52 protein-coding genes (1 of these 52 only partly in view) are annotated in these 56598 nt (G+C 67.1%); 25 read left to right on the forward strand and 27 right to left on the reverse strand.

Translation table 11 applies throughout. The annotated features are described in order from the left end of the window. The 8 genes from ACSFA7_RS21945 to mnhG all read left to right on the forward strand — a co-directional run. Positions 1–253: TRAP transporter large permease subunit (locus ACSFA7_RS21945; RefSeq protein ID WP_435501323.1), on the forward strand; the 253-nt coding region annotated here is incomplete at its 5' end. A gap of 25 nt (positions 254–278) precedes the next feature. Further along, positions 279–656 (forward strand): fluoride efflux transporter CrcB, encoded by a 378-nt coding sequence (gene crcB, locus ACSFA7_RS21950; RefSeq protein ID WP_206178003.1) that lies wholly within the window; start codon positions 279–281, stop codon positions 654–656. Positions 657–734: 78 nt separating this feature from the next. After that, positions 735–3677, forward strand: coding sequence for a monovalent cation/H+ antiporter subunit A (locus ACSFA7_RS21955; protein WP_435501324.1), 2943 nt, complete (start codon positions 735–737; stop codon positions 3675–3677). Further along, a complete protein-coding gene (locus ACSFA7_RS21960) occupies positions 3677–4039 on the forward strand; it encodes a Na+/H+ antiporter subunit C (RefSeq protein WP_057589595.1) in 363 nt (120 codons plus the stop codon). The genes ACSFA7_RS21955 and ACSFA7_RS21960 overlap by 1 nt, the downstream gene beginning before the upstream one ends. Next, positions 4036–5745: a monovalent cation/H+ antiporter subunit D gene (locus ACSFA7_RS21965; RefSeq protein ID WP_435501325.1), complete on the forward strand. Its 1710-nt coding sequence runs from the start codon at positions 4036–4038 to the stop codon at positions 5743–5745. The genes ACSFA7_RS21960 and ACSFA7_RS21965 overlap by 4 nt, the downstream gene beginning before the upstream one ends. Next, a complete protein-coding gene (locus ACSFA7_RS21970) occupies positions 5742–6233 on the forward strand; it encodes a Na+/H+ antiporter subunit E (RefSeq protein ID WP_435501326.1) in 492 nt (163 codons plus the stop codon). The genes ACSFA7_RS21965 and ACSFA7_RS21970 overlap by 4 nt, the downstream gene beginning before the upstream one ends. Further along, the gene (locus ACSFA7_RS21975) at positions 6230–6508 is read left to right on the forward strand and encodes a K+/H+ antiporter subunit F (RefSeq protein WP_176658766.1); all 279 of its coding nucleotides are present in this window, start codon (positions 6230–6232) and stop codon (positions 6506–6508) included. The genes ACSFA7_RS21970 and ACSFA7_RS21975 overlap by 4 nt, the downstream gene beginning before the upstream one ends. 61 nt (positions 6509–6569) lie before the next feature. Beyond that, on the forward strand, positions 6570–6962 hold the full coding sequence (gene mnhG / locus ACSFA7_RS21980; protein ID WP_435501327.1) for a monovalent cation/H(+) antiporter subunit G: 393 nt from the start codon (positions 6570–6572) through the stop codon (positions 6960–6962). Between the two features lie 5 nt (positions 6963–6967). On the opposite strand, the gene ACSFA7_RS21985 is transcribed toward mnhG, so the two are convergent. From ACSFA7_RS21985 to ACSFA7_RS22015, 7 genes are read right to left on the reverse strand one after another with little or no spacing between them, the layout of a single operon-like run. Continuing rightward, the gene (locus ACSFA7_RS21985) at positions 6968–7981 is read right to left on the reverse strand and encodes an XdhC family protein (protein ID WP_435501328.1); all 1014 of its coding nucleotides are present in this window, start codon (positions 7979–7981) and stop codon (positions 6968–6970) included. A gap of 13 nt (positions 7982–7994) precedes the next feature. Further along, positions 7995–8657: an SRPBCC family protein gene (locus ACSFA7_RS21990; protein WP_435501329.1), complete on the reverse strand. Its 663-nt coding sequence runs from the start codon at positions 8655–8657 to the stop codon at positions 7995–7997. A gap of 31 nt (positions 8658–8688) precedes the next feature. Beyond that, the gene (locus tag ACSFA7_RS21995; protein ID WP_435501330.1) at positions 8689–9903 is read right to left on the reverse strand and encodes a vWA domain-containing protein; all 1215 of its coding nucleotides are present in this window, start codon (positions 9901–9903) and stop codon (positions 8689–8691) included. Positions 9904–9930: 27 nt separating this feature from the next. Then, positions 9931–10833: an AAA family ATPase gene (locus ACSFA7_RS22000; protein ID WP_435501331.1), complete on the reverse strand. Its 903-nt coding sequence runs from the start codon at positions 10831–10833 to the stop codon at positions 9931–9933. Between the two features lie 58 nt (positions 10834–10891). Continuing rightward, positions 10892–11683, reverse strand: a complete 792-nt coding sequence (locus tag ACSFA7_RS22005; protein WP_435501332.1) for an FAD binding domain-containing protein — start codon at positions 11681–11683, stop codon at positions 10892–10894. Positions 11684–11706: 23 nt separating this feature from the next. After that, complete coding sequence (locus ACSFA7_RS22010; RefSeq protein WP_435501333.1) at positions 11707–14145, reverse strand: xanthine dehydrogenase family protein molybdopterin-binding subunit; 2439 nt, start codon at positions 14143–14145, stop codon at positions 11707–11709. 15 nt (positions 14146–14160) lie between these two features. Continuing rightward, positions 14161–14658 carry a (2Fe-2S)-binding protein gene (locus ACSFA7_RS22015; RefSeq protein WP_206177990.1) on the reverse strand — a complete coding sequence of 166 codons (498 nt, stop codon included), beginning with the start codon at positions 14656–14658 and terminating at the stop codon, positions 14161–14163. A 178-nt stretch (positions 14659–14836) separates the two neighbouring features. Between ACSFA7_RS22015 and ACSFA7_RS22020 the strand changes: the two genes are divergently transcribed. Then, positions 14837–15973 (forward strand): helix-turn-helix domain-containing protein, encoded by a 1137-nt coding sequence (locus ACSFA7_RS22020; RefSeq protein WP_435501334.1) that lies wholly within the window; start codon positions 14837–14839, stop codon positions 15971–15973. 22 nt (positions 15974–15995) lie between these two features. Here ACSFA7_RS22020 and ACSFA7_RS22025 read toward each other — a convergent pair whose 3' ends face one another. The 10 genes from ACSFA7_RS22025 to ACSFA7_RS22070 form a co-directional block, all read right to left on the reverse strand. After that, complete coding sequence (locus tag ACSFA7_RS22025) at positions 15996–16373, reverse strand: nuclear transport factor 2 family protein (protein WP_435501335.1); 378 nt, start codon at positions 16371–16373, stop codon at positions 15996–15998. Between the two features lie 91 nt (positions 16374–16464). Then, entirely contained in the window at positions 16465–16836 is a 372-nt protein-coding gene (locus ACSFA7_RS22030) for a DUF2845 domain-containing protein (protein WP_435501336.1), read from the reverse strand. A gap of 46 nt (positions 16837–16882) precedes the next feature. After that, on the reverse strand, positions 16883–18355 hold the full coding sequence (locus ACSFA7_RS22035) for a M81 family metallopeptidase (protein WP_435501337.1): 1473 nt from the start codon (positions 18353–18355) through the stop codon (positions 16883–16885). Then, positions 18352–19485, reverse strand: a complete 1134-nt coding sequence (locus tag ACSFA7_RS22040; RefSeq protein ID WP_435501338.1) for an ABC transporter substrate-binding protein — start codon at positions 19483–19485, stop codon at positions 18352–18354. The genes ACSFA7_RS22035 and ACSFA7_RS22040 overlap by 4 nt, the downstream gene beginning before the upstream one ends. Further along, on the reverse strand, positions 19482–20774 hold the full coding sequence (locus ACSFA7_RS22045) for a Zn-dependent hydrolase (RefSeq protein ID WP_435501339.1): 1293 nt from the start codon (positions 20772–20774) through the stop codon (positions 19482–19484). Before ACSFA7_RS22045 ends, ACSFA7_RS22040 begins: the two co-directional genes overlap by 4 nt. Positions 20775–20808: 34 nt before the next feature. Next, positions 20809–21522 (reverse strand): ABC transporter ATP-binding protein, encoded by a 714-nt coding sequence (locus ACSFA7_RS22050; protein ID WP_435501340.1) that lies wholly within the window; start codon positions 21520–21522, stop codon positions 20809–20811. Then, on the reverse strand, positions 21519–22289 hold the full coding sequence (locus tag ACSFA7_RS22055; RefSeq protein ID WP_435501341.1) for an ABC transporter ATP-binding protein: 771 nt from the start codon (positions 22287–22289) through the stop codon (positions 21519–21521). The genes ACSFA7_RS22050 and ACSFA7_RS22055 overlap by 4 nt, the downstream gene beginning before the upstream one ends. Continuing rightward, positions 22286–23245, reverse strand: a complete 960-nt coding sequence (locus ACSFA7_RS22060) for a branched-chain amino acid ABC transporter permease (protein ID WP_435501342.1) — start codon at positions 23243–23245, stop codon at positions 22286–22288. Before ACSFA7_RS22060 ends, ACSFA7_RS22055 begins: the two co-directional genes overlap by 4 nt. 8 nt (positions 23246–23253) lie before the next feature. Next, positions 23254–24114: a branched-chain amino acid ABC transporter permease gene (locus tag ACSFA7_RS22065; RefSeq protein ID WP_206177980.1), complete on the reverse strand. Its 861-nt coding sequence runs from the start codon at positions 24112–24114 to the stop codon at positions 23254–23256. Positions 24115–24139: 25 nt separating this feature from the next. Beyond that, a complete protein-coding gene (locus ACSFA7_RS22070; protein ID WP_435501343.1) occupies positions 24140–25345 on the reverse strand; it encodes an ABC transporter substrate-binding protein in 1206 nt (401 codons plus the stop codon). Positions 25346–25605: 260 nt separating this feature from the next. Here ACSFA7_RS22070 and ACSFA7_RS22075 point away from each other — a divergent pair, with 260 nt between their 5' ends. Next, a complete protein-coding gene (locus ACSFA7_RS22075; RefSeq protein WP_435501344.1) occupies positions 25606–26370 on the forward strand; it encodes a FadR/GntR family transcriptional regulator in 765 nt (254 codons plus the stop codon). On the opposite strand, the gene ACSFA7_RS22080 is transcribed toward ACSFA7_RS22075, so the two are convergent. Further along, on the reverse strand, positions 26367–27326 hold the full coding sequence (locus ACSFA7_RS22080) for a LysR family transcriptional regulator (protein WP_206177977.1): 960 nt from the start codon (positions 27324–27326) through the stop codon (positions 26367–26369). The genes ACSFA7_RS22075 and ACSFA7_RS22080 overlap by 4 nt on opposite strands. 107 nt (positions 27327–27433) lie before the next feature. On the opposite strand from ACSFA7_RS22080, the gene aptA reads away from it, so the two are divergent. After that, positions 27434–28789: an omega-aminotransferase AptA gene (gene aptA / locus ACSFA7_RS22085; RefSeq protein WP_435501345.1), complete on the forward strand. Its 1356-nt coding sequence runs from the start codon at positions 27434–27436 to the stop codon at positions 28787–28789. Positions 28790–28811: 22 nt separating this feature from the next. Beyond that, positions 28812–30329 carry a CoA-acylating methylmalonate-semialdehyde dehydrogenase gene (locus tag ACSFA7_RS22090; RefSeq protein ID WP_435501346.1) on the forward strand — a complete coding sequence of 506 codons (1518 nt, stop codon included), beginning with the start codon at positions 28812–28814 and terminating at the stop codon, positions 30327–30329. Between the two features lie 15 nt (positions 30330–30344). Here the strand turns inward: ACSFA7_RS22090 and ACSFA7_RS22095 are convergent, their stop codons facing one another. The 6 genes from ACSFA7_RS22095 to ACSFA7_RS22120 are packed head-to-tail and all read right to left on the reverse strand — an operon-like array spanning position 30345 to position 36202. Next, the gene (locus ACSFA7_RS22095; RefSeq protein WP_435501347.1) at positions 30345–31733 is read right to left on the reverse strand and encodes an FAD-dependent oxidoreductase; all 1389 of its coding nucleotides are present in this window, start codon (positions 31731–31733) and stop codon (positions 30345–30347) included. A 17-nt stretch (positions 31734–31750) separates the two neighbouring features. Then, on the reverse strand, positions 31751–32200 hold the full coding sequence (locus ACSFA7_RS22100) for a GNAT family N-acetyltransferase (protein ID WP_435501348.1): 450 nt from the start codon (positions 32198–32200) through the stop codon (positions 31751–31753). Next, positions 32197–32763, reverse strand: coding sequence for a phosphonate degradation HD-domain oxygenase (locus tag ACSFA7_RS22105; RefSeq protein ID WP_435501349.1), 567 nt, complete (start codon positions 32761–32763; stop codon positions 32197–32199). The genes ACSFA7_RS22100 and ACSFA7_RS22105 overlap by 4 nt, the downstream gene beginning before the upstream one ends. 6 nt (positions 32764–32769) lie before the next feature. Beyond that, complete coding sequence (gene phnY, locus ACSFA7_RS22110) at positions 32770–34218, reverse strand: phosphonoacetaldehyde dehydrogenase (protein WP_435501350.1); 1449 nt, start codon at positions 34216–34218, stop codon at positions 32770–32772. 27 nt (positions 34219–34245) lie between these two features. Further along, entirely contained in the window at positions 34246–35472 is a 1227-nt protein-coding gene (gene phnA, locus ACSFA7_RS22115) for a phosphonoacetate hydrolase (protein WP_435501351.1), read from the reverse strand. A 1-nt stretch (position 35473) separates the two neighbouring features. Further along, positions 35474–36202 (reverse strand): phosphonate utilization associated transcriptional regulator, encoded by a 729-nt coding sequence (locus ACSFA7_RS22120; RefSeq protein ID WP_435501352.1) that lies wholly within the window; start codon positions 36200–36202, stop codon positions 35474–35476. A 156-nt stretch (positions 36203–36358) separates the two neighbouring features. Between ACSFA7_RS22120 and ACSFA7_RS22125 the strand changes: the two genes are divergently transcribed. The 9 genes from ACSFA7_RS22125 (at position 36359) to ACSFA7_RS22165 (ending at position 48378) form a co-directional block, all read left to right on the forward strand. Next, positions 36359–37396: a putative 2-aminoethylphosphonate ABC transporter substrate-binding protein gene (locus ACSFA7_RS22125; protein ID WP_435501353.1), complete on the forward strand. Its 1038-nt coding sequence runs from the start codon at positions 36359–36361 to the stop codon at positions 37394–37396. A 74-nt stretch (positions 37397–37470) separates the two neighbouring features. Then, positions 37471–38610, forward strand: a complete 1140-nt coding sequence (locus ACSFA7_RS22130; RefSeq protein WP_435501354.1) for a putative 2-aminoethylphosphonate ABC transporter ATP-binding protein — start codon at positions 37471–37473, stop codon at positions 38608–38610. Next, on the forward strand, positions 38607–40340 hold the full coding sequence (locus ACSFA7_RS22135) for a putative 2-aminoethylphosphonate ABC transporter permease subunit (RefSeq protein ID WP_435501355.1): 1734 nt from the start codon (positions 38607–38609) through the stop codon (positions 40338–40340). The genes ACSFA7_RS22130 and ACSFA7_RS22135 overlap by 4 nt, the downstream gene beginning before the upstream one ends. A 49-nt stretch (positions 40341–40389) precedes the next feature. Continuing rightward, positions 40390–41520: a 2-aminoethylphosphonate--pyruvate transaminase gene (locus tag ACSFA7_RS22140; protein WP_435501356.1), complete on the forward strand. Its 1131-nt coding sequence runs from the start codon at positions 40390–40392 to the stop codon at positions 41518–41520. Continuing rightward, positions 41517–42383, forward strand: coding sequence for a formyltetrahydrofolate deformylase (purU, locus tag ACSFA7_RS22145; RefSeq protein WP_435501357.1), 867 nt, complete (start codon positions 41517–41519; stop codon positions 42381–42383). The genes ACSFA7_RS22140 and purU overlap by 4 nt, the downstream gene beginning before the upstream one ends. A gap of 32 nt (positions 42384–42415) precedes the next feature. Beyond that, positions 42416–44872 carry a GcvT family protein gene (locus ACSFA7_RS22150; RefSeq protein WP_435501358.1) on the forward strand — a complete coding sequence of 819 codons (2457 nt, stop codon included), beginning with the start codon at positions 42416–42418 and terminating at the stop codon, positions 44870–44872. Between the two features lie 53 nt (positions 44873–44925). After that, complete coding sequence (locus tag ACSFA7_RS22155; protein WP_435501359.1) at positions 44926–45726, forward strand: helix-turn-helix domain-containing protein; 801 nt, start codon at positions 44926–44928, stop codon at positions 45724–45726. Positions 45727–45871: 145 nt separating this feature from the next. Continuing rightward, entirely contained in the window at positions 45872–46621 is a 750-nt protein-coding gene (locus ACSFA7_RS22160; RefSeq protein ID WP_435501360.1) for a hypothetical protein, read from the forward strand. Positions 46622–46656: 35 nt separating this feature from the next. Then, positions 46657–48378 (forward strand): pectin acetylesterase-family hydrolase, encoded by a 1722-nt coding sequence (locus ACSFA7_RS22165; RefSeq protein WP_435501361.1) that lies wholly within the window; start codon positions 46657–46659, stop codon positions 48376–48378. A 21-nt stretch (positions 48379–48399) separates the two neighbouring features. On the opposite strand, the gene ACSFA7_RS22170 is transcribed toward ACSFA7_RS22165, so the two are convergent. Beyond that, complete coding sequence (locus ACSFA7_RS22170; RefSeq protein ID WP_435501362.1) at positions 48400–49701, reverse strand: SUMF1/EgtB/PvdO family nonheme iron enzyme; 1302 nt, start codon at positions 49699–49701, stop codon at positions 48400–48402. Between the two features lie 164 nt (positions 49702–49865). Here ACSFA7_RS22170 and ACSFA7_RS22175 point away from each other — a divergent pair, with 164 nt between their 5' ends. From ACSFA7_RS22175 to ACSFA7_RS22190, 4 genes are all read left to right on the forward strand, one after another. Next, positions 49866–50405 (forward strand): TRAP transporter small permease subunit, encoded by a 540-nt coding sequence (locus ACSFA7_RS22175; RefSeq protein WP_435501363.1) that lies wholly within the window; start codon positions 49866–49868, stop codon positions 50403–50405. Positions 50406–50478: 73 nt separating this feature from the next. Then, positions 50479–52035, forward strand: coding sequence for a TRAP transporter large permease (locus ACSFA7_RS22180; RefSeq protein ID WP_435501364.1), 1557 nt, complete (start codon positions 50479–50481; stop codon positions 52033–52035). After that, positions 52032–52514 (forward strand): hypothetical protein, encoded by a 483-nt coding sequence (locus ACSFA7_RS22185; protein WP_435501365.1) that lies wholly within the window; start codon positions 52032–52034, stop codon positions 52512–52514. Before ACSFA7_RS22180 ends, ACSFA7_RS22185 begins: the two co-directional genes overlap by 4 nt. A 56-nt stretch (positions 52515–52570) precedes the next feature. Further along, entirely contained in the window at positions 52571–53638 is a 1068-nt protein-coding gene (locus ACSFA7_RS22190) for a hypothetical protein (RefSeq protein ID WP_435501366.1), read from the forward strand. A 62-nt stretch (positions 53639–53700) separates the two neighbouring features. Here the strand turns inward: ACSFA7_RS22190 and ACSFA7_RS22195 are convergent, their stop codons facing one another. Together ACSFA7_RS22195 and dxs are read right to left on the reverse strand one after the other, a co-directional pair. Then, entirely contained in the window at positions 53701–54780 is a 1080-nt protein-coding gene (locus ACSFA7_RS22195; protein WP_042582434.1) for a TRAP transporter substrate-binding protein, read from the reverse strand. 113 nt (positions 54781–54893) lie between these two features. After that, positions 54894–56598, reverse strand: the 3' portion of a protein-coding gene (gene dxs, locus ACSFA7_RS22200) for a 1-deoxy-D-xylulose-5-phosphate synthase (RefSeq protein WP_435501367.1). It continues 152 nt past the right edge of the window; the window shows 1705 of its 1857 coding nt (coding positions 153–1857); the start codon falls outside the window, past its right edge; the stop codon is at positions 54894–54896.

A 56598-nucleotide genomic window follows, 5' to 3' on the forward strand; every position in this document is an offset into this window, starting at 1 on the left:
GATCCAGAAGGCGGGCTTCGACCTGATCTGGTTCGGCATCTTCATCGTGCTGCTGGTGGAAATCGCCGAGGTCACGCCGCCGGTGGGCTTCAACCTCTTCGTGCTGCAGAACATGACGGGGAAAGACAGCAACGTGATCGCCAAGGCGGCGATTCCGTTCTTCTTCTGCCTCGTGCTGTGCATCGTGCTGATCACGCTGTTCCCGAGCATCGTGACGATCCTGCCGGACATGATGATGGGCAAAGAGAAGTAGCCAGCGCCTGCGGATAATCGCCGCCATGCTGCTGAACGCCTTCGTCATCTGTCTCGCCGCCTGCATCGGCGCCCTCATGCGCTGGGGCTTCGCGCTCTGGCTCAACCCGGGCAGCGTGATCCCCTGGGGCACGCTCGCTGTCAACCTCATCGGCGGCTACCTGATCGGCGTGGCCATCGGCTTCTTCAACGGCTTGCCCGACATCGACCCTGCGTGGCGCCTCATGGTCATCACCGGGTTCCTCGGCACGCTCACCACCTTCTCCAGCTTCTCGGCCGAAGTCGTCGGCATGCTCGTCGGCGGCCGGTTCGGCCTCGCGCTGGGCACGATCGCGCTGCACCTGGGCGGGTCGCTGTGCATGACCTGGCTCGGCCTGCGCACCGTGCAGGCGTTCTCGGGCTGAACCTTCAGCGAAAACTGCCCTATGTCCCACGGTTATAGATAAGGGCCGCCAGGGGGTCGGTCGATAGAATTGACCACAATGCCCCTGGTCTTTCTCGTCGCCCTCCCCTTCATTGCCAGCGTGCTGGCCGCGTTGATGCCGTCCAACGCGCGCAACAGGGAGTCGACCCTCGCGGGCCTCGTCGCATTGGGCTGCGCCATCCAGACTGCGTGGTTCTTTCCGCAGATCGCGCATGGCAACGTGCTGCGGCAAGAAATCCAATGGCTCCCCGCCCTCGGCCTGAACCTCGTGTTCCGCATGGACGGCTTCGCGTGGCTCTTCTGCATGCTGGTGCTGGGCATCGGCGCGCTGGTGGTGCTCTATGCGCGCTACTACATGTCGGCCTCCGACCCGGTGCCGCGCTTCTTCTCGTTCTTCCTCGCGTTCATGGGCGCGATGATGGGCGTGGTGCTCTCCGGCAACCTCATCCAGATGGTGCTGTTCTGGGAGCTCACCAGCCTCTTCTCGTTCCTGCTGATCGGCTACTGGCACCACCGCCGCGACGCGCGGCGCGGCGCGCGCATGGCGCTCACCGTCACCGGCGCGGGGGGGCTGTGCCTCCTGGCCGGCGTGCTGGTGCTGGGCCGCATCACCGGCAGCTACGAGCTCGATGTGGTGCTGGCCTCGGGCGACGCGATCCGCGCCCACGCGCTCTACCCGGTGGCGCTGGTGCTGATCCTGCTCGGTGCCTTCACCAAGAGCGCGCAGTTCCCGTTCCACTTCTGGCTGCCGCGCGCCATGGCCGCGCCCACGCCGGTGTCGGCCTACCTGCATTCGGCCACGATGGTGAAGCTGGGCGTGTTCCTCATGGCGCGCCTGTGGCCCGTGCTCTCGGGCACCGAGCAGTGGTTCTGGCTGGTGGGCGGCGCGGGTGCGATCACGCTGCTGCTGGGCGGTTTCATCGCGATGTTCCAGCGCGACCTGAAGGCGCTGCTGGCCTACTCGACCATCTCGCACCTCGGGCTCATCACGCTGCTGCTGGGGTTGAACAGCCCGCTCGCCGCGGTGGCGGCGGTGTTCCACGTCATGAACCACGCGACCTTCAAGGCCTCGCTCTTCATGGCCGCCGGCATCATCGACCACGAGACCGGCACGCGCGACATCCGCAAGCTCAGCGGCCTGATGCGGCTCATGCCGATCACCGGCACGCTGGCCATCATCGCCAGCGCCTCGATGGCCGGCGTACCGCTGCTCAACGGCTTTCTCTCGAAGGAAATGTTCTTCGCCGAGACGGTCTTCATCCAGTCCACGCCCTGGGTCGATTTCAGCCTGCCGGTCATCGCGACCATCGCCGGCATCTTCAGCGTGGCGTATTCCGCGCGCTTCGTGTTCGACGTGTTCTTCGGCCCGCCCTGCGGCGACGAGGTGCCCAAGCATCCGCATGAGCCACCGCACTGGATGCGCGTGCCGGTCGAGTTGCTGGTGCTGGTGTGCCTGGTGGTGGGCGTGGTGCCGGCCTGGTCGGTCGGCCCGCTGCTCGCCGCGGCCGCCACGCCGGTGGTCGGCGGCACGCTGCCCGAATACAGCCTGGCCGTATGGCACGGCTTCAACCTGCCGCTCGTGATGAGCTTCGTGGCACTCGCAGGCGGCGCGGCGCTCTACCTGCTGCAGCGCCGCCGCCGCGCGGGTGGCGGCCTGGAACACACGCCGCTCCTGCACCGCTTCGACGGCCAGGTCATCTTCGAGCACCTGCTCGCGCTCCTGAGCGAAGCCGGCCGGCGCAGCCGCCGCCTCTTCGGCACGCGCCGCATGCAGACGCAGCTGTTGCTGCTCGTGGTCGTGGCGGTGGCCGGCGCCTTCGCCGCGCTGATGCAGACGCCCGCGGGCCCCGGCACGCGCGAGCTGCTGCCGTTCTCGCCGATGTTCGCCATGACCTGGCTGATCGGCGGCGTCTGCGCGATCGCAGCAGCCTGGCAGGCCAAGTTCCACCGCCTCGCCGCGCTGATGCTGGCCGCGGGCGCGGGCCTGGTCTCGTGCGTAACCTACATCTGGTTCTCGGCGCCCGACCTCGCGCTCACGCAGCTGGTGGTCGAGGCTGTGACCACGGTGCTGATCCTCCTGGGCTTGCGCTGGCTGCCGATGCGCAGCAAGGACGCGGTGCAGACCGCGCGCGCCCGCCTTCGCCCCTGGGGCCGGCGCGGACGCGACCTGCTGGTGGCCACCGTGGCCGGCGGCGGCATGACGGCGCTGGCCTGGGCCATGATGACGCGCAGCTTCCCGCAGAGCATCTCGCCCTTCTTCCTCGAACGCGCGCTCACCGAGGGCGGCGGCACCAACGTGGTCAACGTGATGCTGGTCGACTTCCGCGGCTTCGACACCTTCGGCGAGATCACCGTGCTCGGCGTGGTCGCGCTCACCGTGTACGCACTGCTGCGGCGCTTTCGCCCCGCCATCGAGTCGATGGCACTGCCTCCGCAGCAGCGCGCGCAGTCCGACGACGGCAGCAGCGACTTGCTGAACCCGCGCCGCGCCAAGGACACCGCCGTGGGCTACCTCATGGTGCCGGCCGTGCTGGTGCGCCTGTTGCTGCCGCTGTCGGTGTTGGTGTCGGTCTATTTCTTCATGCGCGGACACAACGCGCCGGGCGGCGGCTTCGTCGCGGGGCTGGTGATGTCGGTGGCGCTGGTGCTGCAGTTCATCGTCTCAGGCACCGAATGGGTCGAGGAGCACCTGCGCATCTACCCGCGTCGCTGGATCGCCGTCGGCCTCCTGTTCGCGCTCGCCACCGGCAGCGGCGCGGTGTTCTTCGGCTATCCCTTCCTGACCACGCACACCGCCCACCTGCACCTGCCGGTGCTGGGCGACCTGCACGTGCCCAGCGCCCTCTTCTTCGACATCGGCGTTTTCGCGCTGGTGCTCGGCGCCACCATGCTGATCCTCACCGCGCTGGCCCACCAGTCCATCCGCAGCCACCGCTGGGCCGACGAGCAGGCTGAAAAAGAAGCACAGGCCGAATCCGAAGCCGCGGAGGGAGCGCACTGATGGAAATCGTGCTCGCCCTCGCCATCGGCGTGCTGACCGGCTCGGGTGTCTACCTGCTGCTGCGCCCTCGCACCTTCCAGGTGATCATGGGCCTCACGCTCATCTCGTACGCGGTCAACCTCTTCATCTTCAGCATGGGCCGGCTCAAGGTCGACAGCGAGCCGGTGCTGATCCCCGGCTTCGCGGCGACGCTCGCCAACACGGCCGATCCGATGCCGCAGGCGCTGGTGCTCACCGCGATCGTGATCGGCTTCGCGATGACCGCGTTGTTCCTCGTGGTGCTGCTGGCCTCCCGCGGGCTGACGGGCACCGACCACGTGGACGGCGAAGAGCGCCAGGAACAGGAAGAGGCACGCGAATGAGCGAACTCTTCCGCCTGCTCGACCAGTTCCTCGAATTCAGCATGCCGCACTTGGTGGCGGTGCCGATCCTGGTGCCGATGCTCACCGCCGCGCTGATGCTGCTGCTGGGCGAGAACCGGCGCCGCGCCAAGTCGTTCCTGAGCGTGGTCTCGGGCCTCGTCGGCCTTCTGGCCGCGCTCGCGCTGCTGCGCTGGGTGAACGCGGCGGACACCGGCGGCGGGCCAGGCTCCATCGGCGTCTACCTGCCCGGCAACTGGCGTGCGCCCTTCGGCATCGTGCTGGTGGCCGACCGGCTCTCCACCATGATGGTGGCGCTCACCGGCGTGGTCGCCTTCGCCGCCTCGATCTACTCCACCTCGCGCTGGGACCGCGCGGGCGTGCACTTCCATCCACTGCTGCAACTGCAGCTCATGGGCCTAAACGGCGCCTTCCTCACGGGCGACCTGTTCAACCTCTTCGTGTTCTTCGAGGTGATGCTGGCCGCCTCCTACGGCCTGCTGCTGCACGGCTCGGGCCGGCTGCGGGTGCAGGCCGGGCTGCACTACATCGCGATCAACCTGGCGGCTTCGTCGCTGTTCCTGATCGGCGCGTCGATGCTCTACGGCGCCACCGGCACGCTGAACATGGCCGACCTGGGGCTGCGCATCGCCCAGATCGCGCCGGCCGACCGCGGCCTGGTGCACGCGGCCGCCGCCATCCTCTTCACCGCCTTCTTCGCCAAGGCCGGGGCGTGGCCGCTCAACTTCTGGCTGGTGCCGGCCTACAGCGCGGCGGTGTCGCCGGTGGGCGCGGTGTTCGCACTGCTCACCAAGCTGGGCGTCTACACCGTGCTGCGCCTGTGGACGGTGCTCTTCGCGCCCGACACCGGCGACTCGGCGGCGTTCGGCCAGGTGGTGCTGATCGGCGCGGGCATCGCCACGCTGTTCGTCGCCGCCATCGGCATCGTCGGCACGCAGCGCCTGTCGAACCTCGCGGGCTTCAGCGTGCTGATCTCGGCCGGCACGCTGCTCGCGGCGGTGGGCCTGGGCCAGCCGGCGATCTGGGCCGGCGCGCTGTTCTACCTCTTGAGTTCGACGCTCGCGGTGAGCGCCTTCTTCCTGCTCATCGACATGATCGAGCGCTGGCGCAACGCCGGAATGAGCGTGGCGCCGCACGAGGTTGCGGGCAACGCGCCCTTCCTCGCGGAAGATCTGCGCGCGCTCAGCGACGTGAACCTCGACGACAACGCGCAGGCGCTCTACGGCCGTGCCATCCCGGCCGGCGTCGCCTTCCTCGGCCTGAGCTTCATGATCTGCACGTTGCTGCTCACCGGGCTGCCGCCGCTGTCGGGCTTCGTCGGCAAGTTCGCGATGCTCTCGGGTCTCCTGGGCGGGAGCACCGCACCCAACGCCGCGGGCTGGACCTTCCTCGTGCTGCTGATCGCCTCGGGCTTCCTCGCGCTGATCGCGCTGACGCGCACCGGCATCCGCCACTTCTGGACCCAGCCGCACGCGAATCTGCCTTCGCTGCCCGCGCTCGAGGTGCTGCCCGTGGCCGGTCTTATCGCCGCCTGCATCGCCCTCACCGTCTGGGCCGAGCCGGTGATGCGCCATGCGATGGCCACCGCCGAGGGCCTGCGCATGCCCAGCGCCTACCGCCAGGCGGTGATGAGCGCGCGGCAGGTGCCGAACCCGCCGAAGGCCGAAGCGAAGGGCGACGCGCCATGAAACGCCTGATCCCCTCGCCGCCGCTTTCGGTTGCACTTTTCATCGTCTGGCTGCTGCTCAACCAGTCGGTCGAGGCCAGCACGCTGGTGTCCGGCGTGCTGCTCGCCATCGCGGTGCCGGTGCTGACCAAGAGCCTCAGGCCGGCCACGGTGCGCATGCGCCGTCCGGGCGTGGCACTGCGGCTCTGGCTGGTCGTGCTGTACGACATGTCGCACTCGGTGTTCGCGGTGACGCGCGCGTTGCTCAGCCGGCGCAGCGCGCACATCCAGTCGAAGTTCGTCTCCGTGCCGCTGGACATGCGCGACCCCAACGGCCTCGCGATGCTCGCCATGATCATGTGCCTCACGCCCGGCACCGCCTGGGGCGAGGTCGCCTTCGACCGCAGCGTGCTGCTGATCCACGTGTTCGACCTGGAGGACGAGGCGGCCTTCATCGCGCAGATCAAGACCCGCTACGAACGCCCGCTGATGGAGATCTTCGAATCATGACGCCCATCCTTTTCTGGTCGCTCAAGTTCGCGCTGTTCCTGCTGGCGGTGGCGATGCTCTGCGCCGTCGCGCGCCTCTTGATCGGCCCCTCCGCGCAAGACCGCGTGATGGCGCTGGACTGCCTCTACATCAACGGCATGCTGATGATGCTGGTACTGGGCATCGTCTACGCCAGCGACGTGTACTTCGGCGCCGCCATGCTGATCGCGCTGTTCGGCTTCGTGAGCTCGACGGTGATGGCCAAGTTCCTGCTGCGCGGGGAGGTGATCGAATGAGCGCCGCGCCGGGCCGCCCCAAGCAAGCTCGCACCGCAGTGCGAAGCACGGAGGTACTCCGATGAGCGATTCCATCCTGGGGCCGCTGCCCCTGTGGGCCGAGATCGTCACCGCCGTGTTCGTGGTGATGGGCGCGGCCTTCGCGGCCATCGGCTCCTTTGGCCTGGTGCGGTTGCCGACCTTCTTTCGCCGCATCCATGCACCCACGCTGGGCGCCACCGGCGGCGTGTGGTCGATGACGGTTGCCACCATCGTCTACTTCTCGGTGCAGAGCCACGGCATCTTCCTGCACGCGGCGCTGATCGTGCTCTTCGTGGCGCTCACCACGCCGGTCACCACCATCTTCCTGATGCGCGCGGCGCTGTTCCGCGAGCGGCAAAAGAGCGGCGACGTGCCCGCTGCGGCGCACTCGGACCAGGCGCCGATTCCCAAGCGGATGGCCGAGGAAGAGTAGGCAGCTCAGGCCGCCAACCGCTCCTTGGCGCGAGCCACTTCCATCTCGCGCGGCAGCGGCACCGTGTTCTTCACCGCAAGGATCTCCGCCATCACGCTGACCGCGATCTCCGGCGGCGTCTTGCTGCCGATGTAGATGCCGATCGGGCCGCGCAGGCGCGCGAGCGATTCGTCGGTCTGGTCGAAGTGCTCGATCATGCGGTCGCGCCGCGCCTCGGCATTGCGGCGCGAGCCGATGGCGCCCACGTAGAAGGCGTCGCTCTGCAAGGCTTCGAGCAGCGCGAGGTCGTCGAGCTTCGGGTCGTGCGTGAGCGCGACCACGCAGCTGCGGCGGTCGGGCCGAAAGGCCAGCACCGCGTCGTCGGGCATCTCGGTGGTGATCGTCACGCCCGGCAGCGACCACGCGGTGCGGTACTCGGCGCGCGGATCGCACAGCGTGACCGCGAAGCCGCTGAACTTGGCCATGGTCGCGAGGTATTCGGCGAGCTGGCCGGCGCCGATCAGCAGCATGCGGTACTCGGGGCCGAAGGTGTTGGTGAGCTCGATGTCGTCCACCTTGAGCTCGTCGGGTGCGGTGGCTTCGGTGAGCTTCACCGCGCCGGTCGCGAGCGTCACAGTGCGCTGCATGAGCCGGCCTTTTTCGAGCTCGGCCACCAGCGTGTCGAGCGAAGCGGCATCGGGGTCGTATTCGAGCAGCAGTTCGAGCGTGCCGCCGCAGGGCAGCCCAAAGCGGTGCGCCTCGTCGGCGGTGATGCCGTACTTCACGAGCGCGGGCGGCGTGCCCAGGGGCACGTCTTCGCCGTTGCCGTGCGCGTGGCTGTAACGTGCGATCAGGTCGTCCTCGATGCAGCCGCCCGAGACCGAACCGACCACCGCGCCGTCGTCCGCCAGCGCCATGATCGAGCCGACCGGCCGGGGCGACGAGCCCCAGGTACGCACCACCGTGGTCAGGAGCGCGCGCTTGCCCGCCTGCCGCCAGTCGCGCAGCGTGCGAAGCACCATGACGTCGAGGTTTTCCATGGCGTCGTTGTCTTCAGTTCGCGCCGCCGCCCGGTGCGTCGGGCGCGTCCTTGTCGTCCTTCTTGCCGAGACCGATCTTCTTCATGAGACCGGACATGACGCCGGCCTTCTCGGCGGGCGCCTCGGCCGTTTCCGCAGCGGCCACCGGCGGCGGACCGTAGCGGCTTTGCATCTCGGCTTCGAAACGCTTGAAAAAATCGTCAGCAGTGGACTTGGCGGCGCCGTCGATCAGGCGCTGGCCCAGCTGGGCGATCTTGCCGCCGACCTGCGCCTGCACTGTGTAGTCGAGTTCGCAGCCGGCCGGAGCCGCCGCGGCTTCGGCGGGTACGCCGTCAACGGGTGCGGCATCTGCGGCAACAGGCGCTTCGAGGGCGCCGGCAACCGGCTTGAGCGTCACGCTCGAAGAACCCTTGGCAAACCCCGCCACGCCGCCCTGCCCCTCGAAGGTGAGCTTGTAGCCATCGGGCGCCACGATGTCCGACAGCACCACCTTGCCGCTGAACTTGGCCGACACCGGCCCGATCTTCAGTGCGAGCCCCACGCTGTACTGGTTGTCGCCGGTGAGCTCGAACTTGTCGCAGCCGGGGATGCACTTCTTGAGCGTCTCGGGATCGTTGAGCGCTTCCCAGGCCTGTTGTTGGGTGACGCTGAGGCGGCGGTTTCCGAGCATTTCCATGGTGGGTTCTTCCTTGTTTTATTCCGGGGCCCTAGCGACCGGAGCGCATCAGCGCGGCGAGGCTGGCGGCCAGTTGTTCGAGGGCACTGAGATTGTGAACCGCGAGCATCGCGTCGGCATGGCGGTGCAACACGGTGGCCCCACGCGCCAGAGGGGCGTAGCCCTCGAAGCGCAGCAGCGGGTTGAGCCACAGCAACCGGCGCGAATGGCGCTTGAGCCAGAGCAATTCGTTCTCCAGCACGGCCGGCTCGCCGGTGTCCAGGCCGTCGCTGATCACCAGCACCAGTGTGCGGCGGCCCGTGAGGCGGCGCGCATGGAAGCGCCGGAGTTCGGCCAGCGAACTTCCCAAGCGCGTGCCGCCCGCGAAATCGTCGATGGCGAGGCTGGCCGCGCCGAGCATGGCGTCGGTATCGGCGAGCCGGAAGGCCGGCGTCAGGTCGGTCAGCCGGGTGCCGAAGGCGAACACGTCGCGCCGCCCGGCCCGCCGGGTGGACGCATGCAGGAACGCGAGCAGCAGGCGCGCATAGCGCTCCATCGAACCCGACACGTCGACCAGCACCAGGAGTGGCAAGGGTTGCTCCCGCCGGGCCAGCCGCGGCAGGCGCAGGATCTCGCCGCCGGTGCGCGCCGCCTCGTGCAGCACGCCGGGCCAGTGCATGCGCGCATGCTGCTGGCCCGCATCGCCCGCCACGCGCAACCGGCGCGAGGGCAGCGAAGGAATCGGCAGCGTCACGTCGCGCGCAAGCCGTTCGACCAGCCGGTATTCGGAAGCGCCGAGCGCGTTGAAGTCCGCGTGCTGCAGGCGCTGGCGGTCGCTCGATGTCATGGCGGCATCGAATTCGATTTCCTTGTCGGGCTTGGCGGCCACGGCCGGCTTCGCGGGGTCGCGCGGTGCGGTCAGCGCTTCGCGCACGCGCGGCCGGCGTTTGGAGGGCTCGGCCTTGCCTTCGGCGCTCGGCAGCATCTGGGCGAGCAGCTTGTTGGCCAGCTCGGGGTCGCGAAACCATGCGTCGAAGAGTTCGCGGAACACCATGCGGTCCTGCTCGCGGCTCACCATGACGGCTTCCATCGCGGCGCTCAGGTCCAGCTTGTTTTCCACGCCCACCAGCGTGACCGCTTCGGCGGCGAGCGCGATGCGCATCGCATCGGTGCGCACGCCGGCGCGGCGCAGCGCACGGCCGAAGGCGGTGATGTTGCCAGCCAGCTTGCCGCTGCGGACGTCGCCGAGTTGCTGGATGCCGGCCATGCGTGCGGCCTCGGGTTGCGACCGCGCTCAGGGCGCGACCGGTTCCTCGGGTTTGAGCAGGTCCGACGCCAGTTCGCGCGTGAGCGCTGCCACGTCGTCGCGCTGCTTGAACAGGATGCCGGCGGTGTCGACCACCACTTCGGGATCGAGCTCGACGGTATCGAGTGCGATCAGCGCCCTCGCCCACTCGACGCTTTCCGCGATGCCGGGCGCGCGCTGGAAGGCGTTGATGAACGGCGCATCGCGCAGCCGCGCCACGAAGGCGGAGACCTGCGCCGAGAGCTTCTCGCCGGCCTCGGGCACCTGGGCCCGCACGATCGCCAGCTCGCGTTCGCGCTCCGGATAGTCGAGCCAGTGATAGAGGCAGCGGCGCTTCACCGCATCGTTGAGCTCGCGCGTGCGGTTGCTCGTGAGGATGGTGACCGGCGGCACGACGGCGCGCACCGTTCCCAGTTCGGGAATGCTCACCTGGTACTCGCCGAGGTATTCGAGCAGGAAGGCTTCGAAGGGCTCGTCGGCGCGGTCCACCTCGTCGATCAGCAGCACCGCGCCCGGCGCGGGCGTCTGCAGCGCCTGCAGCAGCGGTCGGCGGATCAGGTAGTGCGGCTGGTAGACCTCCGCCTCCACGTCGCGCGCGGCGCCTGTCGCCTCGGCCGCGCGCATGTGCAGGAGCTGCGCGGCGTAGTTCCATTCATAGAGCGCTTCGCGCTGCTCCAGCCCGTCGTAGCACTGCAGGCGCAGCAGCTCGCGGCTCAACGCCTTCGACAGCGCCTTGGCCAGCTCGGTCTTGCCGACGCCGGGCTCGCCTTCGAGCAGCAGCGGACGCTGCAGCTTGAGCGCGAGGAACACGGCGGTCGCCAGCCGGCGGTCGGCGAAATAGCCGGCCTGCATCAAGCCTTCGGAGAGGGAATCGATGGTCGGAAAGGTCATGGCGAAGGGTAGCGGAAGACGCGAGGACGTCGCGCCTTCCGGTGGGCGGGTGACTGCTTCAGCCCAGCGCCTTGGTGACGGCCCGTTGCGTGAGCACGCTGATCAGGTTCGCACGGTAGGCGGCCGACGCATGCAGGTCGCTGTTGAGCTCGCTCGCATCGATCTTCACGGCTGCGGCAGCTGCCGCGGTGAAGCTCTTGTTGAGCGCATCCTCGAGCCCCGCATGGCGGAACACGCCGTTGCCCGCGCCGGTGATGGCCACGCGCACGCCGCTGTCGTACTGCGTGAGGAAGATGCCCACGAGCGGGAAGTGCGAGGCCTTCTGGCGCAGCTTCTCGTACACGGCGCGCTTCGGGATAGGAAAGCGGATCGCGGTGATCAGCTCGTCTTCTTCCAGTGCCGTGGTGAACAGGCCGAGGAAGAAATCGTCGGCCGCAATTTCGCGCTTCGAAGTGATGACGGTGGCACCGGAGCCCAGCACCGCGCTCGGATAGCAGGCCGCCGGGTCGTTGTTGGCCACCGAGCCGCCGATGGTGCCCATCGCGCGCACCTGCCGGTCGCCGATGCGCGAGGCCAGGTCGGCCAGCGCGGGGTAGGCGGCTTTCACGTCGGCGTTGTTCGCTACATCGAGATGACGCGACATCGCACCGATGGTGATCGTGCCGCCATCCTTCTTGATGCCGGTGAGTTCCTTGATGCCGCCCAGATCCACCAATTGCTCGGGCGCGGAGAGCCTGAGCTTCATGGAGGCAAGGAGCGTCTGGCCGCCGGCGAGCGGCTTGGCGCCCCCGGCAATGAGTTTGGCCGCATCGGCCACGGTGGCGGGCCGTTCGAGTGTGAAGGCGTACATGGTGTGTGATTCCTTCTGTGTTGTTATGGGGCGGGACGGCCTTGGGTGCTGGCAGCGAGCGAGGGCGCTTGCACGTCCTGCGGCGCGCTGCCCTTCTGCATGGCTTCCCAGACGCGGCTGGACGAAGCGGGCATGTCGAAGTCCTTGACGCCCAGCGGCGCCAGCGCATCGAGCACCGCGTTGATCACGGCCGGCGGCGAGCCGATGGCCCCCGCCTCGCCGCAGCCTTTGGTGCCCAGCGGGTTGTGCGTGCAGGGGGTGCACACGGTGTCGAGCTTGAACTGCGGAAAGTCGCCGGCGCGCGGCATGGCGTAGTCCATGAAGCTGCCGGTGAGCAGCTGGCCGGTTTCGTTGTCGTAGACGCAGTTCTCCAGCAGCGCCTGGCCGATGCCCTGCACCAGCCCGCCATGCACCTGGCCCTCGACGATCATCGGATTGATGATGGTGCCGAAGTCGTCCACCGCGGTGAAGCGATCGACCTTGACTTCGCCCGTCTGCCTGTCGATCTCGACCTCGCAGATGTAGGTGCCACCCGGAAAGGTGAAGTTGGTCGGGTCGTAGAAGGCGGTTTCGTTGAGGCCCGGCTCCAGCTTGTCGAGCGGGTAGTTGTGCGGCACGTAGGCCGTGAGCGCCACCTGGCCGAACGGGATCTTCTTGTCGGTGCCCTTGACGGTGAATTCGCCGTTGGCGAACTCGATGTCGGCATCGCTCGCCTCCATCAGGTGCGCGGCGATCTTCTTGGCCTTGGTTTCGATCTTGTCGAGCGCCTTCATGATGGCTGCGCCGCCTACCGAAATGGAACGCGAACCATAGGTGCCCATGCCGAAGGGCACGCGGCCGGTGTCGCCGTGGACCACGTCGACGTTCTCGACCGGAATGCCCAGGCGCGCGGCGACGACCTGTGCGAAGGTGGTCTCGTGACCCTGGCCGTGGCTGTGCGAGCCGGTGAACACCGTCACGCTGCCGGTCGGGTGCACACGGATCTCGCCGCATTCGAACAAGCCTGCCCGCGCGCCGAGCGCGCCTGCGATGTTCGACGGCGCGATGCCGCAGGCCTCGATGTAGCTGGAGTAGCCGATGCCACGCAGCTTGCCCTTGGCTTCGGTCGCCGACTTGCGCTGCCTATAGCCTTCGACGTCGGCGAGCACCCGGGCCTTGTCCATGCACGCGTGGAAATCGCCGGTGTCGTACTGCAGGGCCACGGGCGTCTGGTAAGGGAAAGTGGTGATGAAGTTGCGCTTGCGGATCTCGTCCTGGCCCAGGTTCATTTCCCAGGCGCAGCGCGACACCAGGCGCTCCAGCAGGTAGGTGGCCTCGGGCCGCCCCGCGCCGCGGTAGGCATCGACCGGCGAGGTGTTGGTGAACCAGGCATCGACCTCCACGTAGATCTGCGGCGTCGTGTACTGGCCGGCGAGCAGCGTGGCGTAGAGGATGGTGGGCACCGCGGTCGAGAAGGTCGAGAGGTACGCGCCGAGGTTGGCGTCGGTGTGCACGCGCATCGCGAGGAACTTGCCGTCCTTGTCCATCGCCATCTCGGCGTGACTCACGTGGTCGCGGCCGTGCGCATCGGACAGGAAGCACTCCGAGCGCTCGGCCGTCCACTTGATGTTGCGGTTGAGCTGCTTGGCGGCCCAGGTCAGGCACACGTCTTCGGCGTACAGGAAGATCTTCGAGCCGAAGCCCCCGCCCACGTCGGGCGCGATCACACGCACCTTGTGCTCGGGCAGTCCCAGCACGAACGCGGTCATCAAGAGACGCTCGACGTGCGGGTTCTGGTTCGACACATAGAGCGTGTAGTCGTCGGTGCCGCGGCTGTAGCTGCCGATGGCCACGCGCGGCTCGATCGGGTTGGGAATCAGCCGGTTGTTGACCAGGTCGAGCTTGGTGATGTGCGCGGCCGTGGTGAACACGTTGTCGACCGCCGCCTTGTCGCCAAGCACCCACTTGTAGCACTGGTTGTCGGGTGCCTCGTCGTGCAGCGTGGTGCTGCCGGTCTTCTTCGCGGCGTCGGCCACGCTCACCAGGGCGGGCAGCACCTCGTAGTCGACCACCACGGCTTCGGCGGCGTTCTTGGCTTGCTCGACCGTCTCGGCGACCACCATCGCCACGTGGTCACCCACATAGCGCACCTTCTTGATCGCGAGTATCGGGTGCATCGGCTCCTTCATCGGGGTGCCGTCGGGGTTGTTGATGAGCCAGCCGCAGGGCAGCCCGCCCATCTTTCCCTCGATGTCCTTGCCGCTGAAGATGCCGACCACGCCGGGCAGCTTGAGCGCCTCGGCGATATCGATCGACTTGATGACCGCGTGGGCGTGCGGCGAACGCACGAAGACCGCATGGCTCTGGTTGGCCAGCGTGATGTCGTCGGTGTAGTTGCCGGCGCCGGTCAGGAAGCGGTAGTCTTCCTTGCGCCGCAGGGCTTCACCGATATGGGGCAGGTTCGAGAAGTCGGAAGCACCCATGATGTGTTGCCTCCTTCAGGCCGTGACTGTTGCTTTGACCGGCGTGCCCGAGGCCATGGCCTCGCCGCCCATCTTCACGGCCTTCACGATGTTCTGGTAGCCCGTGCAGCGGCACAGGTTGCCGTCGAGCAGTTCGCGGATCTCGGATTCGCTCGACTTGGGGTGGTGGGTGCACAGGTCGATGGCGCTCATGACCATGCCCGGCGTGCAGAAACCGCACTGCAGGCCATGGCACTCCTTGAAGGCCGCCTGCATGGGGTGCATGGTGCCGTCAGCCTCGGCAATGCCCTCGATGGTGGTGATGTCGGCCCCGGCCGCCTGGGCGACCAGCACGTTGCAGGACTTGATCGCCCGACCGTTCACATGCACGGTGCAGGCGCCGCACTGGGCGGTGTCGCAGCCGACGTGGGTTCCGGTGAGGTGGAGGTGCTCGCGGATCGCGTGCACAAGGAAGGTGTTTGGCGGTGCGTCGACCGTGACCGGGCGGCCGTTGACCTTGAAAGCTACCTGCATGTGGCTGTCTCCGTGAAAGGTGATGGCTGTGGGGGCTAAAAGCATCTTGGATGCCCACCTTTCGCACTATCCTAGGCAAAACCCTTGACACTTGCGCAGTGCCCGCGAAATTCTCAAAATGAAACAGCTTGCCCCCGGTGAGCCAGGAAAAGCGGGTCCACCCGCGCGAACCCACACGATGAACACCACGATCGTTTCGCCTCCTCCCGAGCGCTCCCTGGCCATTGCCCAAGCCCGGCGCGAGCTGCTCCACGGCGACGCGCCGCGCGCCCGCGGCACCGTGCGCATCGATCCCTGGATCACCCGTTCATGGCAGCGCTGCATCGAGGCGGGGCGCCGTCCGCAGCAGCGGGTGAGCTTCGATCCGGTGAGCCAGTCGGCCAGCCGTGAGGTGGCCGAGCGCAACCGGGCGCTGGTCACGGCCGCGCGCCCGGTCATTGAACGCCTCTCCCGCGCCATTGCCGACACACGCTATTTCGCGATCCTGACCGATGCCGACGGCATCGTGATCGACGTGGGCGCACTGCCCGACGGCACCGACACCGCCAGCCGCTATGCGCGGGACATCGGCCGAATCGGGGTCGATCTTTCGGAACGCGCGATCGGCACTTCGGCCATCAGCACCGCCCTGGCCGAGCAGGAATCGGTGTGGCTGCACCGCGGCGAGCACTTTTTCGACGACACCAGCGTCTACAGCTGCGCCGGCGCACCGCTCTTCGGCCCCCGGGGTGACTGCATCGGCATGCTCGACCTGAGCGGCGTGCAGACGGTGGAGCGGCCCGAGCTGCGGCACCTGGCCACTCTCTCGGCGCGCAGCATCGAGAACATGCTGGTCATGCAGGACCCCTGCGAGCTGCTGCTGCACCTGGCCTGGCCGGGCCACCCGGGCAACGAGGCCACCGAGGGACTGGTCTGCATCGACGCGAGCGGCAACGTGACCGGCGCCAACGCGGCCGCGCGGCAGATGCTGCACCAGCCCCTGGCACGCGGCCAGCACGCCCTGCATTTCAACGACCTGTTCGCGCTCCCGCTGCACATGATGTTCGATGCCGCCCGTCGCGGCGACGCGGCGCTCGAGGTGCCGCTGTGGTCGGGCCTGCGGGTGCAGGTGCGGCCCCAGCGCGGCGGCAGCGGTGCGGGCGGGGCGATCCCCGATGCGCGGCCCCGGCTGCGCGACGTGGAAACCGCGCTGATCCGCAAGGCGGTGGCCGATGCGCGCGGCAATGTGGCGGAAGCCGCGCGCGCACTGGGCATCAGCCGGGCGACCGTGTATCGCAAGCTCTGGCGCGGCCGGCCTGCCGGCGCGCCGGACTGAGCGTCCGCCGCTCAGCTTTCGTTCAGGCGCCGACCGGCACCTTGTCGAGGAAGCCGGTCACCGACTGCAGCTTGCCCGCATCGAGCTGTGCGAAGTCGGTGCCCTGGATCAGGTCCTCCGCACCGCTCGGTCCAAGCGTCCACGAGAAGCGCAGGTTGTCGCCATGCGCCTCGGCCTTGCCGAGCAGGTTGAAGCGAAAACCCGGATAGCGCTGATGCACCGCGCCGACCAGCGCGCTGATCTGCTCGCGGCCGCTGGCCTGCGCCATCGGGTCGACATAGTGCGCGTCGGCGGTCCAGCCAGCCTCGATCAGCGCGGCGCGGCGCGCGGCGTCGGTTTCGTTCCAGACGGCGATGTAGCGTTGGGCAATCGTGGCGGCGTCGTGTGCGGCGGTGTTCATGATGACCATTCCTTTGGAGGTTTCGACCCGCAACATCGCGGGGTGAAGGAATGGTCGCGCCGCACGCGCTATGCGTCGATGACGTGGGAGGTCATGGAATGCGGCTGCCGTAGCGGATGCTCATGAGCGCTCCGTCCCGGAACAGCAGCATCGTCTCGAACTGTCCCGAGCCGGGGCGATAGGTCCACTCCTCAGCCTGGTCGCAGCGGTTGTTGTTGACGATCACGGTCTGGCCGCCGGGCAAGGAGGACGACGGCGGATTCACGATCACCTCGGGCTTGTTGCCATCGGGCCTGGCACAGAAGTTTTCCTTGAACACCGGTTCGCCGCACTTCTGCAGGATGGTGAACTTGGAGTCACCCCTCTGCGCGAAGTCGCGGTTGCAGTTCAGGGTCTGCGCCTCTGCCGGCACGACGGACGCGAGGGCCAGCAACACGGCGGGAATCAGGAGGGATCGCTTCACGTGAATTTCCTTGTTTCAGGGAAGCGATGGTAGTGAGATTTCCCTCTCAGATCGCGTCGAGCGGAAAGACCGGACGACGCACCTTGCCGAAAGGGAACAGGCTGTAATCCGAACTGGTGACACCCGGGCTGTCGCACTCCACCAGCGCCGCAGAGAGCGGCTCGAACACCGGCCTGCAGTACATGCGCGACTTGAGAAGAAGAAAGCGTTCATTGCGCGGATCGAGCCCCGCGCATTCGAAAACGCCGATGTCCCACGGCTCCTGCGTGCGCTCGGTCACCACGATGCGCGCGGCGCCGATGTCGAACAGCACCGTGCGGCCCATGCTGCTTCGCTGGCCTGTGTAGGTGGGGCCGGTGATCACGTATTCGCCGTTGCCGATCGTGCGCACGATGCCGGTCAGCCGCACCGGCGTCTTCGTCAGCCCGATGCCTTCGAGCGACACCTTGTTGCCGAGCGCGACCGTCACCTCGGCGCCCTCGCCTGCTGCAATCAATGCGGCCACTGCCTCGGGGTCGCACAGCGGGCCGACGCCGATGCCGTGCAGGCCTTGCGCGAGCGCCTCCTGCAGCACGTCCATCGTGTCGCAGCTGCCGCCCGACATGCAGTTGTCGCCGTGGTCCAGCAGCAGCACCGGGCGCGTCGCGCCGCTGGCGATCAGCTTGGCGCGCGCGACCGATTCGGCCAGCGGCTCGCTGCGATAGATGAAGGCTTCGCGCTCGGCCCACATCTGCGCCGCGATGCGGTCGGCCGTGGCCTGTGCGCGCTCGGGTGCCTCTGCATCGACCACCACCACGCTCATGCAGGGCGCTTCGATGTCCGACAGCGAGAAGCCGGCGAAGATCGAGACCGCGAGCGACTCCGATGCCTCGGCCGCGCGCGCCGCGTCGATCGCCCGCTGCATCGCACCGGTGAACGAGGCGCTGCGCAGCGTGTGCGCCATCAGCGGCAGCGGGTGCCAGCGCATCGCCGGCTTGCTGCGGCCCGCCAGCAGGTCGAACAGCAGTCGGCCGGCATGCTCGCCGGTCTCGTACATGTCGATGTGCGGATAGGTCTTGAAGCCGACGATCACGTCCGCGTTGCCGACCATCGCGGGCGTCACGTTGGCGTGCAGGTCGAGCGCGACGCCGATGGGCACGCCAGGTGCCGCGGCACGCAGCCGGACCAGCAGGTCGCCTTCTCCATCGACGCTGTTCTGCGCGACCATCGCGCCGTGCAGATCGAGCAGGATGGCATCGCAGCCCGGCGCCGCATCGACGATGCAATCCGTGAGCGTGGTGTAGGCCGCGGCATCGACCGGCCCGCTCGGGTTGGCCGAAGCCGACACGGGCGTAACCAGCGTCGCGCCCGCCTGCTCGGCCAGGTCGATGAAGGCCGACATCGCGGTGCGCATGCCCTTGTTGTCCCGATAGGCCTGTTCGCCGAAGGTCGGGCCGTCGGGCCCGAAGGCCGCGAGCGGCGTGGGCACGGGCGAGAAGGTGTTGGTCTCGTGGTTGAGACGTGCGATCAGTACTTTCATTGGGCAAACTTTCCGGCGCTTCCCAGCATGGTGATGTCGCCGAAGCTGGAGCCGTTGCGGTTGTCGGGGCGGAACGCGACCTGGAAGCCGCTCAGGTTCATGGGCGGCGAGTTCTCGATGCTGCGACGCAGCGACTCGGTGGTGATCGGCCCCTTCACGCGCTGCAGCGATTCGGCGAAGGCCCTGGCCGTGATGTAGCCCTCCAGCCCCAGGTAAGAGCCGTCGCCTTCGCTGCCCGCGGCCTTGCGTGCGCGCTGGTACTCGTCGACGATGGGAAAGCGCGTCTTCCAGAACGGCGGCATCACCTGCGACAGCACAATGCCGCGGCTCTTGTCGCCCAGTTCCTTGTAGAGAAGGAACGAGCTCGCCACCGAGTTCGTGTAGATCTGCGGATGGACGGGCGCGGCCACCAGCGAGCGGATGATGTTGATGGCCGGCGTGCCGGCCGCGATGACATACACCGCCTGCGCCCCGCTCGCGATCACCTGCTGCGCGATGGCGGGATGGTCCTTTTCCCTCGGGTCGAAGCGCAGAGACAGCAGCGCCGGATGCTTGTTCTTCTCGAGTGCGGCCACCGCGTCCTTCTCGATCCCCTTGCCATAGGCATCGTCGCTGGAGACGATCGCGATGCGCGTCACGCCAACGGTCGTCAGGTGGTTCATCACGCGCGCGACCTCGTCGGCATACGACTCCCGCACGTGATAGATCGGCACCTTCGGTCCGCGCAGCACCGCCGCGCCGGTCAGTCCGCCGAAGATGAAGCTGTCGTACTTCGCCGCCACGGGCACCATGGCCGCACCGATGCCCGTGCCCATGGTGCCGAACAGGCAGACGACGCGGTCGGTGCCGAGCAGTTTCTCGGCATTGGCCGCGGCCTTCTCGGCGATATAGGCATCGTCGTAAGTGATCATCTTGACGGGCCGGCCACCGACGCCGCCCGCCTTGTTCAACTGATCGAAGTACAGCGTCTGGCCTTCCATGAACGCGAGGCTGTTCGGCGTGAACGGGCCGGTGAGCACCGCGGACTGCCCGACCAGGATCGGCTCCCCGGCCGCCAGAGCGCCCGTCGATGCGGCGACCATCCCCATCGCCAGGAGGTGAAGGCCGATGCGGCGAAGCACCGCCTTCACGCGGTCACTCCCGCCACGCCCGCGCTCTGCAGCATCGCCTGCAGCAGCACGTTGCAGCCGGCTTCGAGGTGCGCGGGCTCCGCGTCCTCGATCTCGTTGTGGCTGATGCCGTCCAGGCACGGCACGAAGATCATCGCCGTGGGGCACACGCGGGCGAGGTACACGGCATCGTGGCCGGCACCGCTGATCACGTTCATCCAGGTGAGGCCTTGCGCCTCGGCAGCATCGCGCACCGCGGACACGAGTTTGGGCGTGAAAGGCTGGGGCGGGAAGTACACGACCTGCTCCACCGTCGCCTCGACCTTGCCGGCGGCGGCGAGGCGCAGCACGGCTTCTTTCAGCGCCGCATCCATGAGCGACAGCACCACGTCGTCCGCCGCGCGCAGGTCCACGCTGAGCTTGACCCGGCCCGGGATCACGTTGCGCGAATTCGGGTAGTTGTCGATCCAGCCGACCGTGCCGCGCGCATGCGGTGCGTGCGCGAGTGCGATGCGGTTGACCTCGATCACGAGTTCGGCGGCAGCGAGCAGCGCGTCCTTGCGCAGCTCCATCGGCGTGGGGCCGGCGTGCGCCTCCATGCCCTGCACCACCACGTCGTACCAGCGCTGGCCGAGCGCGCCCTCGACCACGCCGATCACACGCTCGTTGGCTTCGAGCACCGGACCTTGCTCGATGTGCGCTTCGAAGTACGCACCCACGGGCGATGCGGTCGCCGAGGCAGGCACCTTGCCCGCGTAGCCGATCGCATCGAGCGCTTGCGCCACGCTCACGCCCTCGGTGTCGCGCTGCGCGAGTGCATGTTCCAGCGTGAAGGCATCGACGAACACGCCCGAGCCCATCATCACCGGCACGAAGCGCGAGCCTTCTTCATTGGTCCACACCGCCACTTCGAGCGGCGCTTCGGTGACGACCTTCGCATCGTTGAGCGCACGGATCACTTCCAGCCCCGCGAGCACGCCGTAGTTGCCGTCGAACTTGCCGCCCGTGGGCTGCGTGTCGATGTGGCTGCCGGTGGTGACCGGCGGCAGCGCGTTGTTGCGGCCGGCGCGGCGCGCAAAGATGTTGCCGATGGCGTCCACCCGCACCTCGCAGCCGGCTTCGCGCGCCCAGCGCGTGAACAGGTCGCGGCCCTGGCGGTCGAGGTCGGTCAGCGCGAGGCGGCACACGCCGCCCTTCTCGGTGGCGCCGACCTGGGCGAGTTGCATCAGCGAGTCCCAGAGGCGCTGGCCGTCGATGCGGAGGGCGCGCACATCGGGTGCGGAAGAAGAAGTTTCGATGGTTGTTGTCATGGTTCTGCGGATGAGGTCTTGAAGACGGGCGCGTTCAGGCGAGACCGACGCCGAGGTAGCGGTCTTTCACGTCGTGGTCGGCCATGAAGGCGGCGTTGCCGGCCTCATGCACGATCACGCCCTGCTCCACGATGTAGTGGCGATCTGCGAGCTGCACGCACACCTCGAGGTTCTGCTCGACAAGCAGGATGGCGACGCCCGCGGCCTTGATGGTTTTCAGCTGCGCGACGATTTCCTCGACGATCACCGGCGCAAGGCCTTCGACGGGCTCGTCCAGGATCAGGAGGCGCGGATGGTTCATCAGCGCGCGGCCGATGGCCAGCATCTGCTGCTCGCCGCCCGAGAGCTGGCCACCGCCGTTGCGGCGGCGCTCCTTCAGGCGCGGGAAGATGCGGTAGATATCGCCGAGCTGCCAGGGCGAATCGCGCCGCTGGCCGAGCAGCAGGTTCTCTTCGACCGTCAGCAGCTTGAAGATGCCGCGGTGCTCGGGCACCAAACACACGCCGCGCGTGGCGATGCGGTGAGGAGGCAGGCCCGCGATGTCGGCGCCCTGGAAGCGCACGCGGCCTTTCGTCGGCGTGACCGCACCGGCAATGCTCTTGAGCGTGGTCGACTTGCCCGCGCCGTTGCGGCCCAGCAGCGTGACGAGCTCGGCCTCGCCCACGCGCATCGACACGCCCTGCAGCACATGGCTCTTGCCGTAATGCGCGTGCAGCGCTTCGACCTCGAGGATGTTCCCCCCGCTCATGCCTTGCCCCCGGTGATCATGTTGCCGAGGTAGGCCGAGCGCACGCGCGCGTCGGCACGGATGTCGCCCGGCAGCCCTTCGGCCAGCACGCGGCCCAGCTGCATCACGGTCACGGTGTCGGAGATGTCCATCACGATGTTCATGTTGTGTTCGATCAGCACCACCGTGTGCGCGTCGCGCAGGCTGCGGATGAGGTGCTTCATGTCGTCGAGGTCGTCGATGCCCATGCCCGAGGTCGGCTCGTCGAGGAAGATCGCCTTGGGCTTCGCAGCAAGCGCCATGCCCACTTCGAGCCGGCGCTGCTGGCCGTGCGAGAGCACGCTGGCGGGCGTGTCGGCCAGCCGTTCGAGGCCGACGCGCGCGAGCACCTCGGCCACCGTCTCGGCGCAGGCCCGTTCGCCGACCGGCGCGCGCCAGCAGTTCATCGCCTGTCGCGGCGCGATGCCTTGTGCCGCGACCCGCAGGTTCTCGCGCACCGAGAGGCTAGCGAACAGGCTCGTGACCTGGAACGAGCGCGCCATGCCGCGCTGCACGCGCTTGTGGTCAGGCTCGTGCGTCACGTCATGCCCATCGAACAGGATGCGTCCGCCCGTGGCGGTGCCGGTGCCCGTGAGCATGTGGAACAGCGTGGTCTTGCCGGCGCCGTTCGGGCCGATCACCGAGTGCACGGTGTTGGGCTTGATCTTCAGGTCCACGCCGCCGAGCGCGGCGAACTTGCCGTAGTGCTTGGTGACGCCGATGGCTTCGATGAGAACGGGTTGCGTCATGCTTTTTCTCCCTGCGCGGCAGGCGCCTTGGGTTCGGACGGCGTCTTGCGGAACACGCGCCGCCAGATGGCCTCGCCCAGCCCCCAGAGGCCGCGCTGCATGCCGATGCTCACCCCGATCAGCAGGAGCCCCAGCAGCAGCAGCCATCGCGGCCACAGCGTGGAGAGCCAGTCGGCCAGCAGCACGTAGAAGGCCGAGCCCAGCACCGAGGCGAAGAGGTTGCCGGTGCCGCCGATCACGGTGATGACCAGGATCATTTCGCTCGTGTGGTACTCGGCGTTCGACAGCGGTGCGATGCCGGTCATCATGGCGTGCAGCCCGCCCGCGAGGCCGGTGACGGCGCCCGAGATCACGAAGGCCAGCAGCTTGAAGCGCTTCAAGTTGTAGCCCACCGCGGCGGCGCGGTCCTCGTTGTCGCGAATGGCGAGCAGCGTGCGGCCGAAGATCGAATCGGTCACGCGCAGCAGCAGGCCGAACGCGATGAGAAACATCACGGCGACGAAGGCGTAGTACTTCCAGGGCGTGTCCATGAACGCGGGGCGCGGCACATCGAGCAGGCCGTTGTCGCCGCCCGTGAGCCCCGACGCGGTGTACGCCACGAAATAGAACATCTGAGCGAAGGCCAGCGTGAGCATCACGAAGTAGGTGCCGCGCTGGCGGATGGCGACCCATCCGACCACCGCCGCGCCCAGCGCGCCCATGGCGATGGCGGCGAGCAGCGCGAGCGGCATCGGCAGTTGCAGCCGTGTGAGCAGGATCGCGATGGTGTAGCTGCCGAGGCCGAAGAAGATGCCCTGCCCGAACGACAGCAGCCCCGTGTAGCCCAAGAGCAGGTTGCAGCCCAGCGCGGCAAGCGCGTAGATCAGCACCTCGCTCGCGAGCGAGCCCGAGCGCATGAACAGCGGCAGCGCCAGCGTGACGATCAGCGCGAGGAGGAAAGTGATTTTTCTTGGCATGGCGTGGTTCACCCTCTGCGGCCGAGCAGGCCATGCGGGCGCAGCAGCAGCACGGCGCCCATCGCGATGTAGATCATCAGGCTCGCCCCCGGCGGCCAGATGGTGCTCATGAGGCTCTGCACGATGCCGATCAGCACCCCGCCGACGAGCGCGCCGCCGAAGCTGCCGAGCCCGCCGATCACCACCACCACGAAGGCGACGCCGAGCGCCTCGACGCCCATGAAAGGTTCGGCGCCGCGGATCGGCGCGGCCAGCACGCCGGCCAGCGCGGCAGTGGCCGCACCGAGCGCAAACACCAGGCTGAACACGCGAAAGACGTTGATGCCGAGCAGCGAGACCATCTCGGTCGACTCGCTCCCCGCACGCACCGCGCTGCCCAGGCGCGTGCCTTCGAGCACCCACCACAGGAGCACGGCCAGCACAGCGGTGAAGCCGATCACGAAGAGCCGGTACTTGGGATAGACGAAGTCGCCCCACATCACCACGCCCTGCAGCAGGTCGGGCGTAGGCACGCTGTTGCCCAGCGGACCCCAGAACACGATGACGATTTCCTGCACCGCGAGCGCGAGGCCCACGGTCACGAGGATGTGGAACTCGTGCGGCTTGGCGTACACGCGGCGCAGCAACAGCTTTTCAGCGAGCCAGCCGAGCGCGCCGACGAACAGCGGCACCAGCACCAGCGCGGCCCAGAAGTTGAGGCCCCACTGCATCGCCTGGAAGCACAGGTAGGCGCCCAACAGGTAGAAGGCGCCGTGCGCGAAGTTCACGAATCGCAGCAGGCCGAACACGATGGACAAGCCAACGGCCAGCAGGAAATACAGCATGCCGATGCCGATTCCGTTGATGGTCTGGAGGAGGTAGACGGTCATGGGCGCGTCGGTGTCCTTGGCGTGCTCAGGCCAGCTTGCAGCCGGCCTTGTCTGCGGCGAGGAAGGACTTGCCTGAACTCACCACGTCCACGTAGTCCGCCGCATCCTTCATCTTCGACTTCGCCTTCCCCTTGAGCAGGTAGTAGTCCTTGATGACCTGGTGGTCGGCCTTGCGGATTTCTTCCGTGCCCGTGAGCCCGTCGAACTTCATGCCTTCGAGCGCGGCGATGACGGCCTTCTGGTCGACCGAGCCCGCCTTGACGATGCCGTCGATCAGGATCTTGGTGCAGATGTACGAGCCCGCGAGGCTGTAGTTGGGCACGATCTTGAGCTTGTCGGCCGTGCGCTTGACCAGGTCCTTGTTGAGCGTGGTGTCGGCGGTGTGCCAGTACTGCGCGCCGAAGTACACGCCGTCGCACAGGTCCGCGCCCAGCTCGTCGAACTGCTCCAGGCCCGAGGCCCAGGCCATGAGGATGGTCATATTCTTGTGCATGCCGAAGCTCACTGCCTGGCGCAGCGCGGCCGACGATTGCGCGCCGAAGTTCAGGAGCAACAGCACGTCGGGCTTGGCCGCCATGGCATTGGTGAGGTAGCCGCTGAATTCCTTTTCGTTGAGCGAGTGGTAGCTGTTGCCCACGTGCTCGATGCCCTTCTCCTGGAAGATGTTCTTGGCCGCGCTCAACAGGCCGTCGCCGAACACGTACTGCGGCGTGATCGTGTACCAGCGCTTGGCCTTGGGCATCGAGGCGATCAGTGGGCGCACCGTCTGCTCGATCGCACCGAAGGTGGGCACCGACCAACGGAAGGTGGCGGGGTTGCAGTCCTTGCCGGTGATCTCGTCGGCACCGGCGGTGGTGATGAAGAGGCCGCCGGCCTTTTCAGCTTCCTTGCCCATGGCGAGCGCTTCGGACGACAGGATGCCGCCCGCGAAGAACTTGGCGCCTTGCTGCTGCGAGGCTTCCTGCACCTTGCGCACGGCGGTGGCGGGCTTGCCTTCGGTGTCGAGCACCGTGTAGGCCAGCGGGCGCTTGAGGACGCTCCCGTACTGCTCGATCGCCAGCTTCATGCCAAGGTCGGCGAACTTGCCGTTGGCCGCGAAGGCCCCCGACATCGGAACCGGCGCGCCGAAGCGGATGGCGTCCGCCGATTGCGCGAAGACCGAGCGGCTCGCCAGGAGCGAAGCCGGGGCGGCCGACAGGGCGGCCAGCTGAAGAAGTTGTCTGCGTTGCATGTGGGTTCTCCGGTCGTGGTGTGGAAGTAAGTGAAACGGGTGCCTGCGAATGCCGGCGAATTTAAGCGGATAAATAGGATTAATATGTTGGTAAAAACCCGCTAGCAACCACCGTGCCAAAATCCAGCGCACTTCCCGAGGTCCAATACCTGCATACAGGCGGCTATCTACTTTTTCCATCGCTCTGAACGCATGAATTCGTCTCCATCCGATCGTGAAATGAACCCCAGGGCACCGTGGTTGCCGCATGGAGCGTTTCAATGAAAGTGGGAGAAAACCGCCCCAAGCGGCAGAAGCTCTCGGACGTCATCGTCGAAGACGTCAAGCGATGGATCGTTGCCGAGAAGAAGCAACCTGGCGACCGGCTACCGAACGAGAAAGAACTGATCGAGCTCTTCGGCTATTCGAAGAGCACGGTGCGCGAGGCGTTGAAGGCGCTGGAAGTGCGCGGCCTCATCTCGATTCGCACCGGCCCGGGCGGCGGCGCGTACCTGCAGCAGGTGTCGGTGGACCACGCCTCGGAGCCACTGCGCAACTTCCTGCACTTCCACCATCTGGATGGGCATCACATCTACCAGTTGCGCAAGGCCCTGGAGCCCGAGCTGGCGGTGAGCGTGGTCGGCCGGTTGACGCCCGAACAGTTCGACCGGCTGGAAGAAAACGTGCGCCTCTGCACCATCGAGCCCACCAACGAAGACGACCTGCGCAAGCAGCGCGAGGCCGAGTTGGCGTTCCACACCATGTTGGCCGAAGCCTGCCCCAACCCGGTGCTCTCCTTCATGTGCCGCTTTCTCAACGACCTGCTGCGCGACCTCGTGGTCTACAAGAAGGCGCTGGACCATCACCACTTCGGCGAGGCCAACGTCGATTACCACACGCAGTTGCTCGCGGCCTACCGCAAGGAAGATGCGGAAGAAGTGCGCCGGCTGATGGCCGAGCACATGGTCGATGCGGAAGCGCACATGCACGAGATGGAAGCGCACATCGGCGCCAAGCATTTGCTGCTACCGAGTGGGCAGCGCTAAGGCGCGTGCGCCTTCTCCAGGCACTCCTGGAACGCCAGCACCGCCCGTGACGGCTTCGGCGAGCGCCGCAGCAGGCTCACGAACCGGCACGCATAGTTGAACCGCGCCGGCAGCACCGCCTTCATGAGCCCGCGCTGCTCGAACACCTGCGCATAGTGATCGGGCAAAAACCCCAGGAAGCGCCCCGAAAGAATCAGCGTCGCAATCGCCTCCTGGTCGAAGCCTGTCGCCTTGCGGGACAGCCTCGCGCGGTGGCTCAGTTCCATGTTCGGCGAGTGATAGCCGAGGCCCGCGAAATGGTGCTCACCGAGCTTCGACCACGTGAGCTTTGCGTGCGGGCTGTCGAAGAGCGGATGCCCCTTGCCGCAGTAAAGCAGCATCGTCTCGTCGAACAGATCCGCATACACGAGGCTCTTCGAGCTGCGGTGCGCGGGGATGATGCCTATCTGGAAGTTGCCCTCCAGCACGCCCTGCTCGATCGCGTTGATCGAGCCCACATGTACCGCGAGGTTCACCTCCGGCGCGATCTCCGTGAAGCGCGCGATGGCCTCGCCGATACGTGCCTTCGGGTTGGTCGCCGTCTTGTCGAACAGCGCCACCTCCAGCTGCCCGCCCATGCGGTTGTGGATGTCGTCGATGCCGCCGCGGAAGGCGTCGACCGAGGCGAGCAGCCGCAGCGTCTCGTCATACACCCGCTGCCCCTCGGCCGTGAGCGCGAAGCCCGCCCGGCCGCGCCTGCACAGCACCAGCCCGAGCCGCGTCTCCAGGTCCTTCACATGCCGGCTCACGGTCGAGGTGCCGATGTTCAGCTCCAGCTCGGCGGCCGCCATGCCGCCGCAGTCGACCACGCTCTTGAACACCTTGAGCAGGCGCAGGTCCATGTCGCTGAGCTGCCCCAGAACGGCGCGATTGCGGGTGCCTTGAGCACTGTTTTGGGCTTCAGCCTTTACTTGCATGAATCGTCAAGTGAACATTGATATTGCGCCATTCTCCACACTGAAGGCTCTGCGAACAATCGGGCATATCCCATCACCCCGGAGCCCGCCTGAGCGCGGGAAGCGCCATGACCCTCGCAACGCCCGCCATCGAACCGACGCCCACCGCGCGCACCGACGCCGCCTGGCTCGAAGCGCACTGGATGCCCTACACCGGCAACCGCAACTTCAAGGCCGATCCGCGGATCATCGTGGAGGCCAAGGGCGCCTACTTCACCGACAACGACGGCCGCAAGATCTTCGACGGCCTCTCGGGCCTGTGGTGCTCGGGCCTCGGCCACGGCCGCCCCGAGATCACCGAGGCGGTGAGCCGCCAGATCGCCAAGCTCGACTACTCGCCGGCCTTCCAGTTCGGCCACCCGCTCTCGTTCGAACTCGCCAACAAGATCAAGGACCTGACGCCCGCGGGCCTGGACTATGTGTTCTTCACCGGCTCGGGTTCCGAAGCCGCCGACACCTCGCTCAAGATGGCGCGCGCCTACTGGCGCACCAAGGGCCAGGCGAGCAAGACGCGCCTGATCGGTCGCGAGAAGGGCTACCACGGCGTCAACTACGGCGGCATTTCCGTAGGCGGCATCGCGGCCAACCGCAAGCTGTTCGGCCAGGGCGTCGAAGCGGACCACCTGCCACACACCCAACTCGCGAGCAATGCCTTCACACGCGGCATGTCCGAGAACGGCGCCGAGCTGGCCGATCGCCTGCTCGACCTGATCGCGCTGCACGACGCCTCGAACATCGCGGCCGTGATCGTGGAGCCCTTCGCGGGCTCGGCCGGCGTGGTGATTCCGCCCAAGGGATACCTGAAACGCCTGCGCGACATCTGCACCGCGAACAACATCCTGCTGATCTTCGACGAGGTGATCACCGGCTTCGGCCGCTGTGGCGCACTCACTGGCGCGGACGCCTTCGGCGTGACGCCCGACATCATGAACATCGCCAAGCAGGTGACCAACGGCGCCCAGCCGATGGGCGCCGTGGTCGCGAGCAAGGAGATCTACGACACCTTCATGGCGGCCGGCGGTGCCGACTACATGCTCGAGTTCCCGCACGGCTACACCTACGGCGCGCACCCAGTGGCCTGCGCCGCGGGCATCGCCGCACTCGACGTGCTGCAGAAGGAAGACATGATCGGCCGCGTGCAGACGCTGGCCCCGCACTTCGAGAACGCGGTGCACAGCCTCAAGGGCAGCAAGCACGTCACCGACATCCGCAACTTCGGCCTCGCCGCCGGCCTGACCATCGCCGCGCTGCCGGGCGAGCCCGCACGCCGCCCGTACGAGATCGCGATGAACTGCTGGAAGAAGGGCTTCTACGTGCGCTACGGCGGCGACACGATCCAGCTCGCACCGCCCTTCATCTCGGAGAAGGCCGAGATCGACCGCCTCGTCAACGCGCTTGCCGATGCCCTCGCCGAAACCGCCTGATCCACTTTCGAGACCTCAAGACATGCAACACGACAAGAACGTCACCGCCACCATCGGCCACTTCATCGACGGAAAGCGCGTCGATGGCGGCACCCGCGTACAGCCGGTGTTCGACCCGGCCACCGGCTTCTCGGACAAGAGCGTCGCGCTCGCCGACAAGCTCACGGTCGAGCAAGCCATCGCCTCGGCGCAAGCGGCCTTCCCGGCATGGCGCAATACGCCGCCCCTGAAGCGCGCCCGCGTGATGAGCAAGCTCAAAACGCTGCTCGAAGCCAACGCCGACCGCATCGCCGCGCTCATCACGGCGGAGCACGGCAAGGTGCTCTCGGACGCGCACGGCGAACTGCAGCGCGGCATCGAGAACGTCGAATACGCCAGCTACGCGCCCGAGCTGCTCAAGGGCGAGCACAGCAAGAACGTCGGCCCGGCCATCGACTCGTGGAGCGAGTTCCAGGCGATGGGCGTCACAGCCGGCATCACGCCGTTCAACTTCCCGGTGATGGTGCCGCTGTGGATGTGGCCGATGGCCGTGGCCTGCGGCAACACCTTCGTGCTGAAGCCCTCGGAGCGCACGCCCTCCTCCACCTTGCTGGTGGCCGAACTCGCGCTCGAAGCGGGCCTCCCGCCGGGCGTGCTGAATGTGGTCAACGGAGACAAGGAAGCGGTCGACACGCTCCTGACCGATCCGCGCGTGAAGGCCGTGAGCTTCGTCGGCTCTACCGCGATTGCCGAATACATCTACACCACCGGCTGCGCGCACGGCAAGCGCGTGCAGGCGCTGGGCGGTGCGAAGAACTTCGCGGTCGTCATGCCCGACGCCGACATCGGCAACGCGGTGAGCGCGCTGATGGGTGCGGCCTACGGCTCGTGCGGCGAGCGCTGTATGGCGATTCCGCTGGTTGTGGCCATCGGCGACGACACGGGCGATGCGGTCGTCGCGGGCCTGAAGGCCGAGATCGCGAAGATGAAGGTCGGCCCCGGCAACGACAACGGCAACGACATGGGCCCGCTGGTCACCAAGCCGCATTTCGAGAAGGTCAAGGCTTTCGTCGATGCGGGCGTGGAAGCGGGCGCCAGGCTCGTGGTCGACGGCCGCGGCGTGAAGGTCGAAGGCCACGACGGCGGCTACTACCTCGGCCCGTGTCTATTCGACGGCGTGAAGCCCGGCATGACCATCTACCAGGAAGAGATCTTCGGCCCGGTGCTGGGCGTGGTGCGCGTAAAGACGCTCGCCGAAGCCATGGCGATGATCGATGCCCACGAGTACGGCAACGGCACCTGCCTCTTCACCCGCGACGGCGAGGCCGCGCGCTGGTTCAGCGACAACATCCAGGTCGGCATGGTCGGCATCAACGTGCCTCTGCCGGTGCCCGTGGCCTACCACTCGTTCGGCGGCTGGAAGCGCTCGCTCTTCGGCGACCTGCACGCCTACGGCCCGGATGCGGTGCGCTTCTATACGAAGCGCAAGACCATCACGCAGCGCTGGCCCTCGGCCGGCGTGCGTGAGGGCGCAGTGTTCGCGTTTCCGTCGAACCGCTGATGCGGCAGCCGCAGGTCAGGCCTTGTCGGCCTTGCCCGCGGCGTTGGCCAGTTTGCTGAGCATGCGGTCCACCAGCCACGGCTGACGGTTCCTATCCTCTGCGAGTTCCTTGCGGCGGATCGCGTTGCGCACGACGATCGAGCCCGCATAGCGCATCGGCTCCGGCGGAAAGTGGCCGAGGGGGCCGTTCGTGATGGGGCTGCGCGTCCACGCGTTGTCCTGGTCGAGCACCAGCGACGAGAGGATCTGCCCACCCATGTAGGTCGGCCCCACGCCATTGCCCGAATAGCCGAAGCCGTAGTAGATATGCGGCGCGCCGTCGAGTTTTCCGAAGAACGGAAAACCGGTCACCGACCGGTCCGACGGCCCGTTCCAGCTCGCGGTGATCGGTGTCTCGCTCAACGCGGGAAAGAAGGAATGCAGGGCCTGCGTGAGCTCGGCCTCATACGGCGAGCGCTCGTCGAACACCTTGGCCATGCGGCCGCCCCAGGCGAAGGTGTTGCCGCCCTTGCCCAGCATGATGCGGCCGTCGACCGTGCTGCGGTAGTAATAGACGAAGGTGCGCGAGTCGAGCACCGAGACGCCATCGGTCAGGCCGATCTTCTGCAGCAACTCGGGACACCGCTCGGTGATGATCATGTCGCTCGACACGATGGCGATGGTTCGCTCGAACTGCGGGAAGGCACTGGCCATCCATGCATTCATCGCGAGCACCAGCTTCTTCGCGCGCACGCTGCCGGCGGGCGTGCGCACGACCACCGGATGGTCGGTGCTGAAGTCCAGCATCGGCGTGCGCTCGTGAATTCGGATGCCCATGGCCAGCGCCACGCGCCGCAGCCCTCGCACCAGCTTGCCCGGATGCACGGTGGCGGCGATGGGCGAATACACGCCCGCCAGGTTGCGCGCGGAACCCGAGCGCCGTACGACCTCTTCCGGCGGCAAGGTGCGGTAGGAGTGGATACCGCGCGCCTCCAGCGCCCGCATCATCGGATCGAGCGTGCCGATTTGCGCCTGCGAGGTCGCGGTGTAGAGCGTGCCGTCCTGCCGCAGTTCGGCATCGATGCCGTGTGCCGTGCAGAAGTCCGCGATGTGCTGCACGGCGGTCTCCGACGCCTTCACGAGGCGCACCGCCTCGTGTTCGCCGAACAGCCGGCGCAGCGTGAGGAACTTGGCCGACCAGGTGAGCAGACATCCGCCGTTGCGGCCGCTCGCACCGGCGCCGCAGAGGTCGCTCTCGAGAATGACGATGTCGAGCGCAGGCGCCTTCAGCTTGGCTTGAATGGCCGTCCACAAGCCGGTGAAGCCGCCGCCGACGATGCAGACATCGGCGCTGTGTTCGCCCTGCAGCGCGGGCGCGAGGTCGCCGTCGTTGAAAAGAGCCTGTTCGATCCAGAAAGGGCGCATGTAGGACTCTGGGGTTGTCAGGGCTTGCGCCGCATTTCGTAGGAAAACTCGGACTCGCGCTCGACGACAAAACCGAAGCGCTCGTACAGCGCCTTCGCCGGATTCGCCTTCAGCACGCTGAGCGTGAGGTCGACGCCGGCGCGCGCGGCCTCGTCGACGACCTCGGCCAGCAGGCCGGTGCCGATGCCGCCGCCCTGGTAGCCGGGCGCCAACTGGATCTGGATGACCGCCCACTCGTGCGGATCGCGTGACACCTTGAGCAGGCCGACCGGCGCACCTTCATGCAGCAGGATCTCGGCGCACTCGAAGCGATGCATCAGCCGCGCCATGTGATGCGCATCGCTGACTTCGCCTCCGGAAGCGAGGAGGTGGCCGTTCATCGTTCGCTGCCGCAGGTCGAGCAGGAAGGGGATGTCTTCCGGCGTGGCTTGCCGGCGCTGCATAGCGAAGGCTCGCGCGGCGCTCACGGCTGCGCCGTGGCAACGGGCTTCGCGGCGATCGCCAAGTGCCGCGCGTAGTGCGCGAGGTCGGGCGTCTTCGCGTCGGCCAGCTTGGCCGTGTCGTCCCAGCGCCGCAGCCGGACCGCATCCATTGCATACGGCAGCGCCTCGAAAGCACTGGCCTGCGCCGAGTCGAACACGCCGCCCTGCAACTGCAGGCTGCGCTTCGAATCGGGCGACAGCGCCTCCAGGTAGCCGGGCTCGCGCGCGCACAGGAAGCGCTTGGCGTCCACATGCAATCTGATCGGTTCCAGCGTGGCCGGGCCGAACAGCGCGCGAAGGAAGGGCAGGCAGCGGTACTGATGCAGGTCGTCGAGCCCCTGCCGCGTCGGCGTGCCGCCGAAGTCGTGCAGCAGATGGCCCAGGTCGTGCAGCAGCGAGGCCGCGATCAGCGCGCTGTCCGCGCCCTCCTGCTCGGCCAGGTGCGCCGACTGCAGGGCGTGCTCCAGTTGCGTGACGGGCTCGCCGTCGTACTGCGCATGGCCCTTGGTCTCGAAGAGGCCGACGATGTCTAAAAGGCTCAGGCTCATGGATGCTTACCAGGGCAGCGAGTAGGTCTTGGTGTTGGTGAAGCTCTTCATCGCCTCGAGCACGCCTTCCTTGTAGCCCAGGCCCGAGTCCTTGATGCCGCCGAAGGGCGTGAGCTCCAACCGGTAGCCCGGCACTTCGCGCACGTTGACGCTGCCCACGTTCAGCTCGCGAATGAAGCGCGTGATGTAGTCGAGGCGATTGGTGCACACCGCCGACGAGAGGCCATAGGCCGTGCCGTTGGAGATGCGAATCGCCTCGTCGATGTTCTTGAAGCGGATCACCGGCGACACGGGCCCGAAGGTCTCGTGCTTGGCGACGGTCATCTCCGGGTCCACGTGGTCGAGCACCGTCGGCGAATAGAGCGCGCCGCGGCGCTCGTTACCGTAGCGCAGCTTCGCGCCGGCGGCAATCGCTTCGTTGACCACCGCTTCGAACTGCTTGGCTGCGGCTTCGTCGATGACGGTGCCCATGTCGGTGTCGGGGTCCATCGGGTCGCCGTACTTCAGCGCGCGGGTCTTGGCGACCAGCAGCTCGACGAACTGGTCGGCCACCGACTCGTGCACCAGCATGCGCTTGACTGCCGTGCAGCGCTGGCCCGAGTTCTTGTACGAGCCGTTGGCGGCGAGCGTGGCGGCTTCCTCGACGTCGGCGTCTTCCATCACGATGATCGGGTCGTTGCCGCCCAGCTCCAGGATCTGGCGCTTGTAGACGGCCTTGCCCGCGATGTACTTGCCGATGGGCACGCCGCCGGTGAAGGTGACGAGATCGACGTCGGCATTGGTGAGCAGTTCGTCGGCAATCTCCTTCGGGTCGCCGGTGAGCACCGACAGCATCTGCGGCGGCAGGCCCGCTTCGTAGAGGATGTCGGCCAGGAGGAAGGCCGTGAGCGGCGTCTTCTCACTGGGCTTCAGGACGATGCGGTTGTTGGTCGCAATGGCCGGCGCCACCTTGTGGATCACCTGGTTCAGCGGGTGGTTGAACGGCGTGATGGCGGTGATGGCGCCCAGCAAGGGCTCGCGCATCGTGTAGACCTTGCGGCTCTTGCCGTGGTGCGTAAGGTCGCACGAGAACACCTGGCCGTCGTCCACCAGCGCCTGGTTGGCGGCGAACAGCAGCACGTCGGACGCGCGGCCCACTTCGTACAGCGAGTCCTTGCGCGAGAGGCCCGACTCGAGCGTGATGGTGCGCGACATCTCGTCCAGGCGCGAGGCGATGATCTCGCCCGCACGCATCAGGATCTTGTAGCGTTCGTAGCGGGTGAGCGTGGGCTTGTAGTCGCGTGCGATGCGCAACGCATTGCGCACGTCGTCGAGCGTGGCCTTGGGCACGGTGGCGATCACTTCGCCGGTGTAGGGGTAGGTGACCTCGATCGTGCGGTCGCGGTGGACGCGTTCACCGGCGATGCGCAAGGCCTCGCGGTGGATGGTGCCTGGCTTCAGGATGGCTTGGCTCATGAGGATGCTCCGGAGGCGTTTCGTTCGTTATTGGGCGTGGTTCAGCGCGATATCGAGCGCATCGAAGTTGCGCAGGCGCCGGTTGGCAGCAATGCCGGTCACCGGGCGATTGCAGATCAGCGGCACGCGCTGCTCCGACACGCCACCGTGCGAGCGCAGCGGCACTTCGAGCGCCGACAGGTCGTGACGGCTCGCCGCGGTGCCGATCACCGTGTTGCGCTCGCTCACGACCACGATGTCGCCGATGCGGTCGGGCGGCAGCTCGAAGCGCTGCGCGGCGTCCTTGCGCGAGAGCACGAGCTCCATACCCGCCACGCGCTGGAGGCGGTCGATCCAGCCCGGCACGCGCGCCTCGTCGGGTGCGTACACGGTCGCGAACGAGCCGAGTGCACCGTGGTGCACCACGTACGGGTCGGTGATCGGCAGGATCACACGGGCCACGCCGGCGCCGTACCACTCGTCGAGCACGTCCTGCAGGTAGATGACGTTGGGCGAACCGTCGGCGCCGTGCTTGTCGTTCATGCCGTGGTCGGCGGTGACCACGATGGTGGCGCCCAGCGCGTCGAGCTGCGCGAGGTAGCCGTCCATCATCGCGTAGAAGGCGTTGGCCGCGGGGCTGCCCGGCGCGGCCTTGTGCTGCACGTAGTCGGTGGTCGAGAGGTACATGAGGTCGGGGCGGCGCGATTCCATCAGCTTCACGCCCGACGCGAACACGAACTCCGACAGCTCCGCGCTGTAGACCGAGGGCACCGGCATGCCGACCATGCCGAGCACGTCGTCGATGCCGTTTTCTTCCATCGTCACCTGGTCCGACTTCTCCGACGAGAAGCAGATGCCCTTCATGCGATGGCCCAGGAGCTTGCGCAGCTTGTCCTTGGCCGTAACCACGGCGACCTTGGCGCCCGCGTCGGCGAACGCGGCCAGCACGGTGCCGGCGCGCAGGTACTTGGGGTCGTTCATCATCACTTCCTGGCCCAGCTCGCGGTCGAAGAAGTAGTTGCCGCAGATGCCATGCACCGCGGGCGGCACGCCGGTCACGATCGACAGGTTGTTCGGGTTGGTGAACGAAGGCACCACGCAATCGCCCAGCAGGTTGGCGCCCGACTTGATCATCCGATCGAAGTACGGGGCGACGCCGGCCGCAATGGCCGCATCGAGGTAGGCCGGCTCGCTGCCGTCCACGCACACGACCACGACGGGGCGCGCCATCCAGCGGTAGCTCCTGGCATTGACTTCGAGTGTCTCCTGGGTCATTTCAGACTTCCTTTTGGGGTGGGTTGTTCGATGCCGCGGTCGCGTCGGAATCGGCGCGGCCGAAGGCCTTGTGCATGCGCGAGCGGCTGCCCGCGACGTGTTCGCGCAGCGCGTGCCCCGCCGTCTCGGGGTTGCCGCTCGCAATCGCCTCCACGATGTGGCTGTGCTCGTCGGCCGAGACGCGCAGGCCCCCGCCGCTGTCGAGCGCGCGCATTCTGAAGAGGTGCAGCTCCTTCACCAGGCGTTTGTAGGTCTCGGTGAGCTTCTTGCTGCCGGCGGTGTCGAGCAGGATCTCGTGGAACTGCAGGTTGAGCTGTGCGTACTGCTCCACGTCCTGTGCCTGGGCGGCCGAGCGCATCGCATCGACCATGGCACGCAGGCGCTCGATCGCGTCGGGCGCGATGGCGACTGCCACGCGGCGGCCGATGATTTCTTCCAGCGCCTCGCGCAGTTCGTAGATCTCGTCGGCTTCCTCGAAGGCGATTTCGCGCACGAAGACGCCGCGGTTCTTTTCGTTGCGCACGAGGCCGGCTTCTTCGAGTGCGCGCAGCGCCTCGCGAATCGGACCGCGGCTGGTGTTGAAGCGCTGCGAGAGCTCGCTCTCGTTGATGCGGCTGCCCACGGGGAGCTCGCCGGTCATGATCAAACGCTCGATTTCTTCCTGCATCAGCATCGGCAGGGAGCTGGATTGAAGAAACGCGAGGGCGGCGGAGTGATTGCTGGTGACCATGGGGCGTATTTTCCCGAAGAATTGAAAACTGTCAACAATCTTTTATTGACAGTCATCAATCGTCAATCTACATTGCGTTCACCGACCTTGGCATGCCCATTGCCGGAGCCCGCCACTCACCCCTTCAGTGACAGCAAGCCCTCTCAGGAGAAACAGATGACGATGAAACAAAGCACGCGCCGTCTCACGGCCGCCCTGTGTGTCGCGGCCTTCGGCCTCATGGCCGGCGCGGCGTGGGCGCAGAAGACCCCGCTTCTTGTCTATACGGCGCTGGAGACCGACGCCATGAAGCTCTACAAGGACGCCTTCGAGAAAGCCAATCCCGACATCGAAGTGAAGTGGGTGCGCGACTCCACCGGCATCGTCACCGCCAAGCTGCTCGCCGAAAAGGCCAACCCGCAGGCCGACGTCGTGGCGGGCCTGGCCGCCAGCAGCCTCGCGCTGCTGCAGCAGGAGGGCATGCTCCTTCCGTACGAGCCCAAGGGCTTCAAGGACCTGAACCCCGCCTACTCCGACACCGCCCGCCCACCCGCCTGGGTCGGCATGGACGTGTGGGCCGCGACCATCTGCTTCAACCGCGTCGAAGCGCAGAAGCTCGGCCTGCCCAAGCCCGAGACCTGGAAGGACCTGGCCAAGCCCGTCTACAAGGGCACCATCTCGATGCCGCACCCGGCCTCCAGCGGCACCGGCTACCTCGACGTGTCCTCCTGGCTGCAGAACATGGGCGATGCCGAGGGCTGGAAGTACATGGATGCGCTGCACCAGAACATCGCGCAGTACGTGCACTCGGGCTCCAAGCCCTGCAAGCAGGCGGGTGCGGGCGAGTTCCCGATCGGCATCTCGTTCGAGTTCCGCGCGCACCAGGTCAAGAAGTCGGGCGCGCCGGTCGACCTGATCTTTCCGAAGGAGGGCCTGGGCTGGGACATCGAGGCCACCAGCCTCATGAAGACCAGCACGAAGCTGGAGCAAGGCAAGCGCTTCGCCGACTGGATGGCCAGCAAGGAAGCCAACCAGATCAGCGCGCGCTGGTGGGCCGTCGTGGCCTACCCCGGTGTCGTGTCGAAGCTCGAAGGCATTCCCGAGAACTACGAAAAGCTGCTCGCCAAGAACGACATCAATTGGGCGGCAAAGAACCGCGAACGCATCCTGGCCGAATGGAGCAAGCGCTACGAAGGCAAGGCCGAACCCAAGTAGGCCCCGCGGCATTCCCGACTTTCAATCCGCGGGTGCCCCCAGTGGGTGACACCCGCCAACGACGAGTGCGAAAAATGGATATGACCGACACCAAGTTCATTGCCAGCCCGCTGCCGACGAGCGCCCCCGCAGCGCTGGAGATCATCGGCGTGCGCAAGGACTTCGAGACCTTCAGCGCGCTGCGCGACGTGCACCTGCGCGTGAACCCGGGCGAGATGCTGTGCTTTCTCGGCCCCTCGGGCTGCGGCAAGACCACGCTGCTGCGGATCATCGCGGGACTCGAAACGCAGACGTCCGGGCAGATCCTGCAGAACGGCAAGGACGTCTCGTGGCTGTCGCCGGACAAGCGCGACTACGGCATCGTGTTCCAGTCGTACGCGCTCTTTCCCAACCTGTCGATCGCCGAGAACATCGGCTACGGCCTGGTCAACAGCCGCGCCCGGAAAGGCGAGATCAAGGCGCGCGTCGAAGAACTCTTGAAGCTCGTCGGCCTGCCGACCTCGGGCAGCAAGTACCCGAGCCAGCTCTCCGGCGGCCAGCAGCAGCGCGTGGCCTTGGCCCGCGCGCTCGCCACCCGCCCCGGCCTCCTGCTGCTCGACGAGCCCCTGTCTGCGCTCGACGCGCTGGAACGCATCCGCCTGCGCGGCGAGATCCGCCGGCTCCAAAAGCAGGTCGGCATCACGACCATCATGGTCACGCACGACCAGGAAGAGGCACTGTCGATGGCCGACCGCATCGTGGTCATGAACCACGGCGTGATCGAGCAGGTCGGCACGCCCATGGAGGTCTACGAACAGCCGGCCACGCCCTTCGTGGCGGACTTCGTGGGCAAGGTGAACGTGCTGCGTTCGGTGGCGCTGGGCAACCACCGCTTCCAGGTCGGCGACATGGAACTCGAGTGCGATGCCTGCGACGGCGCCTTCGAACCCGGCGAGGCCGTCAACCTCTACCTGCGGCCCGAAGACCGCGCGGTCGAGCACCTGGGTGACGACACGCCCAACCGGCTGCAAGCCAAGGTCACCAAGGTCGAATTCCTCGGCGGCCTCTGCATCGCCGAAGTCACGGCCGATGCGCTGCACGGACAGGTGCTGGGCCTGCACTTCTCGCTCAACCAGCTGCACGACCTGGACATCCGCGAGGGCAACACCATCGACATCGCGTTGCGCGCCAACCGCATCCGCGCTTTCTCGGCCGCGCGCACGCCCAAGCCATGAACACGCTGGCCCACCCTTCCGCCGTGAAGGCCTCGTTCGCCGCGCGGCCCGGCATGCGCTGGAGCCGCGACGAGACGATCGCGCGCGTCATCCTGTTCGTGGTGATGGCGATGCTGTTCATGTTTCTCGTTGCGCCGCTCTTCACCATCCTCGCGCACGCGGTGCAGGACAAGGACGGCCGCTTCGTGGGCCTCGCCCACTTCATCACCTACTTCCAGACGCCGAGCCTGCTGCGCGCGGCGTGGAACTCGGTCTGGGTCTCGGCGGCGGTGGTGGCGATCTCGGTACCCACGGCCTTCGTCTTCGCCTACGCGCTCACGCGCAGCCGCATGCCGGCGCCGCTGAAGGCGGTGTTCCGGCTCATCGCACTGATCCCGCTGCTCGCGCCCTCGCTGCTGTCGGCCATCTCGTTCGTGCAGTGGTTCGGCAACCAGGGTGCACTCAAGTTCCTGCTGGGCGGCATGTCGATCTACGGCGCGCCAGGGATCATCCTGGCCGAGGTCTACAACACCTTTCCGCATGCGCTGATGATCCTGGTCACCGCGCTGTCGCTGGCCGACGGCCGGTTGTACGAAGCGGCCACCGCATTGCGCACGCGGCCATTCCGCCAGTTCATGACGATCACGCTGCCCTCGTGCAAGTACGGCCTCATCAGCGCGGCCACGGTGGTCTTCACGTATGTGGTGAGCGACTTCGGCGCGCCCAAGGTGATCGGCGGCAACTTCAACGTGCTGTCGGTCGATGTGTTCAAGCAGGTAGTCGGGCAGCACAACTTCTCCATCGGCGCGGTGGTAGGCATGCTGCTGCTGCTGCCCTCGATCGTCTCGTTCGTGATCGACTACGTGGTGCGGCGCAAGCTGAAGGCGCAGCTCACCGCGCGCTCGGTGCCTTACAGCCCCAAGCGCCGCAAGGTGGCCGACACGCTGCTCACGCTCTTCTGCACTGTCGTGTGCGGCCTGCTGCTGGCCACCATCGGCATGGCGATCTACACCTCGCTGATTTCGCTCTGGCCCTACGACCTCTCGCTCACGCTCAAGCACTACCACTTCGTGCTGGTCGAGAGCGACATGGCGGCGGCCTACGGCAACAGCCTGCTGGTGGCCATGGTCACCGCGGTGGCCGGTTCGCTGATCGTCTTCGTGGGCGCCTACCTGATCGAGAAGACGCGCAACCTCGGCCTCATGCGCAAGGGCATGCACCTGATGGCGGTGCTGTCGATGGCGGTGCCGGGCCTGGTGCTGGGTCTGGGCTACGTGATGTTCTTCAACCACCCGGCCAACCCGCTGAACTTTTTGTACCAGACGATGGCGATCCTGATCATCTCGATGGTGGTGCACTACTACACCTCGAGCCACCTCACGGCGGTGACGGCGCTCAAGCAGATCGACAACGAGTTCGAGGCCGTCTCGGCCTCGCTCAAGGTGCCGTTCTTCAAGACCTTCCTGCGGGTGACGGTGCCGGTGTGCCTGCCGGCCATCCTCGATATCGGGCGCTATTTCTTCGTGGTGTCGATGGCCAGCCTGTCGTGCGCCATCTTTCTCTACACGCCCGAGACCATCCTCGCCTCGGTCGCGATCATGCATCTGGACGATGCCGGCGACATCGGCCCGGCCGCGGCGCTCGCGAGCCTGATCGTGGTCACCTCGACGCTGGTGAGCATCGCCTATTCGCTGCTCACGCGCGTGCTGCTTGCACGCACGCAGGCCTGGCGCAACCTCGGCCGCGGCTGACGCAGGCCCCCTTCCTCTTTCCTCATCCCCTTCCCCGCCTGGAGACATCATGAGTCAAGCCTCCCACCCCATCCTGCTCACACCCGGCCCCCTGACCACCTCGGACCGCACACGCCAGGCGATGCTGCGCGACTGGGGATCGTGGGACTCCGACTTCAACCAGATCACCGCGCGCATCCGCAAGGAGGTGCTGAACATCGTGCACGGCACGGGCACGCACGAGTGCGTGCCGCTGCAGGGCAGCGGCACCTTCTCGGTGGAAGCGGCCATCGGCACCCTCGTGCCGCGCAACGGCCATGTGCTGGTGCCGAGCAACGGCGCGTACTGCCAGCGCCTGGCCAAGATCTGCAAGGTGCTCGGCCGCAAGCTGACCACCATCGACTACACCGAGGAAAAGCAGGTCTCGCCGGCCGACGTCGACCGCGCGCTCGCAGCCGACCCCAGCATCACCCACGTGGCCGTCGTGCATTGCGAAACCGGCGCCGGCGTGCTCAACCCGCTGCACGAGATCGCGCTGGTCGTGGCAAAGCACGGCCGCGGTTTGATCATCGATGCGATGAGTTCCTTCGGCGCACTCGAGATCGATGCGCGCAAGACGCCCTTCGATGCAGTGGTCGCCGCCTCGGGCAAGTGCCTCGAAGGCGTGCCCGGCATGGGCTTCGTCGTCATCAAGCGCAGCACGCTCGAAAAATGCGAAGGCAACTGCCATTCGCTGAGCATGGACCTGTACGACCAGTGGGTCTACATGGAGAAGACCACGCAATGGCGCTTCACACCACCCACGCACGTGGTGGCCGCGCTGGACACCGCCATTGCGCAATACATCGAGGAAGGCGGCCTCGCCGCGCGCGGCGCGCGCTATGCGCGCAACTGCAAGGGGCTCATCGATGGGCTGGCCGCGCTGGGTTTCAGGAGCTTCCTCGACCCTGCGATCCAGGCGCCGATCATCATCACCTTCCACGCGCCCGACGACGCCAACTACGACTTCAAGACCTTCTACCAGGAGGTCAAGAAGCGCGGCTACATCCTCTACCCCGGCAAGCTCACGCAGGTGGAAACCTTCCGCGTCGGCTGCATGGGGCACTTCGGCGAGGCTGGCATTCCGGGCGCGGTGGCGGCCATTGCCGACACGCTCAAGGCGATGAACATCCGGCAGGTCAGCGCGCCCGTTGCTGCATGAGCGAAACCACGCCTCGCCGCTACATCCTCACGCTGACCTGTCCGGACCGCACCGGCATCGTGGCGGCCGTGGGCAGCTTCATCGCCAGCCACGGCGGCCTGATCTCGCAGGCGGCCCAGCACGGCGATGCGCTGCACAACCGCTTCTACATGCGCGTGGAGATCCAGGCCGACACGCTGCCCTTCTACCTCGACGAATTCCGCGAGCGCTTCACCCCTGTCGCCAGGCAGTTCGAGATGGAATGGGGCATCTCCGACAGTTCGGTGAAGAAGCGCATGGTGGTGCTGGTGAGCAAGCTGGACCACTGCCTGAACGACCTCTTGCACCGCTGGCGCAACAAGGACCTGCACTGCGAGATTCCCTGCGTGATCTCCAATCACAACGACCTGCGCTCCTTCGTCGAGTGGCACGGCATTCCCTACTTCCACGTGCCGGTGACGCCCGAGACCAAGGAGCAGGCCTACGCCGAAGTGGAGCGCCTGTTCCGCGAATTCAGCGGCGACTTCATGGTGCTCGCACGCTACATGCAGGTGCTGACGGACGCGATGACCGAGCGCCTTCGCAACCGCATCATCAACATCCACCACAGCTTCCTGCCGGCCTTCGTCGGCGGCAAGCCGTACCACCAGGCCTTCGAGCGCGGCGTGAAGATGACCGGCGCCACCAGCCACTACGTGACCGCCGAGCTCGACGCCGGTCCGATCATCGAGCAGGGCGTGATCGACATCGACCACGGCAACTCGATCGAGGAAATGGTGCGCCTGGGCAAGGACATCGAGAAGAGCGTGTTGTCGCGCAGCGTGCGCCATCACCTGGAAGACCGGATCCTGGTCCACCGCAACAAGACGGTGGTCTTCAAGTAACCAACTCCCACCGGACAGGAAGCCCACACACCATGGCGACGCCACTCCCCTCCCATGCACAGGTCGTCATCGCGGGCGGCGGCATCGCCGGCTGCAGCGCGGCCTACCACCTCACCCAACTCGGCTGCACCGACGTGATCGTGCTCGAGCAGGGCCAGCTCACCTGCGGCACGACCTGGCACGCCGCCGGGCTGGTCGGCCAACTGCGCGCGAACCGCAGCATGACGAAGATGAGCCGCTACGGCATCGACCTGTACGCCTCGCTCGAAGCCGAGACCGGTCTTGCCACCGGCTGGAAGCAGTGCGGCAGCATCACCGTGGCGCGCACGCCCGAGCGCATGACGCTGCTCAAGCGCACCATCGCCACCGCGCGCAGCTTCGGCATCGAGGCGGAGTTCATCACGCCCGCCGAAGCGAAGGAGCTCTGGCCGCTGATGCGCATCGACGACCTCGTGGGCGCCGTCTGGCTGCCCGGCGACGGCAAGGCCAACCCCACCGACCTCACGCAGTCGCTGGCCAAGGGCGCGCGCAACCGCGGCGCGAAGGTCTTCGAGGGCGTACAGATCACCGGCACGCTCATCGAGCACGGCCGCATCGTGGGCGTGGAGACCAACCAGGGCACGGTGCGCTGCGAGAGCTTTCTCAACTGCGCGGGCCAGTGGGCGCGCGAGTTGGGCAGGATGTCGGGCGTCAACATCCCGCTGCATTCGGCCGAGCACTTCTACCTGGTCACCAAGGAGATCGAAGGCGTGCACCGCGACCTGCCGGTGCTGCGCGACCCCGACGGCTACATCTACTACAAGGAAGAAGTCGGCGGCCTCGTGATGGGCGGCTTCGAGCCCGTGGCCAAGCCCTGGGGCATGGACGGCATTCCGCCCAAGTTCGAGTTCCAGCTGCTGCCGGACGACATGGATCAGTTCCAGATCCTCCTGGACGAGGCGGTGCACCGCACGCCCGCGCTGGAGACCACCGAGATCAAGCTGTTCCTGAACGGCCCCGAGAGCTTCACGCCGGACGGCAACTTCATCCTCGGCGAAGCGCCCGAAGTGCGCGGCTATTTCGTGGCCGCGGGCTTCAACTCGGCCGGCATCGCGAACGCGGGCGGCGCGGGCAAGCTGATCGCCGAATGGATCGTCGGTGGCGCCGCGCCAGCCGACCTGCTCGATGTGGACATCCGCCGCTTCGCGCCCTTCAACGGCAACAAGCGCTGGCTCAAGGAGCGCACGGTCGAAGCGCTCGGGCTGCACTACGCGATGCGCTGGCCGCGCCACGAGCTGGAGTCAGGACGGCCGCTGCGCCGCTCGCCGCTATACGACAAGCTCAAGGCCAAGGGCGCTGCGTTCGGCAGCAAGCTGGGCTGGGAGCGCGCAAGCTGGTTCGCGCTGCCGGGCCAGAAGGCGGAGGCGCGCTACGGCTTCGGCCGCCCCGACTGGCTCGATGCCTGCATCGCCGAACAGATGGCCGTGCGGCAGGATGTGGTCGTCTTCGACCAGACCTCGTTCGGCAAGCTGATGGTGCAGGGCCGCGACGCCGAGCTGCTGCTGCAGCGCCTGTGCGCCAACGACGTGGCGATACGGCCGGGCAGCATGGTCTACACCGCCTTGCTCAACGAGCGCGGCGGCTTCGAGAGCGACCTCACGGTGATGCGGCTGGATGCCGACTGCTTCCTCATCATCACCGGCTCCGCGCAGCCGTACCGCGACATCGGCCACATCAAGCGCCACCTGCAGCCGAACGAGCATGTGACGGTGACGGACGTGACCTCGGGCTACTGCACGCTCACCGTGACCGGCCCGAAGGCGCAGCAGCTGTTGTCGCGCGTCACGCCGCAGGATCTCGGCAAGGAAGCGTTCCCGCAATCGGCCGTGATCGAGATCGACGTCGGCCATGCGCGCGCGCTCGCGGCCAAGGTCTCGTACGTCGGCGGCCCCGGATGGGAGCTGTACATCCCCACCGAAATGGCGGTGCATGTGTACGACACGCTGTTCGAAGCGGGCGCCGACCTGGGCCTGCGCGATGGCGGCTACTACACGATCGACGCCCTGCGCATCGAAGCCGGGCGCCGCGCCTTCGGCCTCGAACTGGGGCCGGACGAGAACCCGTTCGAAGCGGGCCTGGAGTTCGCGGTGCAGCTGGACAAGCCGGTCGCATTCATCGGCCAGGCAGCACTCGCGAAGATCGCGCCGGAGCGGCTCTCCAAGCGGCTCCTGATGTTCACGCTGGACGACGAACAGGCCTTCGCCTGGGGCGGCGAGCCGATCCTTCGCAACGGCAAGGCCGTGGGCGAGCTGACCTCCACCGCCTGGAGCGCGGTGCTCGGGCGGATGGTGGTGATGGGCTATGTGCGCAGCACCGAGCCGTTGACGCGGGACGAGGCGATGCAGGGTTCCTACGACATCGACATCGCTGGTCATCGCTTCGCCGCGACGGCACAATCGCGGCCGCCTTACCCGTCGCTCGTGAAAGCCGCGCTCGAACAGCGCCGCTAGCACGGGACCAGAACGCGGACGGCTGGGAGACGAGGTATCTCTTCGGGGTACGCATGGCCGCACAGAACTTTCTGCATCTCTGGGACAGCAGTTTTCTCTACGTCACGCCGGCCATCGAGTCGGACCTGACGGCGCGTTCGTCGGTCACGCTGCTGGCCTCGGTCAGCGGGCATCCGTTCAGGCTGGAAGCCGCCGACGGCACGCGTGCGCTCTGCACGGCCGCAGTGGTCGCGGCTGGCGCGCAGCGGCGCCTGTATGTCGATGGCTGCGGGCTGCTCTCGCTCAACCTCGATCCGGGGTCGGGCGCCTACCGCACGCTGTCGCAATGGATGGGCGACCGGGGCATCGTGCCGGTCGATGCGCAATGCTTCGGCCGGCTGCGTGACAGCTTCGAGGCCGCGCAGTGCGGGGCGCTGGCCGAGCATCACCTGCAATCGCTCAGCGCGCGGATGGTGGAAGCCATCACCGAACGTCCCGAGCGCCCCGAGTCCGGAGGCGGACTCGATCCGCGCATCGACAGCGTGATGCGCCTCGCCCGGTCGCATGCGGGCCCGCTGCCGCTGCAGGAGCTGTCCGAGGTGGCCTGCCTGTCGCCCGATCGCCTGACCCATCTGTTTCGCGAGCAGACAGGTGTGTCGATCAAGAACTACCTGCTGTGGGCCAAGGTCCGCCGTTCCGTGCAGCAGTTCGCCAGCGGCCGGCCGCTGGCCGACATCGCGCTCGACGGCGGCTTCGCCAGCGCGGCCCACATGAGCCGCACCTTCCAGTGTTCCTTCGGCCTGCCACCGTCGTTCCTCTCGCGCCAGGTGCGCGTGACGGCGGACGACCAGGCCGAGCGCGTCTGGGGCCCGTGAACGCGGTGCGGCCGGCGCGAGCCGAATCGCACCGTCTCGTTTTCACCTAGAACCTTAGCGGCTGCATGAAAGTGGGCGCCGCTGTCCCTGTCTACGCTTCCCGGGTGATGGAAACGAAGAAGACAAGAGACAAGAGAGGTTCCCCGTGCGCTCCCGCTTATCCACATCCGCCAGGCTCGGCCTCGGCGTCGCGGCCCTGCTGACGGCGCTCGGCGCCTGGCTTTTTCTCGCCGACAACGACAGCCACGCAGCAGCGGCCGACACCTCGGCCACGGATGCGGCATCGGCCGCATCGCAGGCACCGACCACCCGCGAAGGCGTCGTGCTCGCCAGGCGCGCCGCCGGCTACACCGCCTTCGCGCCCGGCGCATCGCCCTACCTCACCTCGGCCGGTGCGCGGGAGCGCGGCCTCGATGTCGTACAGCTTCGGCGCGACCTGGCCGGCACCGGCAAGGACGTGACAGCGGAGGTGGACCGCATCGTCTCGCTCGCACGATTCAGGGACCGCATGGACACCCTCGCAAGGGTGCTGCCGACATTGAGCGACGAGGAGCGGCGCGACGAGTCCTACGCGATCCTGGACCAGCTGCCCCGACACGTCGCCAATGGAGAGATCCTGCCGGCGGAGGCCATGGCCTCCACCCGCGCGCTGATCCAGATCGGAGAGCCCGACCCCGTGATCCGGGACGCGCTCACGAAGCAACTGACCGAGTCGCTGCAATCGCACGCCCGGCAGATGCTGGGGCCGGAGCCCACCTCCGAGCCCCGCTACCAGAGCTACACGCAGGCCAGGAACCAGATGGCCAGCGAAGTTCAAGCCACCGTGCAGGACCCCGAGGAGCGGCAGCGCGTGATGGCGCAAAGAGAGTTCGAGATCAGAAGCCGCCACTACTGAATCAATTCATCGCAAAAAATCAGGAGCCACACAACATGAATCCGACCAGAGTTTTCTGGAGCGTCGCGGCCGCATTGGCCTTGTCGTTCTCGATGGGCGCGGCCAGCAGCGCACCGTCCTCGCAGGAAGGCAGCGCGCAGAGCGTGTCTGCGCAAAGAAGCCGCGCCGATGCGCAGGCCTTCATCGACGAAGCCACGCGCAAGTACAACGCGGGCCTCACCCACAGTTCCAAGCCCGGGCAGACCGTCGTTCCCGCCGCGGGCCCCAACTGGTCGGCCGACCTGGACACCTGGGTCGAATACACCTTCCCCGCGAGTTCGGGTGCGTCGTGCATGAACGGAACGCCCTACCGCATGTACTACAAGGTCTCCTCCGATGCCGGCATGCGCGACAAGGTACTGGTCGACTTCGAAGGCGGCGGCGCGTGCTGGGACTTCCAGTCGTGCCGCCCCGATGCCGAAACGGGCGCGGCCAACCCCGACGGGCTGCCCTCGGGCTACATCCAGGGCGACGGCATCGTCTCCAACTCCGCGCTGCTGCTCACCTCGCCGGTGCTGGAGGGCAACACCGTCCTCGTCGAGGCGGCCGCGCGCCTTCTCTTCGGGCGAGGCTCGGGCAAGCTGGACGACGGGTGGTGGGGGCGCCTGTGGCAGACGACCACGGCACCCGAAACGCAGAAGTGGACGAAGGTGGTCTTTCCGTACTGCACGGGCGATGTCTCCGCCGGTGCGAGCTTCAGGTCGTTCAACGACCCGGCCGCGCCCGACGATGTGACGAAGACCAAGTACGTCAACTTCAACGGCCTGAACAACGTGCGCGCGGCCATGAAGTTCCTGCAGGACAACAAGTTCACCCAGAGCCTCTCGCCGAAGGGCTACCTGCAGCAACTGCTGGTCTACGGCGGCAGCGCGGGCGGCTACTCGGCGCAGTTCAACTACCCGATGATCCGACAGGCGCTCGCGGGAGAGAAGACGCGCGTCGCGTTGCTCAACGACTCGGGTCCGCTGCTGACGGCACCGGTCTACGGCGCAGGCGACACCATCTCGCCGGCTGACCTGGAGAAGACGCCCGCCGCCAAGTTCTGGCAACTGGCCTCCCACACATGGGGCTTCTTCCAGCAGCCGCTGGCCGCCGACCTGCGCGTTCCCGGCCACCCCGAATACGCCGAGCAGGCCAGCGGCGTGATCGCGCGGTGGGAAAAAGCCACGGGCAAGAAGGTCAACATCGCCAAGGCCAGCGGCGGCGACACCGGCAGTTTCAGCGCGGTGCTGTCCAAGCGCTATCCGAACGACCGCTTCGGGCTCACGAGTTTCCAGCAGGACCAGGTCATCTCGCGCTTCTTCTTCATCGGAGCGCAGAACGCCGAGGTGGCCGGCCTGGAGGGCTCGGCGCTGCGCGATGCCAAGCTCAAGCTCTTCCACAAGGAGATGGACCTGGTGCGCGCCAACCTCGGTCCGCTGCCCAACTTCGGCTACTACATGCCGTGGTCGCGGTACCTCGTGATCGGCAGCCACGTCACGACGGCGCTGACCTTCGCCGGCACCGAGACCTCGCGCGCCGCGAACATCCGCGACGACGGCGGCCGCATCGGGACGGCTTTCGACGGCGACGTGGGCCACTTCCTGAACAACCTGCTGAGCGCCAACAGCCTGGAGGCGGAACCCGTGCTCAAGGAAGTGGGGCCGGAGAAGGCCGAGCCGCTGAACCTGGCCGGTGTGGCGGGCTGGCTGCTGTCGCTGTTCAACGTCTTCGGTTGACCGGCGCCGGAGCGCGGAGCGTCAAAGACTGCAGGTGCGAAAGCCGAAGAAGCCGTCGTCGCGCTCCGGCAATGCGAAGCTCCGGCGGCGCGGCGAACGCAGCCGCGCACGCGTGGCGAACGACGCACCGCGCAGCACGCGCGCACGGCCGAAGGCGGCCACCGGATCGAACTCGCCGCCCGCGCTCCACGGATCGGCCCGGAACCCGGGCCACGGCTGCAGCGTGCCCGCGGTCCACTCGTGCACGTCGGCCCAGCGGAACCCGCGCCGCGCTGCCGTGTGCGCCGCGATCTCCCATTCGACCTCGGTCGCGATGCGGCGCCCCGCCCAGCGCGCCCAGGCGTCGGCCTCCCACCAGCTCAGGTGCACCGCGCTGTGGTGTCCCGCCGCGCGCACGGTGACGCCGAAGCGGTGCTGCAGCACCGAGCCGCCGGTGCCGTTGCGCGCCGCGCCGATCTGCTCGACATGGCGCGGCCCGCGCCGCCCCTCGACCTGCGCGGCCAGCCAGCGCCAGCCGTCGGCGTGCCACAGCTCCTCGCGGTCGTAGCCGCCGTCGTCGACGAACTCGATGTACTGGTTCCAGGTGACGGGTTGCGCGTCGATCTCGAACTCGGGCACGTCGACCCGGTGCGCGGCGCGCTCCTGCGCGAAGGCGAAGCCGCTCTCGGGCAGGCCCAGTTCCCAGCGCGTGGCGGGCACCAGGAGCGGCTCGCGCGTGACGGCGATGGGCGCCTGCTCGATGCCCAGGGGCAGCCCGAGTGTCTGTGCCATCACCACGAACTGCTCGCCGCGCAGGTCTTCGTGGAACAACGCAAGGCGGTAGAAGTAGAGGCCCGCATCCGTCTCGGCCGCGTGCTCGAGCAGCTCGAGCGTGCTCTCCAGCGTTTCGAGCAGGTAGGCCTTGGTCTGGCCGAGGTAAGGCAGGTCGGCCGACCAGCGACGGCCGGGCGAACTCTGCGCCGGGTTCCACCAGTCGTCGGCACTCGGCTCGATGGCCGCGAGGCGCGTGGGCCGCACCGGGCAGTCGATGCCGAAGGCGCGCTGCGTGTTGCGGCCGATCCACCATTCGGCAAACCAGCCGATGTGCCCGGCCAGCCACACCGGGGGTACCACGCCTTCCTCCTCGGGCACGGGCGGCACGGCCAGGGCCTCGGAGCCCAGCGCCTCTTCGTACAGGGACAGCAGGTGGAGCGTGTGGTTGCGCGCGTCGATCAGGGCCAGCGAGAGCAGGTCGCGGCCAGCGCGGCACATGTCGGGCGAATCGATGGAATGCGGCAGGTTCGCCGCGCCGAAAGGTGCCGAAGGCGACGGACTCGAAGACATGGGCAATTATGGCGACGCCCCGCCGGACCCGCGAGACGCGGCTTTGGGGTAAACCCGGGTTCGAGCCAAAGCAATACGAAGGTTCGCCGGGATACCATTGCGGGCTTTGCGCAGCCCCCACCAGGGGCCGGCGTTTCACCTTGGGCTTCGTGGGAGACACCCCCTTGTCTGCATTCCTCAAATTCGCGACCGGCATGGACTGGATCAGCGAAAAGCTCGGCAAGTTCGCAGGCTATGCCGTGCTGGCCGCCTCGCTCATCTCGGCCGCCAATGCCATCGTCCGGTACGGCCTGGACTTCAGCAACAACGCATTCCTCGAAATCCAGTGGTACCTGTTCGCCGCCACGGTGATGCTGGGCGCACCGGTGGTGCTTCGCTTCAACGAGCATGTGCGCGTGGACATCATCTACGGCAAGCTCAAGGGCTACGGGCCGGTGTATGTCGACCTGTTCGGCCTGATCTTCTTCCTGCTGCCGGTGATGGGTCTCTTCACCTACCTCACCTGGCCGTATTTCTGGAACACCTGGGTCACCGGCGAGATGTCCGGCAACATCGGCGGCCTCATCCGCTGGCCCGCCGCGTTGCTGATGCCCGTGGGCTTCGCCGCGATGTTCCTGCAGGGCGTCTCGGAAATCATCAAACGCATTGCGTACCTGCGCGGCCTGATCACGATGGACACGCACTACGAGAAGCCGGTGCAGTGATGGGCGCCCTCTCGCGCTCTTTCATCAGGCACGCCCCATTCCCCTTCTCCGTCCATACGGCAGGTAAGTAGCAATGCACATGGAAAATTTCGCCCCGATCATGTTCGCGGGGCTCGTGGTGATCATGCTGATCGGCTTTCCGGTCGCGTTCTCGCTCTCCGCCCTCGGCCTGATCTGCGGCTTCTTCGCGATCGAGATGGGCTGGTTCCCCGCCGGCTTCATGGCCAACCTGCCGCTGAACGTGTTCGGCATCCTGTCGAACGAGACGCTCCTGGCGATCCCGTTCTTCACGTTGATGGGAGCCGTACTGGAGAAATGCGGACTGGCAGAAGACATGCTCGACTCCATGGGCCAGCTCTTCGGCCCGATCCGCGGCGGCCTGGGCTACTCGGTGATCATCGTGGGCTTCATCCTCGGCGCCATCACCGGCACGGTAGCCGGCCAGGTGATCGCGATGGCGATGATCTCGCTGCCGGTCATGATGCGCTACGGCTACAACATGCGCTACTCGACCGGCGTGCTCGCCGCCTCGGGAACCATCACGCAGCTGGTGCCGCCCTCGCTGGTGCTCATCGTCATGGCCGACCAGCTCGGCACCGACGTCGGCCAGATGTACAAGGGCGCCTGGGGTCCGTCGATCCTGCAGGTGGTGATCTTCGCGATCTACACCTTCCTGGTCTCGCGCATCCGCCCGCACTACGTGCCGGGCCTGCCGGTCAGCGCGCGCACGCTCAACGGCTGGGCGCTGTGGGGCAAGTGCCTGCGCGGCATCATCCCCTCGGCCATCCTGATCTTCGCGGTGCTCGGCTCGATGGGCGGCCTGCCTTTCATGGACCGCGCCATCGCCACGCCGACGGAAGCCGGCGCCATGGGTGCGGTCGGTGCGCTGATCCTCGCGCTCATCCATCGCCGCCTCAACTGGCAGCTGATGAAGGACGCCATGGAAGGCACCATGCGCCTGACGGCCATGGTGGTGTTCATCCTGATCGGCTCGCGCGTGTTCTCGCTGGTGTTCCAGGGCGTGGACGGCGCCAAGTGGATCGAGCACATGCTCGCGGGCCTGCCGGGCGGCCAGGTCGGGTTCCTGATCGCGGTGAACATCTTCGTGTTCTTCCTCGCGTTCTTCCTCGACTTCTTCGAGATCGCGTTCATCATCCTGCCGCTCCTGGGCCCCGTGGCGCACAAGCTCGGCATCGACATGGTGTGGTTCGGCGTGCTCTTGTGCGTGAACATGCAGACCTCGTTCATGCATCCGCCGTTCGGCTTCGCGCTGTTCTATTTACGAGGCATTGCCGACACCCTCTTCAAGAACGGGGCGTTACCCCGAAAGGTGGAGTCGCGCGACATCTACCTGGGCGCCGTGCCGTGGGTGGCGATGCAGCTCCTGCTGGTGGCCATCGTGATCTTCTTCCCGCAGACCGTCACCGTGTTCCTGGACAAGGAAAAGGTCGTGGATATCGACAAGGTCAACCTCGACATGCCGGCCGATGCCATGCCGCCGCCCGAGCCCGACAGCAACGGCGTGAACATGGAAGACCCGTTCGGCAACGAGAAGAAGACCGAAGAAACGCCTGCGCCTGCACCGGCGCAGGAAACGCCGCCGGCCTCTGGCGACGCCCCCAAACAGTGACCGGCGAAAGCGACGACAACAACGCCAGCCCGCTCGAGAGCGCCGCCTTCCCGCCGCTCTTGCGCACGCTGGCGGTGGTGCTCGTGGTGGACCTCTTCGCGTTCGCGCTCTGGAGCCTGCCTTCCCTGCGCACCACCAGCTGGTCGGCCACCAGCCTCTTCGTGTTCGGCGTGGCGGGCCTGTGCGTGGCGTGGGTCGGCTACTGGATCGTCTACAGCCGCACACGCCTGGAAGGCGACGTGCTCGTGCAGACCTGGCTCTGGGACAAGCGCGTGCGCGCAGAAGAGGTCGCGCAGCTCAAGCTGGTGCACATCCGAATGCTCGAGCGCGTGATCGCGCCGCGGCTGCTGGTGCGCCGGCGCTTCGGCGGCATCACGTGGTTTCATGCCTACGATCCGCAGGTGCTGATCGCGTTTGGCCAGCAGGTGGCGCAGCGTGCTGTCCCCGCAGCACCAGCGCCCGAAGCAGGCACGCAGTGAACGGCATCGCCCACTGAGTCAGGTTGGCGGTCTTCGGTGCGGCGAAGATATGCCGCATGAGCCGCACCTCCTTTTTTTCCTCCTTCAACCGCGCGCACGCCATCACTGCTGCGCTGGGCCTCGCGGCGTTGGCAACAAGCGCCGCCGCCGCACCTGCCGACTGCACGACCTCAGCCGCGCCCGAGTGCTATCGCGCCTTCGAACCACCGCAATCCGGCGGCACCCTGCACTACTACGCATCGCTCGCCCCTGACGCGGCGCCGTCGACTGCGGGCCCGACGCAGGCGCTCATCGCCATGCACGGCCATCCGCGCGATGCCAACAAGACCTTCAATGCAGCGCTGCTCGCCGTTCGCAAGGCCGGCGCGCTCGACCGCACGCTGGTCGTCGCCCCGCTGTTCCAGGTCGCCGCCGACAAGGCCGGCAAGTGCAGCTCCGACGGCGTGCCGGCGCCGCAGGACGGCGACCTGCTGTGGACCTGCGGCTCCTGGCTCGAAGGCGGCCGCGCTTCCAACGGCAGCGGCATCTCCTCGTTCGCGGCCATGGATGCAGTCGTGGCCGAACTGGTGCGGCGCTGGCCCAGTCTGCGCACGGTCACCGTCGCGGGCTTTTCGGCCGGCGCGCAGATGGTGCAGCACTACATCGGCTTCGCCGCCGACGCGCCCGCGGCGTCGGTCGCGCTGCGCTATGTGGTCTCGGACCCGGGCACTTGGCTCTACTTCGATGCGTTCCGACCGCAGCAGGCGGGTGTCGATGGCGGCGCCTGCCCCACGGTGAACCGCTGGAAGTACGGCACCGAGGGCCTCCCTTCGCACCTGGGCCGCAGTGCCGCCGAAGCCCGCCAGCGCTACGCCGCCGCCGACATCCACTACCTCCAGGGCGAGCTCGATACCGGCGAGGGCAAGGGCACGGCCTACCGCGTGCTCGACAAGTCCTGCGCAGCCGCCGCGCAAGGACCCTACCGGCTGCAGCGCGGCCTGGCCTACGCGCAGTACGACCGCACGATGCTCGCCCCGGACAAGCGCCGCGAGGTCACCGTGGTGCCGGGCTGCGCGCACGACGTGGCCTGCGTGTTTCCCTCCGAGGCCGCGCGCGGCGCATTGCTGGGTTCGCCGCGCAAATGAAAAAGCCCCGCCGTTTCCGTCGGGGCTTTTTGTTGAGAGCGAAGCGTTCGTCGCCGCAGCGCTTACAGCTTCTGCTGTTGCATGAAGCGGTCGAAGGTGCCTTCGGTGTAGCGGAACCACGCGTTCTGGTCGGCCAGGAATTTGGACCAGTCGCCGTAGATCTTCTTCCACTCGGGGTTACTGTTGTTCAGGTCCGAGTAGATCTGCTGGGCCGACTTGAACGCGGCGTTCATCACGTCCTGCGAGAACGGGCGCAGCTTGGTGCCCGAGCCCACGAGCTGCTTGAGCGCGATCGGGTTCTTGGCGTCGTACTTGGCGGTCATCGTGATGTTGGCGTGCGCTGCAGCCGCTTCGACGATGGCCTTGTAGTCGGCCGACAGGCCTTCCCATGCCTTGGTGTTGATGTAGAAGTCCAGCTCGGGGCCGCCTTCCCACCAGCCGGGGTAGTAGTAGAACGGCGCGATCTTGTTGAAGCCGAGCTTCTGGTCGTCGTACGGGCCGACCCATTCGAGGCCGTCCAGCGTGCCCTTTTCGAGCGCCGGGTACAGGTCGGCACCGGGAATCGATTGCGGGATCACGCCGAAGGGCTCGAGCACCTTGCCCGCGAACGGGTTGGTGCGGAACTTCAGGCCCTTGAGGTCGGCGACCGACTTGATTTCCTTGCGGAACCAGCCGCCCATCTGCGCGCCCGTGTTGCCGCCCGGCAGATTGATGATGTTGTACTTGGCGTAGAACGCGCGCATCAGCTTCAGGCCGTTGCCTTCGTACATCCATGCGTTCTGCTGGCGGGTGTTCATGCCGAAGGGCACTGCGCAACCCAGGCAGAAAGTCGGGTCCTTGCCGTAGAAGTAGTAAGGGGCCGTGTGGGCCATTTCGACCGATGCGTTCTGCACGCCATCGACCACGCCGAAGGCGGGCATCAGCTCGCCGCCTGCATGCACCGAAATCTGGAACTTGCCGCCGGTCATGTCGCTGACGCTCTTGGCGAACACCTCGGCGGTGCCGAAGATGGTGTCCAGCGATTTGGGGAAGCTCGACGCCAGGCGCCAGCGAACGGTGGCCTGCGCGTGGACCGCGGGCGCAATGCCGGCGGCCAGAACGCCGGCGATGCCAGCGTTTTTGATGAGGGAACGACGATCCATTGATTCACTCCGGGTTCTTTGAAAAAAACGAAACGCGGCTTGTGACCGCGTTGGGGACTTTTGTATAAGTCTTCTTGATTGTAAAAACCGCCTTACAGGCGTCCGGCGGGGGTTTACCCTGCGACGGCGCCGAAGCGTTGCGTGATCGATGACGCAATGCCTGCTGCATCGAGTCCGATCGACGCGAGCAGCTTGGCCGGATCGCCGTGCTCGATGAAGCGGTCGGGCAGGCCCAGTTGCAACACCGGCTTCTGCACATTGGCCACCTGCAATGCCTCTAGCACCGCACTGCCCGCCCCGCCCATGGTGGCGCCCTCTTCGAGCGTGACGATGGCATCGTGCGTGCCCGCCACCTTCAGCAGCAGTTCGACGTCCAGCGGCTTGGCCCAACGCATGTTGACCACCGTGGCATCGAGCGACTCGGCCGCGGTGAGCGCGGGATACAGCAGCGAGCCGAACGCGAGGATCGCGATGCGCTTGCCCTCGCGGCGCACTTCGCCCTTGCCGAACGGCAGTGCGTCGAGCGTGAGGTGCGGCGCGACGCCGGCACCCGCGCCGCGCGGATAGCGCACGGCCACCGGATGGTTCTGCTCGTAGGCGCTCGTGAGCAACTGGCGCAGCTCGCGTTCGTCGGCCGGGCAGGCGATGCTCATGTTGGGAATGCAGCGCAGGAACGGGACGTCGTAGGCGCCCGCATGCGTGGCGCCGTCGGCCCCCACGAGACCGGCGCGATCGAGCGCGAACACCACCGGCAGGTTCTGGATCGCGACGTCGTGGATCAGCTGGTCGTACGCGCGCTGCAGGAAGGTCGAGTAGATCGCGACCACCGGCTTCAGGCCTTCGCACGCCAGACCTGCCGCGAACGTTACGGCGTGCTGTTCGGCGATGCCGACGTCGTAATAGCGATCGGGAAAGCGCTGCTCGAACTCCACGAGCCCCGAGCCTTCGCGCATCGCGGGCGTGATGCCCACGAGCCGACCGTCGTGCGCGGCCGTGTCGCACAACCACTGGCCGAACACCTGGGTGAAGGTCTGCTTGGCCACCGCGGCGGACTTGACGAGACCCACCTGCGGATCGAACTTGCCGGGCCCGTGGTAGGCCACCGGATCGGCTTCGGCCAGCTTGTAGCCCTGCCCCTTCTTCGTGACCACATGCAGGAACTGCGGGCCGCTCAGGTGCTTCAGGTTCTCCAGCGTGGGCACCAGCGAATCGAGGTCGTGGCCGTCGATCGGGCCGACGTAGTTGAAGCCGAACTGCTCGAACAGCGTGGCCGGCACCACCATGCCCTTGGCATGCTGCTCGAAGCGCTTGGCGAGTTCGAAGAGCGGCGGCGCGGCGCGCAGGACGCTCTTGCCGACGTTCTTGGCGGCGGCGTAGAAGTTGCCGCTCATCAGCTGCGCGAGGTAGCGGTTGAGCGCGCCCACGGGCGGGCTGATCGACATGTCGTTGTCGTTCAGGATCACCAGCAGCTTGCAGTCGCACACGCCCGCGTTGTTGAGCGCCTCGAAGGCCATGCCGGCCGTCAATGCGCCGTCGCCGATGATGGCCACGGTGTAGCGGTCTTCGCCCTTCTGCTTGGCGGCCATCGCCATGCCGAGCGCGGCCGAGATGCTGGTGGACGAGTGCGCGGTGCCGAAGGTGTCGTACTCGCTCTCGCTGCGCTGCGGAAAGCCCGAGATGCCGCCGATTTGCCGCAGCGTGGGCATGCGCTCGCGCCGGCCAGTGAGGATCTTGTGCGGATAGGTCTGGTGGCCCACGTCCCACACCAGCCGGTCGTGCGGCGTGTTGAACACATGGTGCAGCGCGACCGTCAACTCG

It is taken from the genome of Variovorax trehalosi (genome assembly GCF_051216415.1).
Taxonomy (GTDB): Bacteria; Pseudomonadota; Gammaproteobacteria; order Burkholderiales; family Burkholderiaceae_C; genus Variovorax.

Bases quoted from the DNA above. Each gene is read 5' to 3' on its own strand.
- crcB (WP_206178003.1), top strand. From the start codon at position 279: ATGCTGCTGAACGCCTTCGTCATCTGTCTCGCCGCCTGCATCGGCGCC.
- ACSFA7_RS21955 (WP_435501324.1), top strand. From the start codon at position 735: ATGCCCCTGGTCTTTCTCGTCGCCCTCCCCTTCATTGCCAGCGTGCTG.
- ACSFA7_RS21960 (WP_057589595.1), top strand. From the start codon at position 3,677: ATGGAAATCGTGCTCGCCCTCGCCATCGGCGTGCTGACCGGCTCGGGT.
- ACSFA7_RS21965 (WP_435501325.1), top strand. From the start codon at position 4,036: ATGAGCGAACTCTTCCGCCTGCTCGACCAGTTCCTCGAATTCAGCATG.
- ACSFA7_RS21970 (WP_435501326.1), top strand. From the start codon at position 5,742: ATGAAACGCCTGATCCCCTCGCCGCCGCTTTCGGTTGCACTTTTCATC.
- ACSFA7_RS21975 (WP_176658766.1), top strand. From the start codon at position 6,230: ATGACGCCCATCCTTTTCTGGTCGCTCAAGTTCGCGCTGTTCCTGCTG.
- mnhG (WP_435501327.1), top strand. From the start codon at position 6,570: ATGAGCGATTCCATCCTGGGGCCGCTGCCCCTGTGGGCCGAGATCGTC.
- ACSFA7_RS21985 (WP_435501328.1), bottom strand. From the start codon at position 7,981: ATGGAAAACCTCGACGTCATGGTGCTTCGCACGCTGCGCGACTGGCGG.
- ACSFA7_RS21990 (WP_435501329.1), bottom strand. From the start codon at position 8,657: ATGGAAATGCTCGGAAACCGCCGCCTCAGCGTCACCCAACAACAGGCC.
- ACSFA7_RS21995 (WP_435501330.1), bottom strand. From the start codon at position 9,903: ATGGCCGGCATCCAGCAACTCGGCGACGTCCGCAGCGGCAAGCTGGCT.
- ACSFA7_RS22000 (WP_435501331.1), bottom strand. From the start codon at position 10,833: ATGACCTTTCCGACCATCGATTCCCTCTCCGAAGGCTTGATGCAGGCC.
- ACSFA7_RS22005 (WP_435501332.1), bottom strand. From the start codon at position 11,683: ATGTACGCCTTCACACTCGAACGGCCCGCCACCGTGGCCGATGCGGCC.
- ACSFA7_RS22010 (WP_435501333.1), bottom strand. From the start codon at position 14,145: ATGGGTGCTTCCGACTTCTCGAACCTGCCCCATATCGGTGAAGCCCTG.
- ACSFA7_RS22015 (WP_206177990.1), bottom strand. From the start codon at position 14,658: ATGCAGGTAGCTTTCAAGGTCAACGGCCGCCCGGTCACGGTCGACGCA.
- ACSFA7_RS22020 (WP_435501334.1), top strand. From the start codon at position 14,837: ATGAACACCACGATCGTTTCGCCTCCTCCCGAGCGCTCCCTGGCCATT.
- ACSFA7_RS22025 (WP_435501335.1), bottom strand. From the start codon at position 16,373: ATGAACACCGCCGCACACGACGCCGCCACGATTGCCCAACGCTACATC.
- ACSFA7_RS22035 (WP_435501337.1), bottom strand. From the start codon at position 18,355: ATGAAAGTACTGATCGCACGTCTCAACCACGAGACCAACACCTTCTCG.
- ACSFA7_RS22045 (WP_435501339.1), bottom strand. From the start codon at position 20,774: ATGACAACAACCATCGAAACTTCTTCTTCCGCACCCGATGTGCGCGCC.
- ACSFA7_RS22050 (WP_435501340.1), bottom strand. From the start codon at position 21,522: ATGAGCGGGGGGAACATCCTCGAGGTCGAAGCGCTGCACGCGCATTAC.
- ACSFA7_RS22055 (WP_435501341.1), bottom strand. From the start codon at position 22,289: ATGACGCAACCCGTTCTCATCGAAGCCATCGGCGTCACCAAGCACTAC.
- ACSFA7_RS22060 (WP_435501342.1), bottom strand. From the start codon at position 23,245: ATGCCAAGAAAAATCACTTTCCTCCTCGCGCTGATCGTCACGCTGGCG.
- ACSFA7_RS22065 (WP_206177980.1), bottom strand. From the start codon at position 24,114: ATGACCGTCTACCTCCTCCAGACCATCAACGGAATCGGCATCGGCATG.
- ACSFA7_RS22070 (WP_435501343.1), bottom strand. From the start codon at position 25,345: ATGCAACGCAGACAACTTCTTCAGCTGGCCGCCCTGTCGGCCGCCCCG.
- ACSFA7_RS22075 (WP_435501344.1), top strand. From the start codon at position 25,606: ATGAAAGTGGGAGAAAACCGCCCCAAGCGGCAGAAGCTCTCGGACGTC.
- ACSFA7_RS22080 (WP_206177977.1), bottom strand. From the start codon at position 27,326: ATGCAAGTAAAGGCTGAAGCCCAAAACAGTGCTCAAGGCACCCGCAAT.
- aptA (WP_435501345.1), top strand. From the start codon at position 27,434: ATGACCCTCGCAACGCCCGCCATCGAACCGACGCCCACCGCGCGCACC.
- ACSFA7_RS22090 (WP_435501346.1), top strand. From the start codon at position 28,812: ATGCAACACGACAAGAACGTCACCGCCACCATCGGCCACTTCATCGAC.
- ACSFA7_RS22095 (WP_435501347.1), bottom strand. From the start codon at position 31,733: ATGCGCCCTTTCTGGATCGAACAGGCTCTTTTCAACGACGGCGACCTC.
- ACSFA7_RS22105 (WP_435501349.1), bottom strand. From the start codon at position 32,763: ATGAGCCTGAGCCTTTTAGACATCGTCGGCCTCTTCGAGACCAAGGGC.
- phnY (WP_435501350.1), bottom strand. From the start codon at position 34,218: ATGAGCCAAGCCATCCTGAAGCCAGGCACCATCCACCGCGAGGCCTTG.
- phnA (WP_435501351.1), bottom strand. From the start codon at position 35,472: ATGACCCAGGAGACACTCGAAGTCAATGCCAGGAGCTACCGCTGGATG.
- ACSFA7_RS22120 (WP_435501352.1), bottom strand. From the start codon at position 36,202: ATGGTCACCAGCAATCACTCCGCCGCCCTCGCGTTTCTTCAATCCAGC.
- ACSFA7_RS22125 (WP_435501353.1), top strand. From the start codon at position 36,359: ATGACGATGAAACAAAGCACGCGCCGTCTCACGGCCGCCCTGTGTGTC.
- ACSFA7_RS22130 (WP_435501354.1), top strand. From the start codon at position 37,471: ATGGATATGACCGACACCAAGTTCATTGCCAGCCCGCTGCCGACGAGC.
- ACSFA7_RS22135 (WP_435501355.1), top strand. From the start codon at position 38,607: ATGAACACGCTGGCCCACCCTTCCGCCGTGAAGGCCTCGTTCGCCGCG.
- ACSFA7_RS22140 (WP_435501356.1), top strand. From the start codon at position 40,390: ATGAGTCAAGCCTCCCACCCCATCCTGCTCACACCCGGCCCCCTGACC.
- purU (WP_435501357.1), top strand. From the start codon at position 41,517: ATGAGCGAAACCACGCCTCGCCGCTACATCCTCACGCTGACCTGTCCG.
- ACSFA7_RS22150 (WP_435501358.1), top strand. From the start codon at position 42,416: ATGGCGACGCCACTCCCCTCCCATGCACAGGTCGTCATCGCGGGCGGC.
- ACSFA7_RS22155 (WP_435501359.1), top strand. From the start codon at position 44,926: ATGGCCGCACAGAACTTTCTGCATCTCTGGGACAGCAGTTTTCTCTAC.
- ACSFA7_RS22165 (WP_435501361.1), top strand. From the start codon at position 46,657: ATGAATCCGACCAGAGTTTTCTGGAGCGTCGCGGCCGCATTGGCCTTG.
- ACSFA7_RS22170 (WP_435501362.1), bottom strand. From the start codon at position 49,701: ATGTCTTCGAGTCCGTCGCCTTCGGCACCTTTCGGCGCGGCGAACCTG.
- ACSFA7_RS22180 (WP_435501364.1), top strand. From the start codon at position 50,479: ATGCACATGGAAAATTTCGCCCCGATCATGTTCGCGGGGCTCGTGGTG.
- ACSFA7_RS22190 (WP_435501366.1), top strand. From the start codon at position 52,571: ATGAGCCGCACCTCCTTTTTTTCCTCCTTCAACCGCGCGCACGCCATC.
- ACSFA7_RS22195 (WP_042582434.1), bottom strand. From the start codon at position 54,780: ATGGATCGTCGTTCCCTCATCAAAAACGCTGGCATCGCCGGCGTTCTG.